A 57,671-nucleotide genomic window follows, 5' to 3' on the forward strand; every position below is an offset into this window, starting at 1 on the left:
TTATCAGATTGGAAAGCACTTGTTGAATTTTTTCCTGATCGGCAAAAACGTTTATGGCTTTGTTGTACTTTCTGTCAAACATGAGAATGATGTTCTTTTTATCGGCAGTCATTTCGAGTAAATCGAAAACACTTTGCACCAAATCAACAATGTTAAACTTTTTTAATTCGAGGTTAACATCGCCCATTTCGAGTTTGGATATCATGTCTAAATCTTCAACGATATAGACCAATCTCTCTACTCCTTTTTCGGCTCTTTCCAAATATTTCTTTCGGATTTTTTTGTCATCCATAGCGCCATCAAGCAATGTTGAAAGATAACCTTGTACTGTAAACAAAGGTGTTTTTAATTCATGTGAAACATTACCAAGAAATTCTCTTCGGTATTCTTCACGTACTTTTAAGGTTTCGATTTCGAGTTTTTTATCGGTGGCAAACTTTTTAACCTGTTTAGTCAAGGTTTCCATATCGGTTGTGATAGGCTGATTTCGGAAAGAAGTCGATTCTAAAAGCGAAACATCGTCATAGATTTTTTTAACTCTTCGATAGATGAATCTTTCGACACGATATTGGATAACAAAAAAGGAGAAAGTAGCAATCGAAACGGCAAATACGAGTATAATTGGCAATGAAAATTCATGGAAAAACCACAACAAAATCGCAAGAAAACCTGTAGAAAAAGCAGTAATATATGCTGTTGAAATTAAAGCAAACGTATAGGTTTTCTTGAAATTTATTTTCATTTACACTTCTAATTTATAGCCAACACCTTTGATGGTTTTGAATAAATCTTCGCCAATTTTTTCGCGGAGTTTTCTAATGTGAACATCGATAGTTCTTCCTCCAACGATGACTTCATTGCCCCAAACTTTATCCAGAATTTCTTCGCGTTTGAATACTTTCCCAGGTTTTGAAGCCAAGAGATAAAACAGCTCGAATTCTTTTCTCGGCAACACAATTTCTTTGTTGTCCTTGATGATTTTATATTCTTCTCTGTTGATTTCAATGCCACCAACATTGAGTGTTTCTGAAGTATGCTCGTCACTTTTTAAACGACGGAGTAAGGCTTTGACTTTGCTTACCAATAATTTTGGTTTGATTGGTTTGGTGATATAATCATCAGCACCAGCGTCAAATCCGGCAACTTGAGAGTAATCTTCGCTTCTAGCGGTTAAAAACGTAATAATAACGTTACTCAATTCTGGTAGTTTCCTAATGTTTTCGCAGGCTTCCATTCCGTCCATTTCGGGCATCATCACATCCATAATGATGAGTTGTGGCAATTCTTTCTTGGCTTTGGTTATGGCTTCTTTCCCGTTGGTAGCGGTTACAATTTGATAACCTTCCTGAGAAAGATTATATCCTACAATCTCTAGGATATCCTGCTCGTCATCTACTAATAAAATCTTGATGTCTTTTTTTTTCATATGTGGACACAATTGTTTTTGTGGATGTAAATGTAAAGATAATACAAAATGAATTGATAAATGAAGCGGGAGTTAACCGTAATTTAATATGTTAACAATTTGGTAATAGTTAAAGAACAAAATGGTAATAATGGAGTAACACGACCTTTACATTACGGTGGTTTCTTTGCACCAAAATTAAACACAACTGAAATGAAATTTAAATTAATTGTTACTTTTTTACTTATAACGGTTCTTGGTTTCGCTCAAAACAAAGGAACCATTACAGGAACATTGACTGATAAAGATTTAAATAATGAAAGTTTGCCTTTTGCCAATGTGGTGCTAAAAGGAACTACCATTGGAGTAACGACAGATGAAACCGGAAAATATACTATTGCTGTTGAAGCCGGAAGTTATACAATCCAGTTTAGCTTTTTGGGTTATGAAACCATCGAAGAAAAAGTGGAAGTTAAAGCCGGAGAAACTCTTACCCTTAACAAAGCTCTTGGTTCGGGAAGTTATCAATTAAAAGATGTGGTAATTCAGAACACAACTAGCCGTGAAAAAGAAACTGCTTTGTTATTGGAGCAGAAAAAAGCAGTCGAAATTAAACAAAGTATTGGTGCTCAGGAAATGTCGAGAAAAGGGGTTTCAACTGTAGAAGAAGGATTGACTAAGATTTCAGGAATTACCAAAGTAGAATCAAAAGGCTTATTCATCCGTGGGTTAGAAGATCGGTATAATAGTTTACTAATTAATGGATTGGCTGTTCCTTCTAACAGTCCATTCAAAAAAATAATTCCATTAGACCAATTTCCAACAGATGTTGTGGGTTATATGGATGTTTATAAAACCTTCAATCCTGATATTTATGGCGACTTTGCCGGTGCTACTATTGATGTTATTACAAGTCAAACTCAGGAAAGCCAGACCAAGTTAAGTTATGGCGTAGGTTATACGACTAACAATAACGGAAGTGATTTTTTACTTTCTACAGATGCTGATAACACCAAAAGCTTTTTTGGTTTTGGCGGACAAGAACGTCAATTGCCTGCGGGTTATGGTGCTATTCCTAACGGGAGAATTGATAACGACTATAAATCGAGTTGGAATGTTAAAAAAACATCAGCGCCTTTGAATACTAGTTTCGGTGTCAGTCATTCAGGAAAATTTTATTTGGGTAAGGAAAAGAACAAGTTAAACTATGTATTCGCTACCAATTTTGATAACACATATCAAATTCGAAGAGGAGTTGACAGAACATTTTCACAAGGTCAGGGTATTTACGACAATAATCTTGTAAAAGAAGAATACAAATTTCAGACACAATCTTCTGTATTGGTTGGATTGCAATATAAAACAGACCGTATGAAGTTATTATACAATACTTTATACTTAAAGTCAACCGAAAATCTTATACAAGACCAGGTTGGCTACACCAGAACTGCAGTTGACAATCCGAATGAATTTATTCGATTAAACCAATACGAGCAATCGGATTATTTTGCCAATCAATTTTTTGGAAACTACAAAATCACTAGTGATGACAAGCATTCTGTAAAAGGTGGTTTGTCTTTCACCCGAACCAAATACAGTCAACCTGACAGAAAATTTATTACCGGAACGAAAATCAGCGAAACTGAAATCAACACCCAATACGGAAGTAATAACTTGTTGCGTCAGTTTTTCAACATCGACAACAATTACCATATGTCGGGCAATTTAGAATACAACTATAAATTCGGGAAAAGCGAAGACCTAAAACACAAATTCTCTTTTGGGTATAATGGTTTTGCCGAATACATGGTGTCAAAATTCCGATTTACTTTTGGTGTGCCAAATTCAGGTGCGACACCATATAATGTGGTTGTAAATGAAATTGACCAAGCGATTCAGGATGATATTACTGCCAACTTTCTTTCGTTTACCGAACAATCTTCTGCCGAATGGAAAACCAAAGTATTGCAAAGAGCCGATGCTTTGTACACCAAATTTCTATATCATTTTTCCGAAAAACTGGAGTTAAATATTGGTCTTAGAGCCGAGAACACTTTACGTGAATACAAATACAAATCGATTGTAGATCCAATCAACAATCCGTATAGAAAAAAGACCAACGAGAATTTATACATTTTACCTTCTATCAATGTTAAGTATGCTCTTAATGATAAAAGTAATCTTCGTTTGGCAGCCTCAAAAACCTACACCAAACCAGTGCTTTTTGAAAGTTTGGACATCAACTTAATCAACGCAGATGGTACAACTGAAAGAGGTAATTCTGACATTGAGAACAGTGAAAATTACAATGTTGATTTGAAATTTGAATTGTTCCCTACCAAAAACGAATTATTTGCCGCTACATTATTCACTAAATACATAGACAATCAGATAGAAAGAACCGTTCAGGCAAGTGCTACAGGAAGCGGACAAACCATAACTTATTTCAACAATAAAAGTGCAACACTGTTTGGTGCTGAATTCGAATTTCTTGTTCAACTAAGTCGAATAAACAAAAATCTTGAAGGTTTTTCATTTGGAACCAATACTTCATTGATGATTACAGAAGCGACAGTTAACAAAAATCGTGATGGCTATTTTGACACTTTTGAAAAAAGAAAATTACAAGGTGCTTCCGGTTGGTTGGTTAATTCCGATTTGAAATATGAGTTCCTTTTGAACCCGAAATGGAAAAACACAGCTTCATTGGTATACAATGTATATGGCGAAAGGATTTATGCTGTTGGAGTTGCAGGAAACGATCATATTTATGAGAAACCGTTTCACAAACTGGATTTTGTTTGGGGAAGTACTATCAATAAAAAATGGGATATTAAGTTCTCGATTGACAATATTTTGAATCCAACTTATAAAAGAGAATTAGGAGACAACAGCAAGATTAGTATTGACGAATCTTCACTCCTTTTGGAAAGCTACAAAAGAGGTGTTGGGTTTTCAACAAGTCTGTCTTACACATTCTAAAAATGAAAAGAGCTCTTAGGAGTTCTTTTTTATTCATAATAAGGAAACATTGGTTTTACAATTAAATAATTAACCGATAACTTTTAAATAATGATAACAAAACGTTTAAAAAACACACCCGAATTAGTTTTGTCAAAACAATTTAAAACACAATTAAACATGAAAAATTTATTCTTAAGTCTTACTATTTTATCAACATTATTTGTTGGCTGTTCAACTGATGACGATGAAGGAACTATTCTACCGGTAGAAGGAGAATTAACCGGAGCAATAACTACTAATAAAACATATGCTTTTGGTAATTATACTTTGAACGGAATCGTAACAATTGAAAATGGGGTTACAGTAACTTTTGATGCAGGTTCGACTATCACTGCTAATGCTGCTAATGGCGTAGATGCTATAGTGGTTAAAAATGGCGGAAAATTAATCATGAACGGAACAGCTGCTCAACCAATTGTATTGACAGAACCTACAGCAACTCCGGGTTCTTGGGGTGGAATTATCATTTATGGAGATGCTCCAATCAATGGTGCTGGTGGTGTTACAACAAAAACCTCTGAAGATGGGTTAAATCTAACTTATGGTGGAACAAATCCAACACACAATGGCGGAACTTTACGTTATGTAAGAGTGGAATACGCAGGTAAAAAGATTACTGACGGAACAAGTGAAATGAATGGTTTTTCATTTTATTCTGTTGGATCAGGAACTACTTTAGACCATTTAGTTTCCTACAAAGGTGCTGATGATGGTTATGAGTTTTATGGCGGAACTGTTAGTGCTACAAATTTGATTTCTTATGGAAATTATGACGATTCTTTCGACTGGCAAGATGGATGGAAAGGTCAAAACAATTCTAACTGGTATGCTTACCAAACAGGAACAGGTAATTTTGGAATGGAAATAGAAGCTTCAAACAACAACAACGCTTTTTGGCCGGTAATTTCAAATATTACTTTAGTAAGAGCAGCAGGAACTGTTACTGAAGGCGGATCTTCAGCTGCAGAATATGACGCTATCCAATTCAAAAAACAAGGGAATGGTGATTTTTCAAACATCGTAATTTCAGGATACACTACTGCCAATTCTACAGCCGTTAGAATTCAAGATGCCGGAACTAATACGGATCAAGTTAACGGAAACAAAATAAAACTTACTGCTGTAAAAATTAATGATGGAACTTCACAATTTTCAGGAGCCGGGAGTTTAAGCGTTGTTTTTCCAAGCGGACAATACACTACAAGTGATAGTGCCACTGGAGCCAGCATTTCTTCGGGGATTTGGGCTACTGTTAACGGAACTACTTTGATTCCTTAATCATAATTAAAAATATATAAATCCCGAAATTAATTTTTCGGGATTTTTTTTTGGCACAATATTGGTAATCTGTTTAAAATAAATTTTATACATTTGTAATAACCAAATTGAAGTCATGAAAAAAAATTACTTTATACTAATAGTATTCCTTATGTTTTCTCTTGTTAGCTTTGCGCAAGATGGAAAGCAGCCTAGTGAATCCCTTGGTTTTTATCCAAATCCGGTAAGTAATGGAAAGATATACATTACTTCAAAAACTTCATTGGATAAAGAAATTTCAATATTTGATGTTTTAGGAAAAAAAGTTTTACAAACTACTATTTCATCTCGCGAGCTAAATATTGCTTCTATTCCTCCCGGTGTTTATATTATTAAAATTACAGAAGGCGATACTACCGCTACCAGAAAACTAATTGTCAGATAGTTGTCTTTCTAAAAATTAATCTTTTTTTAATCATTTTTTTACAGTCTTATTTTCTGCAAAGAAAATTTGTGCTTATATTTGTAAGCTAATTAAATTTTAAAAAAATGAAAAAAATCTACTCTTTATTACTTTTGGTGGTTACTACTTTCTCTTTTGGGCAAGTATTTACTGATGATTTTAACTACCCTGACAGTGCCTTATTGACAGCCAACGGTTGGACTGCCCACAGTGCCGCAGGAACAAATGCTATTGATGTTGGTGCTTCTAATGGTCTGAATTACGCAGGATATACTACGACTGCCGGAAATGCAGCTTTAGTTGACAATACCGGTGAAGACGTTAATAAATTATTTACCGGAGGACCTATTACGAGCGGTACTTTATATTTTTCTTTTCTAGTTAATGTATCAGCTGCTGTTGAAGGATATTTTACTCACCTTGGACCTGGTGGAGCTGTAACTTCTCCCTATGCCGCGAGAGTATTTGTAAAACCATCTGCTAACGCTGGAAAAATAAATTTTGGACTTTCTAATTCAGGAACAGCAGCATATGCCGCAACACCTACCGATTTCGACTTAAACACTACCTATCTAATCATCGTAAAATATGACGTATCTGCTTCAGGTGCCGCCAGTATCTGGATTAAATCATCCGGAGTTCCTGCAACAGAAGCAGCAGCAGGTGCACCTGAATATTCTACTACCGGTGGTGGAACAGCTAGTGTTAATGCTTATTATTTACGTCAGTATAACGCTGGTTTAATCATGACACTTGATGAAGTAAAAATATACACAACTTGGTTTGGTGCTGCCCCATGTAGTTTGAGTCTTGGAACTGAAAGTGCAACTTGTGATAATATTACATTAAATGTAGATACGTACACAGTAAACATTCCTTTTACAGGAGGTGCATCAGGAACCTATAATTTATCAGTTAATGCAGGTACACTTGGAGGCGCAAGTCCAACAACTAATGCTACCGGCGATATCATCATTTCCGGAGTTCCGGAAGGAACTAGTGTAACTTTAACTGTTTCCGGAACTTGTGGTTTTACTAAAACTGTGGCTTCACCTGAATGCAAACCGATTAATACATTACCATACCAGGAATCATTCCCATATACTGTTGGTGCTTCTCTGAATGCAGAGCAAAAATGGTCACTTGTGAACACCGGAGACAATATTACAATTGCATCAGGAAGCTTAGCTTATCCTGGAATTACTGCTTCAGGAAATTCAATTACTTTTGTTGGAACAGGTGGAGAATCAAGAACATTATTCACTAGTACTAACACAGGATATGTATACTCATCATTCATTGTTAATATAAGTGATTTAGCTAACGTTACAACTGATTTGGCCAATACTTATTTTGCCTTGTTTACAGACGCTACAGGAAGTACTACAAACGCTAGAGTTTGGATTAGAAAAAATGGAACTCAATATCAATATGGTTTAGGAACAGGTTCTTCTCCGACTGATTGGGATTCTACTCTATATGATGTTAACAGCGTTCAGTATGTTGTTCTTTCTTACGATTTTACAGGTAATACATTGTCATTATTTATCAACCCTACAATTGGCGGAAGTGCAGCTCCAACACTTGCAGTAACACCAACTTCTCCTTATTCTAATTTAGGCGGGTTTATGTTTAGACAGGATTTATCAAATACTACCCCAACAGTTATAGTTGACGAATTGAGAATTGATGTAACTCCTAACTTTACTTTAGGTGTAAAAAATAACAATATAACTGGTTTAAGAGTATATCCAAACCCGGTATCTAACGGAACATTATTCATCGAAACTGCTGCTAATGCTGAAAAAACAGTTACTGTTTTTGACGTTTTAGGAAAACAAGTTTTAAACACAACTACTTCTGACAATACTGTAAATGTAAGTGCACTACACACTGGTGTTTACATTGTAAATATCACTGAAGAAGGAAAAACAGCTTCAAGAAAATTAGTTATTAGATAATTACTAATTATTCAATACAAAGCTCTAATCTCGTTCCAAAAAACGAGATTAGGGCTTTTTTATTTTCATTACTTTTGCATTCATTCTGAACTTGTTTCAGAATCTCAACCAATGATTTCTGACCAAGACATATTTACAATTTCTTCTCAAAAGCAATTTGAAAAAATAGCGCTAAAAGTTTTTCGTTTTCAATACGAAAACAACTTAGTCTATCAAGAGTTTTGCAATTTTCTGAAAGTAGATAAGCAATCCGTAAAATCATTACAGCAAATTCCGTTTCTGCCTATTCAGTTTTTTAAAAACCGTGATGTAGTTTCTAATACTGTTGCCGTTCAGGAAACATTTACAAGCAGCGGAACAACCGGAATGATTACCAGCAAACACTTGGTGACAGACGTTACTTTATATGAACAAAGCTACCGAAAAGCTTTTTCAGAGTTTTACGGCAACATCGAAGATTATGCTGTCTTGGCCTTGCTTCCATCCTATTTAGAACGAAGCGGTTCCTCCTTAATTTATATGGTGAAAGATTTGATTGAACTTTCAAACAATGAAAACAGCGGCTTTTATTTACATAATTATGATGAACTAATTACAAAGCTTATTGAGTTAGATAATTCTGGTCAAAATGTAATTCTGTTTGGAGTTACTTATGCTTTATTGGATTTAGTTGAAATCTTCCAAAACAAAAATCAATCCTTTGAAGAAAAGAAGATTCTTGACAACCTTAGGCAAAAAACTGAAAGTGTGTCAAAAAAACAAAAATTCCAACTAAAAAATACCATCATCATGGAAACCGGTGGCATGAAAGGCAAACGTAAAGAAATGATACGCGAAGAATTACACGAAATTCTATGCAACGGTTTCGGCGTTCAAAGCATTCATTCCGAATATGGCATGACCGAACTTTTATCACAAGCCTATTCTTTGGGCAACGGAATTTTCGAATGTCCGGCTTGGATGCAAATCCAAATCCGCGATACCGAAGATGCTTTAACTTATGTAGATTATGGAAAGACCGGCGGTATAAACGTAATCGATTTAGCAAACATCAATTCATGCTCGTTTATTGCTACGCAAGATTTAGGCAAAAAATATCCCAACAATTCTTTCGAAGTATTGGGACGTTTTGATAATTCTGATATTCGGGGTTGTAATTTGATGGTTATCTAACCCTAATCACAAAATAATTTTTCTTTCCGCGTTGCAGCAACACAAACTGATTGTTAATCAAATCCTTTGAAGTCAGTTGAAACTCCTCAGTTACTTTTTCTTTGTTTACCGAAATCGAATTCTCTGCCAAAGCACGTCTTGCTTCACCATTTGATTTCAAAAATCCCGATTTCTCATTCAGCACATCCACAATGTTGATTCCGGCATCAATGTCATTTTTTGAAATTTCCGCTTGCGGAACTCCATCAAAAACCTCCAAAAAAGTTGCTTCATCCAATTGTTTCAAATCGTCAGCCGTAGCATTTCCAAACAAAATATTCGATGCCTGAATCGCTTTATCCAATTCGGCTTGACCGTGAACCAAAATCGTAACTTCTTCAGCCAACTTTCTTTGCAATACACGCAAATGCGCCGCTTCTTTATGCTGTGCAATCAAAGTATCAATCGCATCTTTATCCAAAAATGTAAAAATCTTGATATATTTCTCCGAATCTTCATCCGAAGTATTCAGCCAAAACTGGTAGAATTTATAAACCGAAGTCTTATCGGCATCCAGCCAAATATTCCCTCCTTCTGATTTTCCAAATTTAGAACCATCCGCTTTGGTAATCAAAGGCGTAGTCAAAGCAAAAGCCTTAGCTTCGGTATTCGGATTCATTCTGCGAACCAATTCTGTTCCTGTCGTGATATTTCCCCATTGGTCAGAACCGCCCATTTGAAGTAAACAATTGTATTCCTTATGCAAATGATAAAAATCGTAACCCTGAATCAATTGATACGTAAACTCCGTAAACGACATTCCGTCACCGGCTTCACCCGATAAACGCTTCTTTACCGAATCTTTCGCCATCATATAATTAACGGTGATTCGTTTTCCAACTTCACGTGCAAAATCGATAAACGAAAAGGATTTCATCCAATCATAATTATTCACCATAATCGGAGCATTTGCTCCGGTCGAATTAAAATCTAAAAAACGGGACAAGACACTTTTAATTCCGGCAACATTTTTCGCCAACTGCTCTTCGGTAAGCAAATTACGCTCATCCGATTTCCCCGAAGGATCACCAATCATACCCGTAGCACCACCAACCAAAGCAATCGGTTTGTGTCCAAAATTTTTCAAATGCAAGAGTAAAATGATTTGCACCATGCTTCCAATATGCAACGAATCGGCCGTCGGATCAAAACCAATATAAGCGGTCGTGGCTTCCTTAAGCAGTTGTTCTTCTGTTCCGGGCATGCTGTCGTGGTAAAGTCCACGCCATTTTAATTCTTCGACAAGATTCTTCATTCTAAAATAATTTGCGCAAAGATAAAATAATTGTTGATTTGGTTATTCGGTTATTTGGTTATTTGGCATCAATAATTTGTAAATTCGCATTATGATATTAGTAACAGGCGGAACTGGTTTAGTCGGAGCACATTTGCTTCTTCATTTGGTTGAAAATGGAGATTCAATTCGGGCAACATACAGACAAGCTAATACTATAGAAAAAACAAAATCCCTTTTTCAGTTACATCAAAAAGACCATTTATTTTCCAAAATTGATTGGATTGAAGCCGATATTACTGATGTCCCTTCGTTAGAAATCGCTTTTCAAAATATTGATTATGTTTATCACTGTGCCGGATTCATTTCATTTGACCCTGACGACGAAGAAAAACTGAGAAAAATAAACATAGAAGGAACCGCCAATATTGTCAATTTCTGCCTTGCATACCAAATCAAAAAACTATGCCACGTAAGTTCTATAGCCGCTTTTGGAAATGTTACATCAGGCAAAATTCATGAAGAAGCCGAATGGAATCCCGAAGTATTTCACAGCGATTACGCCATCTCAAAATATGGTGCCGAAATGGAAGTTTGGCGGGCACAACAAGAAGGCTTGCAAGTAGTAATGGTAAATCCGGGCGTGATTTTAGGCTCAACAATTTGGATTGAAGGAAGTGGAGCTATTTTTACTAAAGTCAAAAACAGACTAAAGTTCTACACACTAGGCGAAACCGGATATGTTGGTGTAAAAGATGTGGTTTCGATTATGATTCAACTGATGAAAAGCGACATTGCTGGCGAGCGTTTTTGTCTTGTTTCAGAAAATTTAAGCTATCAAAAAATAATCAATACTATAGCTCAAAATCTAAACATCCCAAAACCTAACATCTATGCAAAACCATGGATGACAGCTATTTTATGGAAAATAGATTGGTTTGCAAATACTTTTTTCAGAACCAAAAGAAAACTGTCTAAACATGCCGCAACAACTATTCATACGTTAGACAAATACGATAACCATAAAATAAAAAATGCTCTGAATTTTGAATTTCAAAGCATTGATAGTGTAATTGAAGAAATAATTTCCCGGCAAAAATAATTATTGCACTTGTGGTGTATCCGAATTTAAAGTACTGTTTGGATTCGGCGAAACAGGCTGACCATTTTTCTTCATATCGGCTTCAACTTTTACTGTTTCTGCACTCAGTCTTTCTTTAACTCTTTCAAACATTTTTTTGTATTCCGCTATATCGGAAGCATAATATTTATTGCTGTTCGCAAATTGAATACTGTCGATTTTGTATTTTTTATAAATATAATCGTTGCCCATTTTCGCTGTCATACCGCCATTTATATTCTGCATTTTGATGGCTTCCAATAAGGATATGTCGTATAATATATCGACCATTTTGTCTTTGCCAATAAGGTTTTTAGGCTTCTCAACTGAATTGCTGTTGCAGCCAAAAAACAGAACCATTAAACCTAAAAAGATACTATTTCTCATATTAAAAATTTTATCTGTCAAAAAGTAAACGCTTTCCAATAGGAATATCTCTTACTTTAAAATTGTGATAAACCAATTCGCCATTCACAAAGGTATGCGTAATTCTTGATTTAAAAGTGTAGCCTTCAAATGGCGACCAACCACATTTGGCGAGTATGTTTTCTTTCTTGACATTCCATGGTAAACTTGGATCTACGATAACCAAATCGGCATAAAATCCTTCTTTGATAAAACCTCTTTTTTCAATTTTAAAAATTTTCGCCGGATTGTGACACATTTTCTCTACAATCTTTTCTACCGAAATCTTTCCCTGATGATTAGCTTCAAACATAGCCACCACGGCATGTTGCACCAATGGTCCGCCTGATGGCGCTTTTAAATACGATTGCTGCTTTTCTTCTAACGTATGTGGCGCGTGGTCTGTTGCAATAACGTCAATTCGGTCATCGAGCAATGCTTCCCACAAAGCGGTTCGGTCAGTTGCTGTTTTTACCGCCGGATTCCATTTAATGAAATTGCCTTTGGTTTTATAATCTTCATCCGAAAACCAGAGATGATGCACACAAACTTCAGCAGTAATCTGCTTTTCCTCTAACGGAATTTTATTGGTAAACAACTCCATTTCTTTCGCCGTCGAAAGATGAAAAACATGCAATCTTGCTCCTGTTTTTTTAGCCAACTCAATCGCTTTGGAAGATGAGATATAACAAGCTTCCGTACTTCGAATTAAATGATGACATTCGACCGGAATGTCTTCGCCAAACTGTAGTTTGTATCTTTCTAAATTGTTTTTAATGGTCGTTTCATCTTCGCAATGCACTGCAATCAGCATCTTGGTAGAAGAAAATATTTTCTCCAACGTTTCCTGATTATCCACCAACATATTCCCGGTTGATGACCCTAAAAAAAGTTTAATTCCGGCAACGTTTTTTGGATTTGTTTTAAGAACTTCTTCCAAATTATCGTTCGTTCCGCCCATCATAAAAGAATAATTGGCAAAAGATGTTTTAGCGGCTATTTGATATTTCTCTTCTAAAATTTCCTGAGTAACCGCATTCGGAACAGTGTTGGGTTGCTCAATAAAGGAAGTGATTCCACCGGCAACAGCAGCGCGACTTTCAGAAGCGATATCACCTTTGTGAGTCAAACCCGGTTCGCGAAAATGCACCTGATCATCAATAGCTCCGGGAATGAGATAACTTCCTTCTGCATCAATTATTTTACAGCTGGATGATTTTGGACTAATGCTTTGGGCGATTTCAACAATAAACTCGTTTTCAATCAAAACATCGCCTTCAAAAACGGTTCCTTCGTTTACAATTTTGGCATTTTTAATTAAAACGGTATTCATTTTATAACTGATTTAGAAACTTCTTAAATCGCAATGATATAACTCCAAAAATAGCTTCCTTAATAATAGAACCGCTCATTTTGGATTGCCCTTTTGTTCTGTCGGTAAAAATAACCGGAACTTCCTGTATGTTGAAATTTTTGGCGAATGCTCTGTATTTCATTTCTATTTGAAAGGCATAGCCAATGAATTTAATTTTATCCAGATTTATCTTTTCCAAAACTTCTCGGTGGTAACAAATAAAACCAGCCGTTGCATCCATAATCTTCATCCCGGTAATCATTCGCACATAAACCGAAGCAAAATAGGAAAGCAACACTCGACTCAAAGGCCAATTGACCACATTTACGCCGGTAACATAACGAGAACCTATTGCCAAATCTGCTCCATTGAAATGACAGGCATCATATAATCTTTCCAAGTCATTTGGGTTATGTGAAAAATCGGCATCCATTTCGAAAATGTATTCATAATTATGCTTTAATGCCCATTTGAATCCGTGAACATAAGCTGTTCCTAAACCTGACTTTTTCTTTCTGACAGATAAAAATAATCTGCCTTCGAATTCAGGCTGCAACTCCATTACCTTTTCAGCGGTTTTATCAGGCGAATTATCATCAACAATTAGAATATGAAACTTTTTTTGTAACGAAAATACAGCTCGAATAATGCTTTCGATGTTTTCAATTTCGTTATAGGTTGGAATAATTACAATACCGTCATTCATAGTAAGTCCAGTCAAACTTCGTTGCAAAAATAAACTTTTTATCAGAGCACTATCTTAATAATTATATAATAATTTTAAGAAATAAAAAATTAGTAATTTTGTCGGGATTATGATAGAAACTCTTTTACAGCCGAGAATTTTAGAACCTAAAGATTGGGCAACTTATTTGTTCGTTTTGTCTTTTGTTTTGATTGCAATTACCAAGACCGCATTTGAAACTCGGTTTAGCGAATTTCTACGGATTTTGATTTCTGATAAATACATTAAAGTTTACAAAGACACTTCACATTTAATGAGTGGTTTCACTATACTATTATTTATCGTTCAAATTATTTCGTTTTCTTTTTTCATTCAATTAGTACTGAATTATCTTGGTTATGTTTCTAAATCGGATTGGATTATTTTCCTTCGGATTTTTACTTTTTTCGGAATTTTTGTGCTTTCAAAATTCCTGATAGAAAAGATTGTAGCTACCATTTTTAATATCGAAGAATTTGCCGAACAATTCAATTTGCAAAAGGTTAGTTACCGAACTTTTATCGGATTGATTTTACTTCCGATAAACATTTACTTGTTTTATAACAATACTCCATCAAATATTCTGATTTATTGCACAATTGCTGTGATTTTAATAATAAATTTGTTTTCTTATCTAGTTTCGTTGAAGATTTATCAAAACTTACTCATCGGCAAGTTGTTTTATTTTATTTTGTATCTTTGCGCACTTGAAATAGCGCCCTACTATTTCATATATTATTTGATTACAAAAAATTTAGCACATTAGAATGTCAAATTTGAAAGTGAAAACAATTTTGGTATCACAGCCAGAACCAAAAGTAGAGAATTCGCCTTATTTTGAATTACAACAAAAGCATAAGGTAAAGATTGATTTTCGACCGTTTATACATGTAGAAGGTGTAAGTGCAAAGGATGTCAGAGCTCAAAAAATTGACCTAAATAACTTTACGGCAATCATTTTAAACAGCAGAAATTCTGTGGATCATTTTTTTAGAGTGGCCGAAGAAATGCGTTATAAAGTTCCCGAAGATTTAAAATATTTTTGCCAATCAGAAGCGATTGCTTTCTACCTGCAAAAATATGTGGTTTACAGAAAACGTAAAATCTATGTTGGTCAAAAAGACTTTGTTGATTTGTCTCCACTAATCAAAAAATACAAAGACGAAAAATTTCTTTTACCGGCTTCTGACCAATTAAATTTTGATGTTCCGCAAACATTGAATGCTTTAAAAGTAGATTGGACACAAGCAACTTTCTATAAAACGGTAATGAGCGACTTGTCTGATTTGGCAGATGTTTATTATGATGTTTTGGCTTTCTTTAGTCCAACCGGAATAAAGTCATTATTCAAAAACTTCCCTGATTTTAAACAAAACAATACCCGTATTGCTGTTTTCGGCAGCACTACTCAAAAAGAAGCTTTAGAGCACGGATTACGTATCGATATTTTGGCACCAACACCGGAAACACCATCCATGACAATGGCTTTGGAAAGATATATCGCCGACGCCAACAAAGGAAAATAAAACAAAATTATCATCATAAAAAAAGCCATTCTCAATTAAGGGAATGGCTTTTTTCTTTGGTTAGGTTGGTTAATTATAATTGTGGTCCGGCTTTCACCAAGCTTGTTCCTTTTTCATTATCGGTGTATTGTTCGAAATTTTTAATGAAAAGCAATGCTAAGTTGTTGGCTTTTGAATTCCAATCTGAAGCGTTTTCATAAGTATCTCTTGGATCTAAAATTGATGAATTCACATCATGCAAAGACATCGGAACTTCTAAATTGAAAACCGGAACCGTTTTAGTAGCCGCATTTTCAATTGAACCATCTAAGATAGCATCAATAATAGCTCGCGTATCTTTTATCGAAATACGTTTTCCTGTTCCGTTCCAACCAGTGTTTACCATATACGCTTTGGCTTGGTTTTGTTCCATTTTCTTTACCAATTCTTCTCCGTATTTTGTTGGATGTAAGGTCAAAAATGCTTTTCCGAAACAAGCTGAGAATGTAGGTGTTGGTTCTGTAATTCCGCGTTCTGTTCCTGCTAATTTAGCTGTGAATCCGGAAAGAAAATAGTATTGAGTTTGTTCCGGTGTTAATTTTGAAACTGGTGGCATTACTCCAAAAGCATCTGCCGTAAGGAAGATAACTTTATTCGCATGACCTGCCTTTGAAACCGGTTTAACAATATTATGAATGTGATAAATAGGATAAGAAACTCTGGTATTTTGCGTTACCGAAGTGTCTTTAAAATCAATGGTTCCATCAGCATCAACCGTAACATTTTCTAACAACGCATCTCTTTTGATAGCATTATAAATATCCGGTTCGTTTTCTCTGCTTAAATCTATGGTTTTGGCATAACAACCACCTTCAAAATTGAAAACGCCTTCGTTATCCCAACCGTGTTCATCGTCACCAATTAATTCACGTTTTGGGTCAGTCGATAATGTTGTTTTTCCGGTTCCCGAAAGACCAAAGAAAACTGCAACATCTCCATCTTCCCCTTTATTTGCCGAACAATGCATAGAGGCAATTCCCTGCAATGGCAAATAATAATTCATCATGGCAAACATTCCTTTTTTCATTTCGCCACCATACCAAGTTCCACCAATAATTTGGATTTTCTCGGTTAAATTAAAAGCGATATAAACTTCAGAATTCAATCCGTAGGCTGCATAATCTTTGAAAGAAGTTTTAGAACCATTCATTACAATGAAATCCGGCTCGCCAAAATGTTCCAGTTCATATTCAGTTGGGCGAATGAACATGTTGGTTACAAAATGTGCCTGCCAGGCAACTTCCATAATAAAACGAACTTTCAATCGCGTGTTTTCATTGGCACCACAAAAGGCATCAACAACATATAATTTCTTTCCGGATAATTGTGTAGTAGTATTGTTTTTTAACGCTGCCCAAGTGTTTTGACTTATGGGTTTGTTGTCGTTAACTGCATTTTCAGAATTCCACCAAATGGTATTTTCGGTGATATTATCTTTAACGATGTATTTGTCTTTTGGTGAGCGACCGGTGAAAACACCTGTCATAACATTTACCGCTCCAAGTTCTGTAAGTTGGCCTTTTTCAAAACCTTCCAAATTTGGATTTAACTCATCATTGTATAACTTTTCGAAGGAAGGATTGTGAATAATTTCGTGAACATTTTTAATCCCATATTTTTCTAACGAAATCGATTTCGTAATTTGAGCGTAGTTCTCCATAGAAATTAGTTTGTGTTGCATTATAAATTAGACGACAAAGGTAAAAATTAAATTTTACAAACTATTTTTTTTATCAAAATATTATCGCTTTGCTTTCCAAATATTCCAAAATAAAATGCTCCAAGCCAGTATTAGTAAGGCTCCACCGATTGGAGTAACAATCCCAATAAATTTAAAATCGACTCCTGTTATGGGTTTTGTGGTTAACAAATAAATTGACCCCGAGAAGAAAAGTACTCCAAAAATCACCAATTGAAATACAGTTTTTTTGCCTTTTTCATTAAGTAAAGTATTGAGTCCTAAAAACAATAAAAAAAGTGCGTGATACATTTGATATTTTACACCTGTTTCAAAAGCGTTGAGTTGCTCAACCGACAATTGTTTTTTTAAAGCATGGGCCCCAAATGCTCCTAAAATTATCGCTATCATTCCCATCAAAGTGGCAACACTTGTAATTTTTCTTTCCATTTTTTATAAGTCTATACGAAAACACAAATTTATTCGTTATCTGAATACTATTAAAGAAATTTCACGTTTCTTTTGGTATAGGAACCATTTTAAAAATTTATTTTTGCAGCATTAATTTGAAATCATGAAATCGAAGATTCACGAATACCGAAAAAACAATATTAAAAGCATGAGTAGAAAGTTACTTTTTATACTTTGTTCCATTTTTGCTTTTACAACAGCTAACAGCCAAACCATAAAGGCTGGCGAAAAACTTGTTTTTGCAGGTTCCTATAATATGAGTGGTTTGATGACGCAATTGGCACAAGTTACGATGTCGACCGAAAACGTTACTACTTCAAAAAACACCTACTTGCATTTGAGTTGCGAATTATCAACGTATAGCAAATGGGATTCGTTTTTCAAAATCAGAGACTTATATGAATCTTATGTAAATCCGATAACTTTAAAACCTGCATTGTATAAAAGGAATATAGACGAAGGCGGTTGGACCAAAAAAGAAAAATACGTTTTCAAAGGGAACACCGTTAAAAGTACTTCCAAGAAAAGAAAGAATCCCGAAACTCAAAGTACCTTTACCATTGGCAATTCAACACAAGATGTGATTTCGCTTTTGTATAAAGTAAGAACTATGGATTTGTCGAAATTTAAAGTAGGACAAACACAAAACCTAATAATTGTTTTTGACGAAAAACAAATTCCGGTTACCTTAAAATTTATGGGAAAAGAAACTGTTTCTGCCGGTAATTTAGGCAGTAAAGAATGTTACAAACTTTCCATTGGAGCAAAAACAGATGCACTTAAAGGAAAAGACAAAAACCTTATTTGGCTTACAGCTGACAATAAAAAAGTTCCGGCTTTACTAAAGTTTAGCATTCCGGTTGGAACCGGACAATTGACCTTAACCTCAGCAAGCGGGATTTAATCATGAGAAAATTATTTTTAGTTTTAGGAATAGTATTTACAGCTTTAGCAATCGCTTTTTCTTTATTACCTTTAGATACTATTGCTTTTCTACCAATTGGCTTGGCTATGGTTTTTTGTTTATTATTACTTAAAAAATCTGAGCCAAATCAAAAAAAACTTCCTAATATTTTACTACTTTTATGTGTACTTTCTTCCGTATTTGTTTTGGGTAAAGCACTGCTGATAAAAGACGAAGTCGTGAAAGACGCTCAGTTTGAAAAAGAAAAAATCGAAACCAAAAAAGAAGCCCAAAAAGAGCTCGAAGATTTAGAAAAGGATTTGGAATAACAACAATAGCATGAGAAACATTTTAATCATTGGTGCCGGACGTTCAGCATCTTCACTAATAAAATATCTTTTAAGAAAGTCTACTCAGGAAAACTTAAATGTAACCATAGGTGATTTATCAATAGAATTAGCCAGAAGAAAAACATACAGTCATCCCAATGCCAACCCAATTGCTTTAGACATAAACGATGTTGAACAACGTCGAGCAGAAATTCAAAAAGCAGATATCGTTATTTCTATGTTACCAGCGCACATGCACATTGAAGTAGCAAAAGACTGCGTGACTTTCAAAAAAAATATGGTCACAGCTTCCTATATTTCTGATGAAATGCAGAGTTTGGACGAAGCCGTAAAAGCCAACAATTTAATTTTTATGAACGAAGTTGGACTCGATCCCGGTATCGACCATATGAGTGCTATGAAAGTGATTCACGAAATTGAAGACAAAGGCGGAAAAATGATTTTATTCGAATCGTTTTGCGGCGGATTAGTTGCTCCCGAATCAGATGATAATCTTTGGAATTACAAATTCACCTGGGCACCAAGAAACGTAGTTTTAGCTGGTCAAGGTGGCGCCGCTAAATTTATTCAGGAAGGAAAATACAAATACATTCCGTATCACAAATTGTTCCGTCGAACCGAATTTTTCCACGTCGAAGGTTACGGAAAATTCGAAGGTTATGCCAACCGCGATTCCTTAAAATACAGAAGCATTTACGGTCTTGATGATATTCTGACGTTATACCGCGGAACCATCCGCAGAGTCGGGTTTTCAAAAGCTTGGAACATGTTTGTACAACTAGGTATGACCGATGATTCGTATGTAATGGAGAATTCAGAGACCATGAGTTACCGCGATTTCATCAATTCATTTTTGCCATTTCACGCCTCAGATTCGGTCGAATTAAAAACCAGAATGTCACTCGGAATCGAACAAGACGACATCATGTGGGACAAATTAATGGAACTCGACATTTTTAATGCAAAGAAAATAGTTGGTCTAAAAAATGCAACTCCTGCTCAAATTTTAGAGCGCATCCTAAATGACAAATGGACATTACAGCCCGAAGACAAAGACATGATTGTAATGTACCATAAATTTGGTTACGAACTCAACGGCGAGCGCAAACAAATAGATTCCAAAATGGTGTGCATCGGCGACGACCAAATCTACACTGCCATGGCAAAAACCGTTGGCTTACCCGTTGCAATAGCCACCTTGCAAATCCTAAACGGCAACATCAAAACCCCCGGCGTACAATTACCAATCAAAAAAGAAGTTTACGCCCCAATTCTAAAAGAACTGGCAGCACATGGCATCGTTTTCCACGAAACCGAAATGCCATATGTGGGCTACAATCCTGATAAATTGCTTGGAAATTAATTGTTTTTGAAGCGAATGGCTTGGGCAGTTTCAGTAATCGCAATTCCCGCTTTCCGGGTTACGAGGTAACCTCTCCAATCGGGGCTATTCAGGAAGGGTCTTTTGTTAAATCAATTCTTAATTACACATTTTGCTTATACTTTATAACAAAATTTATATTTTTACTTTAAAATAAACTGTTGTTTTTAACAGAGCGCTTACAAACCAATTGTTGACTTAATTATATATCGCCCCGATGGGGCTGACTTTTGGATTGATAAATTATATACCATTATATAGTCCCGCTGGGACTAAAAAAGCTCCTTTAGGAGCGAAAGTTCGGTAGAAAAGGATTGTTTCATTTTTTTTTAAAGCCCCAGCGGGGCGATATATAAATGATTCGAAATTTTTATCCAACAATAACATTTCAAATATAATCTTATGAAAATAAATCAACTACAAATAGAAATTGATGATTTGATATTAAGAGGAGCAAGCCCAGTGGGCTTGAGGTATACAAGCTTTAGCTTGTTTCATAGTTCTTAAAACAACACAAAGCCAATGAAAATAAATCAGCTACAAATAGAAATTGATGGTATAGACAAGGAAATCCTCCGCAACCTAATGGAAGATGCCCGAAAACCAATATTGCAAATCGCCAACAAAATCGGAATTTCCGGTGCAGCCATTCACCAACGTTTGAGAAAATTGGAAGATGCAGGTGTGATTGCCAGCTCCAAACTAATGGTTGACACTAAAGTTTTGGGGTATAAAACCATGGCATTTATCGGAATTTATCTCGACAAAGCATCGAGCAATGCGGAAGCGGTTAAAGAACTCAAAAAAATTCCCGAAGTTCTCGAATGTCATTACACAACCGGAAACTGGAGCATCTTAATCAAAATGATTTGCCGCGATAACGAGCATCTGATGCAACTACTCAACAAAAAAATACAACCTATTAATGGTGTTTCAAGAACAGAAACCTTTATTTCGTTAGAACAACAAATCGAAAGACAGATTCAATTATAATTTGAAAATGGAAACTATACTTTAATGTGAGCCCAGTTTTCGCCACGTTTAATTCGGTGTATCTGCATTTCGCTGATGCCAAATTGTTTGGCTAACATCTTGATTCGGTTCTTTTGGTCCGGTTTATTCAAAAGCTTTTTCAAATGAATCACCTTGGTTACCGTAAGTTTTCTGCCATCAGATTTGATATTATGCTCAATTAATTTTTCCTTGGCATTAATCACATGTGGACTTTTCCTAACATGACTTTGCATTTCTTCATAGGTTGCCCATCTCAAATTTTCAACCGTATCATTATCGCGAACATAATCCAGGTGAATCACATGCTTTTGTTCTTCTGAAGTTTTTGGGATAAAAAATTCGGCTACCAGTTTATAGATAAAAAAGGATTTATAGGTTCTTTTTCCGTTCACCGATTTGCTGTAACGAAAAACTTTGTATCCATCGCACATCGAACCTTTTAATAAATTTCCATTACGAAAATTATCGGTAAAACTAATTAATCTTCCTTTGTTTGAAACAGCGTACCGATATTTCAATGGAGTTTCTAACTCGATTTCTCGAAATTCTTCGTTGGCATATAGTCTAATCATTAACTTTTGTGGTATTTGTTGCCCGAATTTATAAAAAAAATAAGTAGTAATTTAACATTACCCATCTTTTAACCATAGCTGCACGAAACGGATTACCAAAACAGCCTGCAACCAGGTAAAAAATAAAAAATCCGCTACACTTGTAACGGATTTTTCTGTTAATCTCTTCTTCCAAAAACCTGTAACGCCCAATATAAGAGCGAGGCCAATGCGCCTATTGCGGCAACTACATAAGTTCGGGCTGCCCATTTCAAAGCATCTTCAGCTCCGGCATATTCCTGCTGACTTAACATGTTCTTATTTTTCAACCAAGCCAAAGCTCTGTTACTGGCATCATACTCAACAGGCAAGGTTATAAAACTAAAAGCGGTGGCAACTGTCATCAATACCAAACCGATAACGGCCACATAAAACCCAAAACCTAAATGTGCTCCTGCTCCGAGAATTAAACCTCCGAAAATCAGCCATTGTGAAAGTGTGGATGAAACGTTTACAATTGGCACTAATTGTGAGCGTAACTGCAACATATTATATGCCGTTGCATGTTGGACAGCGTGACCACATTCGTGTGCAGCAACAGCAGCTGCGGAAGCATTGCGTTGACTATAAACTCCTTCGCTAAGGTTGACCGTTTTATCGGCAGGATTGTAATGATCTGTTAATTGTCCCGGAGTTGATATGACTTTAACATCATAAATACCGTGGTCGTGTAGCATTTGGGTGGCGATTTCGGCACCACTCATACCGTTGCGTAAATGAACACGTGAGTATTCTTCGAATTTGCTCTTTAACTTAGAGCTAACGGCAAAACTGACTAAGGCAATCAAGCCGATTAAAATATAGTATCCTAACATGATTTTTAAATTTTAATTTATAAGGCCTCATCAAATTGCAAGCCAACACTTTAAAGATGACAGCTTGTCATTTATCTGCAGATTGTGATGAAAGCAACTAGTTCAGCAGCTTCGTAATAAGTGAAATTAACACTTACAATTTCATAACCTGCATTTGCTTTTTCATTCAGAAATTGCTCTACTTTATCGGTTAGTTTTTCTTTCATGCTGCTAAAACCAGCTTTTTCAACAATGGTGTGGATTTCGTGTTTTTTCATGGTGGTGTTTTTTCTCTTATACGAGAATTTTAAAAAAGGTTACAAAAAGAGTTAAAAGGGATAAGGGACTAGGAATAAGTATACCAGCTTATCCCTAATCCCTTTTCTCTTATCCCTTAAAAAGTTCTGTGCTCTTTATCCAACCAAGTTAATAACTTTCCCAGGAACAATAATCACTTTATTTGGAGTTCTGCCATCCAATTGTTTGATGGTTCTTTCGTCTGCCATAACAATTTCCTGAATTTGCGGAACCGTTAAATCTAAAGGCAGCTTAATCGTAAAACGCATTTTTCCGTTAAACGAAACCGGATATTCTTTTTCAGATTCTACTAAATATTTCTCTTCACAAATTGGAAAAGCAACGGTTGAAATAGAACCTTCGTGACCTAATTGTGACCAAAGTTCTTCTGCAATATGTGGTGCATAAGGCGAAATCACGATTGCCAATGGTTCCAATATTTTTCGGTGATTGCATTTTAGTGTTGACAATTCATTTACACAAATCATAAACTGCGATACCGAAGTATTGAACGAGAAGTTCTCGATATCTTCGGTTACTTTTTTAATTGTTTTATGTAACGATTTATACATATCAGCTGTTGGTTCAGCATCAGAAATATTTAAACCTGTGTTATCATCAAAATACAAACGCCATAGTTTTTTCAGAAAGCCTGAAACTCCGGTGATTCCGGCAGTATTCCAAGGTTTTGCCTGCTCTAAGGGACCAAGAAACATTTCGTAAAGTCTTAAAGTATCAGCACCATAATCGTTACAAATATCATCCGGATTGACAACATTGTATTTGGATTTCGACATTTTTTCGACTTCGCGACCAACAATGTATTTGCCGTTTTCCAAAATGAATTCAGCATCTTTATAATCAGCATATAATGGATGCTTTTTGAAAGCTTCAATATCTAATTCATTTGTAATGTCATTGATTACAGCTAAATCAACATGGATTGGTTGGAAATTATAATCTAAAGCAACAATAATATTCTCTTCAACACCAACTTTTGCAAGTAAATTAGATTTAAAATCCTCTTCTAACTTTGAAATAAAAGCATAAACTTCTTCAGTGGCATTTTCTTTTAATAAACTATCTAAAATTGATTTTGAAACAAATACTGGATTTGAAACTACTTCCTTTTTTATAACTTCATCTAAATTTGAATTATTAAAATTTACTTTAAAATAGTTTCTATAAGCAATAGCACTCATCCCCAAAATCATTCCCTGGTTAATCAACTTCTTGAATGGCTCTTCTGTTGGTGCAAATCCTTTATCTTTTAAAAATTTATTCCAAAAACGAGAGTATAATAAATGTCCGGTTGCATGCTCGCTTCCGCCTATGTATAAATCAACGCTTTCCCAATATTTCAAGGCATCAACTGAAGCAAATTCGGCATCATTGTGCGCATCCATATAACGCATCCAGTACCACGAACTTCCTGCCCAGCCTGGCATAGTATTTAACTCTAAGGGGAATACCGTTTCGTTGTCATTTTTATCATTATCTACCACTTCATTGGTAACGATTGACCAAGCCCATTTGGTTGAATTCCCTAAAGGCGGTTGCCCGTCTTCTGTTGGTAAATATTTCTCTACTTCCGGAAGTACAATTGGCAAATATTTTGAGTCTATCATTTGTGGCATTCCATTCACATAATAAACAGGAAATGGCTCGCCCCAATATCTTTGTCGGGAGAAAACAGCATCACGCAAACGGTAATTGGTTTTCCCTTTTCCGTGGTGGATATTTTCTAATTCTTCAATGATTTTTTTGGTAGCAGCTTTGTAACCCAAACCGTTTAGGAAATCAGAATTTGTCAATTCAAAACCTTCTTTAGCAGCAAATGCTTCCTGCGAAATATCCTGATTGAAAATGTTTTTGATTTCAGGCATTCCGTTTTGTCCTTTGAAGAAATTCGCAAACGCATAATCTCTTTCATCGCCACAAGGAACTGCCATAACTGCACCTGTCCCGTAACCAGCCAAAACGTAATCGCCAATCCAAACCGGAATCGGTTCTTTGGTAAATGGATGTTCGGCATAAGCACCCGTGAAAACTCCGGATATGGTTTTTACATCTGCCATTCTTTCGCGCTCTGAACGTTTTGCTGTAGCTTCAACATAAGCATCAACAGCAGCTTTTTGTTCCGGACTTGTGATTTGAGAAACCAATTCATGTTCCGGAGCCAAAGTCATAAACGTTACTCCAAAAATCGTATCAGGTCTAGTAGTAAATACTTCTATTTCGTATTTCGTATTTCGTACTTCAAACTTTACGCTTGCTCCAACCGATTTTCCAATCCAGTTTCTTTGTGATTCTTTGATAGATTCGCTCCAGTCAATCGTGTCTAAACCTTGTAATAGTCTTTCGGCATAAGCTGAAATTCGCATCGACCATTGGGTCATTTTTTTACGAATCACAGGATGACCGCCACGCTCTGAAACGCCGTTTACGATTTCGTCATTTGCCAAAACAGTTCCCAATGCCGGGCACCAGTTTACTTCGGTTTCTGCCAAATAAGTTAACCGGTATTGCAGTAATATTTTTTGTTGTTCATCTGAAGAAAATGCATTCCATTCTGTCGCGGTAAATGGTGTGACGTTGTCATCACAAACGGCATGAACCGTAGCATTTCCAGCATTTTCAAAAATAGATACCAAAGTCGAAATGTCTTCGGCTTTATCCGTATCCTTATTGTACCAAGAGTTGAATAATTGAATAAAAATCCACTGTGTATGTTTGTAATAATCGGCATTCGAAGTGCGTACTTCTCTACTCCAATCGAATGAAAAACCAATTTTGTCTAATTGCTCACGGTAACGTGCAATATTTTCACGAGTTGTTTTTTCGGGATGTTGTCCGGTTTGAATCGCGTATTGCTCTGCCGGAAGCCCAAAAGAATCGTAGCCTTGCGGATGCAACACATTAAATCCTTTATGACGTTTGAAACGCGCCACGATATCGGAAGCAATATAACCCAGCGGATGTCCAACGTGCAAGCCTGCTCCTGAAGGATACGGAAACATATCGAGCACATAATACTTCGGTTGTCGGTTGTCGGTTGTCGGTTGTCGGGCTTTGAATGTTTGATGATCTGCCCAATATTTCTGCCACTTGGCTTCTACTTTTTCGTGAAAATATTTCATTATGCTGGTTTTCTGCTTACAGTTGCAAATTCCGGCTAAAAATCTGCTGCAGAATAATTACTGACAACCGACAACCGACAACCGACAACTCAAAATAAGCGGCAAATTTACGTTTATTATAATAAAGTTAAAAGTTTGTACGTTATAAAGAAGAAAAACAATTTTCTTTATTATTTTTACCACATCAAAATACAATTTATGTCGTCATCATTTGAAAAGTTTCAGAAACGCAGAGTTATTACTTCCTATTTTTCGGTTGTTTTGAGTATCTTTTTAGTGTTGTTTTTATTGGGGATTTTGGGGTTGTTTGTCATCAATTCCAAGCGATTATCAGACAACTTCAAAGAAGAAATTGCCATGACAGTTTTCTTTAAAACAGAAGCAACCGATTCTACAATAGCAGCTTTTACGAGTGAATTGAAAACAGCAGCATTTGCAAAATCTTTTGAATATGTTTCGAAAGAAGAAGCCGCAAAAAAACACATGAAAGTAATTGGTGAGGATTTTATGCAGTTTTTGGGTGTGAATCCGCTGCAGAATTCTTTTGACATTCACTTAAAAGCCGATTATGTTACCAATGCCGGTATTGCCAAAATTGAAAATCGTCTGCGCAAAAACGAAATGATTGCCGATGTGGTTTATGATAAGCAACTCGTGACTTTGGTAAACGACAATATCAAAAATATCAGTATGTGGATTTTGATTATCAGTTGTGTTTTTGCACTGGTTTCGGTATTGCTGATTAATAGTTCGTTGCGCTTATCAATTTACGCCAATAGGTTCATTATTAAAACCATGCAGATGGTTGGCGCTACAAAATCCTTTATCAGAAAACCATTTATTCAACGCAGCGTTTTACTTGGATTAATAGGTTCGGCATTAGCAGTATTTGCTTTGATTGGCGTCTTGGTTTATATCCAAACGACTTTCCCGAATTTGGGAATTATGGAAGATAAATTAGCCATTACCGTTGTGCTTTTAGGCGTGTTGATTTTGGGTGTTGTGATTACCTGGATAAGCACTTTCTTTGCTACGCAACGCTTTTTGAATTTGAGAACAGACGATCTTTATTAGTGTTCAGTCAATAAAAAATTAAAAATAATATTCAGCAGAGATGCTGAAATAAATTCAGCATAAATGAAAAACAACGAGCAAAAACCTGATTTTCTTTTTGAAAAAGCAAACTACAAAATCCTATTAATCGGTATTGCGGTTATTGCTTTAGGATTTATTTTGATGAGTGGTGGCGGAAGCGAAGACCCAAAGGTTTTCAATGAAGATATTTTCAGTTTCAGAAGAATTCGTTTGGCGCCAACTGTTGTTTTGATTGGGTTTGGAATTACTATATATTCTATTTTTAAAAAGAGCAAATAGTTTTTGGATTATTAGATTATTGGATTGCTGGATTATTAGACCGCATTCGATTAAATCTAACTTTCTGACAATCTAACAATCTAACAATCTAACCATGGATTATTTTCAAGCGATACTTATCGCCATTGTTGAAGGCTTAACCGAATACTTACCGGTTTCTTCAACGGCTCATATGATTTTCACCAGTTCATTTTTTGGAATTCAGGAAGATGATTTTGTGAAATTGTTTCAGGTTTCGATACAATTTGGGGCAATTTTAGCCGTAGTGTTCTTATATTGGAGGAAGTTTTTTGATTTCAGTAAGATTAACTTTTATATCAAATTGGCTTCTGCTGTAATTCCGGCCTTAGTTTTAGGAAAAATATTTGACGATAAAATTGATGCTGTACTCGGAAATCCAATTCCCATTGCGATTGTACTAATTATTGGCGGAATCGTTTTACTTTTCATTGATGGCCGTTTTCACAGCCCGACTATAGCACACGAAGAAGACATTACCATAAAAAAAGCCGTTACAATTGGATTTTGGCAATGTTTAGCGATGATGCCTGGTACAAGCCGTTCTGCAGCTTCCATTATTGGTGGTATGCAACAAGGATTGACTAGGGAAACTGCTGCTGAATTCTCTTTCTTTTTGGCAGTTCCAACTATGTTAGCGGTTACTACTTACTCTTTGTTTTTGAAAACATATGAAGTGTCACAACTCAAAGGATATGAATTGTTGACGCAATCTCCCGATAATCTTAAATTGTTTTTGATTGGCAATATTGTGGCTTTTATTGTGGCCATAATCGCGATTAAATTCTTTATCGGAATCATAAAAAAATACGGTTTCAAGCCTTGGGGTTATTACCGAATTATAGCCGGAGTTATTTTACTGGCTTATTTCTCTTTAAACAAATAAACTGATGACTGCCGAAGACTTTTTAGAAGGTCAAATCCTTTTGATTGACAAACCATTAAAGTGGTCTTCGTTTCAGGCAGTGAACAAATTGAAGTACATTTTAAAACGCAAATACGATCTTCCTAAAAAATTCAAAATTGGTCATGCCGGCACTTTAGATCCTTTGGCAACAGGCTTACTGATTGTTTGCACCGGGAAATTCACCAAACGAATTACCGAAATTCAAGGGCAGGCTAAAGAATATACCGGGACTTTTGTTGTTGGAGCTACAACGCCATCTTATGATTTAGAAACCGAAGTCGATGCCACTTTTCCAACCGAACATATTACAGCCGAATTGGTTCAGGAAACAGTAAAACAATTCATTGGTGAAATAGACCAAAAACCACCTGTTTTCTCCGCCATAAAAAAAGACGGGAAACGATTGTATGAACATGCACGAGAAGGTTCGGAAGTTGAAATTGCTTCGAGAAAAACAACCATCCATGAATTTGAAATCACCAAATTTGATTTGCCCGAAATTGAATTCAGAGTAGTTTGCAGCAAGGGAACTTACATACGTTCGTTAGCTTTTGACTTTGGAAAAGCACTAAATTCTGGCGCACACTTATCTGTCTTACGCCGAACAAAAATTGGAGATTTCTCTGTAGAAAACGGAATTACTCCCGAAGAATTTGAAAAACAGAATTAAAATGAAGCAGCTATTTTTATTCTTCGTTTTATTTATAAGTCAATTTGGCTTTGCCCAAGACGAAAAGCCTGAACCTCGAAAATATCCCGAAGATCCAAAACCGATTTATAAAAAAATTGAACTTTCAGTACCCTTAAAAGTAAATCAATATGCGGGAGAAATTAACCCATATACCGGCGAAAAAGAATTTTGGTTTTTACCTGACGGAATAACTCTCAGAGCCGGAATTGGTGGCCATTTAGATAAATGGATTGGAGTTGGGATGAATATTGGACTAGACTGGAAAGGCAGCCGTTGCTTGGTAGTAGCTCCTATTTTTGGTTCCGTTCGCCTGAGTCCGAGAATTGCAGAGGATATTCGTATTACTTCTGAAGTTGGCTATGGCAGAGCCTTATCTATCAGTGGCGACAGATTATCGGGTAATTTTAAAAAAATAAGCCTCGGCATAGAAGACGAAAAAAGTGGCGGTGGACTTTATATAGAATTGTGTCAATACGGCTTTTCAAAAAATAGTCCTGAGAGAATTGGAAGTGTTAGTATAGGAATAAACTGTTTTTTATTCTAATTCAAGTCTTGTCATTAACTCCATTATTTCTTTTTGAGTAGAAACTCCTTTATCGTGCAAATACCAAAGTTGTAAATCGGTTTTCGCTTTTTCATCAATCAGACCGTGTTGCTTTTTATAATCCAAAATTAATTGTGTCGCACCATTTGGTCTTGGTCCAAAATCACCTAAAACTTCTAAGGTGTTTTTATCCAAAACAATTAACTTCGGAATTGACTTGGTTCCATTCGTCAAAAATAAATTCATCAGTGCTTCATTTTCATCGCGAAAAACAATCTTCAAATCAATTTTGTCTGAAAGCTGCGTCATTTTATATACCACCGGAAGAATCTGTGCTGCATCGCCACACCAGCCTTCGGAAATTACTAACCAGATATATTCTTTTTGACAACTTTGTAGCTTTTGTACATTTTCTGTAGCTATAGTAATTGTTTTCTCTAAACGATTCATTCGGGTTTCGTTGAGTTCGCTGTAATGTGTCAGCGCTTCCGATTGTTCATTACCTGTTGATTTACCTTCTTTTAATAAGGATTGGATGCGACTTCGGTAGTCGGTATAACTATAACTTTGCGAAAGACTTTTTTCTATAATAGATTTCATAACTTCTTTTTGATGCTGCGAAGTTACAAAACCAACAAGTCAAAAAACATGATAATTGTTGGTTAACATTCTTTTTAGCAAATACTATAAAAAAACAGAATATGTTTATATTTGCATCACTTTTGATATTAAGAGGAGAATGTCCAGTGGACATTCGGCTTTATAGTCTTAGTCAAGTTTGAAATTAAAATAAGTACGTACCAATGAAATACAAAAGAATTCTTCTAAAACTAAGTGGCGAAGCATTAATGGGCGAAAGACAATACGGAATTGACCCAAAACGTCTTGCCGAATACGCTGATGAGATTAAGGAAATTCACGATAAAGGTGTAGAAATAGCAATCGTAATTGGTGGCGGAAATATTTTTAGAGGAATTGCAGGAGCCAGTAATGGTATGGACAGAGTTCAGGGCGATTATATGGGAATGCTCGCAACAGTTATCAACGGAATGGCTTTACAAGGTGCGTTAGAAGATAAAGGAATGTTGACGCGTTTGCAAACGGCTTTGAAAATTGAAGCGATTGCCGAACCTTATATCAAAAGAAGAGCGGTGCGTCATCTTGAAAAAGGAAGAATTGTTATTTTTGGTGCCGGAACCGGAAATCCATATTTTACTACAGATACTGCTGCGGTGCTTCGTGGCGTTGAAGTACACGCTGACGTAATTTTGAAAGGAACGCGTGTTGACGGAATTTATGATTCAGATCCTGAAAAAAACGCAGCTGCAATAAAATTCGAAAGCATTACTTTTGATGATGTTATCAAAAAAGGATTAAACGTTATGGATTCGACAGCATTTACTTTAAGTCAGGAAAATGCTTTGCCAATAGTAGTTTTTGATATGAATACAAAAGGAAATTTATTGAAAATATGCAACGGGGAAAATGTTGGAACCGTTGTGAAAATATAGTTGACAGTCGCAGTTGGCAGTCGCAGAAAAAATGCACTGAAAACTGAGACTGAGACTGAAAACTTTTAAATATGGAAGAAATTGAATTTATTTTAGACAGTACAAAAGAATCGATGGTTGGTTCTATTGCACATTTAGAAAAAGAATTTTTAAACATACGCGCCGGAAAAGCATCACCGCAAATGTTGGGAAGTGTTTTTGTAGATTATTATGGTTCGCAAACACCGCTGTCTCAAGTTTCCAATGTGAATACTCCGGATGCCAGAACGATTACCATTCAGCCTTATGAAAAAAGCATGTTGCAAACCATAGAGAAAGCTATTATGGTAGCCAATCTTGGTTTCAATCCGATGAACAATGGTGATACTATAATCATCAGCGTTCCGCCGTTGACCGAAGAAAGAAGACGTGACTTGGTAAAACAAGCCAAAGCCGAAGCGGAAGATGCAAAAATCAGCATCCGAAATGCCCGTAAAGATGCCAATACCGAAATTAAAAAATTAGAAAAAGAAGGTACTTCAGAAGATGTTTGTAAAAGTGCCGAAGAGGATATTCAAAAATTAACGGATAGTTTTATCCGAAAAATAGACGAGCACTTGGCAGTAAAAGAAGCCGAAATTATGAAAGTGTAACTTTGTTAATTCAATATTAAAATCCGTTTCGATGTATCGAGACGGATTTTTTTATTCCTATTTTTGTCAAACCTTTGTGCCAATCACTTTCAAATGAAGCGACTATTTCTATTGTTCATGTTCTTCACATTGTCGCTCCAAGCACAATTTCATGTCAATGGAATTATAAAAGATTCCGAAACCAAAAAAGCACTTCCGTTTGCAACCCTAAAAACCGAAAACGGCTTTTCGACCATTGCCGATGTTGATGGAAAGTTCAATTTTATCTTAGCTTCACAACCCGAAACGCTGACAATTTCCTATATTGGCTATGAACCGAAAACTATTTCACTATTTGAAATAAAGACTTTTTTTACGCTTTATCTTCAGCCAAAAATTGATACTCTGAAAGAAGTGACCATTTCAAATGTAAATCCGGCCAACGCTATTATTTCAAAAGTCATTCAGCTAAAAGACACTAATAATCCACAGAAAAAATTAAGTAGTTTTCAATTCAAATCGTATAACAAATTACTCGTAACCGCCAATCCTGATTCGATTATCGGGAAAATCGATACTGTTTTTGTGGATGCTGTTTCAAAAGATAAAATCGCCAAAATAGATTCATCAGATTACAAGTTTAAAAAGATTATTGACAAGCAACATTTGTTTCTGACCGAAAAAGTCTCTCAATTTCAGTTTGAAAAACCAATACTGAAAGAAACTATTTTAGGCACTAAAATGGCGGGATTCAAAGAACCAATCTATGAGTTTTTGGGTTTCAGTTTGCAGTCGTTTTCTATTTATGACGAAAAATACGAGCTATTCGAAACCAAGTATAAAAGTCCGATTTCCAGAGAAGCACTTAAAGAATATCGCTATAAAATCCTCGACACAACTTACATAGATAACCGGCAGTTAGTTGTTTTATATTTCAAAAATAAAAACAAGAAAGGTTTGGAAGGCTTGCTTTATGTTGATAATGAAAACCAAGCAATTGCTAAAGCAGTGATGCGGATTCGAGGCGTTTTAGACATTACTGGAATTCATGAATTTAGTTATTTGCCCAATGAAAAAGTTTGGTTTCCTATTCGCAAAAACTTCAAAATTGTAAAAGGAAAAAGTAAAGAGCCAACAGCTGTTTTGGGTGGACGAATTGAGTTTGCAGCCGAAAATGATGATAGTGATTCGAAAAAAGCGGCTTCCGATTTCACTTATCTTTCTTCCGAAATGCATGCGTTTGATTTGGTAGTGAATAACAATCTGAAAATCAAAAAATCCTCGGTAGCTATCGAAGTTAAAGACAATGCCAACAAAAGAGATGATACTTTTTGGAAACAAAACAGAACGGATAGTTTGGACACGCGAAGCGAAAGAACTTATGTGGTTTTAGACAGCATCATCACCAAAGAAAATATAGAGCGGAAAATTAAATTTGGACGAAAAATAATCAACGGTTATTTGCCTTTTGGTCCGTTTGATTTTGATTTACGCTATCTATTAAGTTATAACAATTTTGAAGGATTTCGCGTTGGTCTTGGCGGGATTACCAATGATACTTTTTCTAAAAAACTTCGTCTCGAAGGTTATACAGCTTATGGTTTGAAAGACGAAACCATCAAATACAACTTAGGAACAGCAGTGAGAATTGGCAATTTTTCCAACACTTGGATTGGCGGTTCTTATACAGATGATGTTCGGGAGATTGCGAGTACCAGTTTTGCAACAGACAAAAGAGTATTTAAAATCTATGACCCAAGACCAATTAACATCAGTACTTTTTATAACCACAAAACGTGGCGCGGTTATATTGAAACCAAAATTATTCCGAAAACAGAAACCATTTGGCAATTTACCCATAGTGAAATAAGTCCGTTGTTCAATTATACTTTTGCATATGACAGCCATTTGTATCGTGATTATACGATGTCGACCGCAATGTTTTCGATACAGTGGAATCCGTTTAGCGATTATATGCAAACACCAACTGGCAAGATTGAATTTGAAAAACGGTTTCCAAAATTCTCTTTTCAGTTTACTAAATCACTCCCTAATTTCTTTGCCAATGATTTTGATTTTGGAAAAGTTGATGCCCGAATTGAATACGAAAAAAAATACTTAAACGGGCAAAAATCGGCTGTTTTACTTCAGGCAGGTTATGCTTTTGGAGCACTTCCGATAACACATTTGTACAATACTTCGCCAAATAATCTGACCAAAGACAATCTTTTACAAAGAATAACCATTGCCGGAAAAAACAGTTTTGAGACGATGTATTTCAACGAATTCTTTTCGAGTGAGTTTGTTATGCTTCAATTCAAACACGGATTTAAAAGAGTAGAATTGTTCAAAAGCGTAAAGCCTTCATTGGTTTTGGTAACCCGAATGGCTTGGGGAAATATCCAGCATCCTGAAAGACATATTGGGATTGAATACAAAACTCTAAATCGAGGCTTTTTCGAATCGGGAATTGAATTAAATCAAATTTACAAAGGTTTTGGATTAACCGGATTTTACAGATATGGTCCAAATCAATTGCCCCGATTTGAAGACAATTTAGCCGTGAAATTGAGTTTCGTACTTGATATTGGATTTTAAACTTTTAAGTCACACAAAGAATTATAAAGCATATATTTACCACAAAAAACTGCAAATATTAATGAATAAAGGACAAATTTCCAGTATATTAAGAAAGCTTCGATTGATTTATTTGGCAGACTGGGCACATTTTTATGTTGAGCGGTATAAAAATCAGAAGAATAATTCGGCCTTTAAAAAGAATAATCCCGATGTAAAATTACCTCCCGATTATCTTATATACGAATCATTTCAGATTGATTACACAAAATATTATACGGAGAGCATTAATACTGCAAAATGGGTTGCCGATTATTTTAGCAAATATTTAGATTTAAAAAACAAAAAGATACTTGATTGGGGTTGTGGTCCTGGCAGGGTAATTCGTCATTTGCCTAATGTCGTTGGCAATGGATGCAGCTATTATGGAACCGACTATAATAGGCAATCCATTGACTGGTGTTCAAAAAATCTTCCCGGAATTAGTTTTAATTGTAACACTTTGGAAGCAAAACTTCCTTATTCTGACGATACGTTTGATGCTATATATGGAATTTCAATTTTTACGCATCTTTCAGAGCAATTGCATTATGATTGGTATACTGAATTGCATCGAATATTGAAACCGGACGGCATACTATTCCTGACTACTCAAGGTGATAATTTCAGGGTAAAACTAATTCCTTCGGAAATTGCACGATATGACGCTAATGAATTAATTATTCGTGACAAAGTGAAAGAAGGACATCGAATGTTTTCAGCATTTCATCCTACTGAATTCATGAAAAAGCTATTCCATAATGCTGAAATTTTAGAGCATTATGCTGAACCAATTCCGGAAACAGGCAATTGGATTCCACAAGACGTTTGGATTATTAGAAAGAGATAATTACGGCTTAATAATCAAAACCGAAGGTATATCGGTTAACCATGAAGCTTCCTCTTCAACCAATTTTTTCCAGGTTTCTAAACTAAAAACGATTAAATCCTGCTGAGCCAAAAATGGTTTGTTGAGTTTATCCGGATGAAGAACTTCGATGTTATCCGGATGGTTTTGTTCTAAAACAGCTAATGCATTTTCAACTATAAAGTTGTTTTTTGTATGCCCGTTATCGTCCAAAATGGTAACATGAGAATTGTTATTGTATATTAATTTTTGGGCATAATCAATTAAGAAAACATCACCAACGCTGTAAATACCAACGAATACTTTATCGATTTGATGCAAATCTTTATCAATCAAAACGCCAAGAGGAGTTTTAGTTTTGGAAATAATCAAGCGCGTTCTGTCGTCAAAAGGCGAGTTTTCAAACAATCCTTCTTTTCCTTTAAATTTATCTAACAATCTATCCGGATTGATAATTCTTGTTGTAAATCCAAGTACCTTCCCCAATATTGTTCCTTCAAAAATAGATTTCCCTAAGCCAACCAATACCAAATCGTATTTCCCTTCATGGGCAATGTCGGCAATATCGGTTTCCATATCGTTGGTTGCTTTGAATATAGTGGTAATGTGTTGTTCCAGTTTTCGGGATTCTTTTACAATAGGCTCAAATGTTTCCTTTTCATATTCTTCCAAATTATAGGCGTGCATTTCATCACTTGCGGTTAAATGCATAGCTGTAATATTAGCTGAATCGGGTTGCTTTTTGATAAGGCTGTTTGCTAAACGAAGCAGTGATTTTCCCTTTTGATTGTTCCCAAAAGAAATCAGAATATTATAATCGGAACTCTTTTTAACCTCGGAAGGAATAATAGCATCTTTGGTTTTAAAAATAAAATTGATAATATCCAATGCCGGTCCGGTCATAAATGTAGTCACCAAAGCCATGATAACCATCATAGTAAACACTTTTGGCGAAAGCACACCCAATTCGTATCCAATGTTCAACACAACCAATTCCATCAAACCTCGCGTATTCATCAAAGCACCAATGGTTAAACTATCGCGCCAGCTTTGCCCAACAAATCTTGCGGCTAATGCGCTTCCAAAGAACTTCCCAGCGACAGCAACTAAAATGATAAATCCGGTAACTTTCCATAAATAAGGTTCATTTATTAAGCCAATTTCTGTTCGCAATCCGGTAAAAACAAAGAATAATGGTAATAATAAAATCAGGGAAACATCTTCTACTTTTTCAATAAAAACATTTCTGAATTTTGATATATCAGGCATGATAACTCCTGTCATAAAAGCACCAAACAATGCGTGAATGCCAATGATTTCGGTCAAATAAGACGAGACAATAAGTGTTAGGAAAAATATGGCTACAACCGATTTCTTAATGTTTTCTTTTTTAGCATACAATTCCCCGATTCGTTTTAGGAATGGTTTAACCACAAAAAGCATCATTAGGACATAAGCAACTGCTAACCCAATGACATACAGCGAACTCACAAAACTTCCTGCTTTTACAATGGCAATAACGGCTGCCAATAAACACCAAGCGGTGATATCATCGGCGGCGGCGCAAGTAATAACAATGGTCCCCAATCTGGTTTTATGAATGCCTCGCTCCTGAACAATCCTAGCCAAAACAGGAAATGCCGTGATACTCATGGCAATTCCCATAAATAAACTAAACGATAAAAACTCTATGCCGGGAGGCGCAAATTGGTGATAGATGTAATACGATAATCCGATACCCAAAGCAAACGGAATTACAATACTTGCATGACTAATTACAACTGCTTCGTTGGCTTTGTTTTTTAAGACTTTCAAGTCTAATTCCATTCCGATAACAAACATGAAAAGTATCAACCCAATCTGACTCAGTAATTGAAGATTTCCCAGAGAAGCTATAGGGAAAAGCGCCTCTTTCATATCCGGTAAATACTGTCCGAAAAGCGATGGACCAAGAACAATTCCGGCGATGATTTCTCCAATAACAGAAGGCTGACCAATCTTTCTAAAAATCCAACCAAAAATCCTGGCAACAAGAACAATCGTAATAATTTGGAATAACAATAATGCTAATGGATGCTGTAAATTGTGAAATAATGAAGAAAGAAACTGAACCCATTGGCTATCTTCTGATGATGGTGAAACTATTTTTCTACCAACTTCAAGTAGTTTTCCTTCTTCAACAATTCTATACATCAAATAGGTAAATCCGCCTGTAATGAAAATATAAAATAAAGAGTTTTTAAAATTTCTCATCCAAAAAAGTTATGCTTGTGCATACAAAGATGCTAAAAACAAGCTAATTTTTTTAGTTTTTTTTATCAGATTAACAATTATTTAAATCTAGACTTTTAATCTCTTATAAATTAAGGAAAACTTTATACAAAACGACTACTCTTTTTAAGGTTTTGATTACCTTTGCAACCCATTTTAGGATTTATGAAAAAGTTGTTAGGTATTGGTTTTTGGGAATTTATCGCTCGGATAATCTTAAGAAATCGTATAGCTGTTATAATTGGTATTCTTGTCATCACAGGAATGCTGATAACGCAATTCAAACACATACGGTTTACCCAAACAGAAGCCAATTTAATTCCGGCCGACGACAAAGTAAATTTAGATTACGATAAATTCCTGAATCATTTTGGCGAAGAAGGCAATTTGATTGTCATTGCGACCAAAGACAAAAAACTATTTACCCCAAAAGTTTATAAAGAATGGCGTGATTTGATGAATACCATCAAGTCGAGTAAAGAAGTGAGTCTGGTAGTTTCGGTAGATAATCTGCAAAAGCTTACCAAAAATGATTCGCTTGAAAAATTCGAATTAAAACCTTTGGTTGATAACAGCAAAATTCAGAGCGAACAGTATCTGAAACAGATTCAAAAAGAATTATTCACCAAACTGCCTTTTTATGAAGGTTTGTTGTTCAATAAAAAAACAGGTGCAATCCGATCTGCCATTTACTTAGACAAAAAGATTGTCAATACGAAAGCCCGAAAGGAATACGTTTTAAACAATTTAATTCCGGCTCTGGCCAAATTTAAAAAAGCAACCGGAATCGAACTGCACACTTCGGGCATGCCTTATATCCGAACGCTGAATGCCAAAACCATTATTGATGAAATTGGCTTGTTTATTGGCGCCGCATTGCTAATCACTTCGCTGATTTTCTTTTACTTTTTCCGTTCGTTCAGAGCAACAATGGCGTCACTTATTGTTGTAATTGTTGGTGTCGTATGGTCATTTGGAATCATTGGTGCATTGGGTTACGAGATTACTGTATTAACCGCTTTAGTACCAACACTGGTTATCGTAATCGGAATCCCAAATTGTATTTTCTTTATCAATAAATACCATCAGGAATACCACAAACATTCCAATAAGGCCAAAGCATTACAGCGTGTAATTACCAAAACCGGAACGGCAACATTGATGACCAACATCACAACTGCGGTTGGTTTTGCAACGTTTATTGCAACTAATAATGTATTGTTGAGAGAATTTGGCGTAGTGACAACAATCAATATTTTGGCTATCTATTTACTGAGTTTACTTATTATTCCAATCTTCTTTAGTTATATCCCATCGCCAATTCCGAGACATCTTGGACATTTAGAAAGAGAATCTCTGACTTCCTTTTTAAAATGGATTGTCAGCACTGTAAAATACAACCGTCTTGGTGTATATATTACCTCGATTTGTTTGTTGATTTTTGGAATTATCGGAATTGGAAAAATCAAAGTTTCAGGAAGTATTCTTGAAGACATGCCAAAAAAGACAGTGTTTTTTGATGACATCCGTTTCTTCGAAAAGGAATTTGACGGCGTGCTGCCTTTGGAAATCATGATTGATACCAAAAGAAAAAACGGTGCAATGAAACTTTCCAATCTGAGAAGAATGGAAGAATTGGAACATACCATTACCGATATTCCCGAGCTTTCAAAACCATTGTCTATTGTAAACATTGCCAAAAGTTTCAATCAGGCGTATTATAATGGAAATCCGGATTTTTATACTTTGCCTTCCAAAAATGAGGAAATTTTTTTATTGCCATACATCAAAAATTCGCTAAAAAATTCCAAAGACAATCAACTGAAAAGTTATATTACTTCTGATGGAAGTGTGGCGAGAATAACCACTTTTATCAAAGATGAGAATGGTGAAAGAATGGAAGCCATCGAAGCACACATTCGGAACAAAGTGAATAAATTATTCCCTTCGCCAAGATACGAAGTTATCATAACGGGTAAAGCATCCGTATTTCAAAAAGGAACTAAATATTTACTGGACAATTTACTTTCATCATTGTTGTTTGCCTTTTTCCTAACCGGAGCTTTGGTTGCTATTATGTTCCGATCGTTCAAAATGGTTTTGGTTTCGATAATTCCAAATCTATTGCCATTATTGATGACTGCCGGATTGATGGGCTTTTTGGGTATTCCGTTAAAGCCATCAACATTGTTAGTTTTCGGAATTGCATTCGGAATGTCGGTCGATGATACCCTGCGCTTTTTGGCACAATACCGTTTGGAATTGTCACGAAACGACTGGAAAATAAAGAAATCCGTATTCGCTACTTTTGACGATGCCGGAATAAGCATGTTCTACACTTCGATTATTTTATTTTTCGGATTCTCGGTGTTTATGTTGTCGAGTTTTGGCGGAACTGTTGCTTTAGGCGGATTGGTTGCATTGACTTTGTTTTTTGGGATGTTGTCTAATTTGGTTTTGCTTCCTTCATTGGTTTTAACCTTAAATAAAACTTTGGCTAACCAACAGGAATTACCTGAACCAATTATCAATATTTTGGAACCGACAGACGAAGATATTGATGAATTAAAAGAGGAAAAATAATTTATATTTGCAAAAATAATTTATAATGAAACATACCAAAGTTAAGAGCTTACTAAACAGTGAAAAAACGATCTCAGAAGTAAATGCAAAAGGTTGGGTAAGAACTTTTAGAAACAATCAATTTATCGCGTTGAACGATGGTTCGACAATTAATAATATCCAGTGTGTTGTTGACTTTGAAAACACACCTGAAGAAACTTTAAAAAGAATTACAACCGGAGCTGCGATTTCGGTAACCGGAGCATTGGTAGAAAGCAAAGGTGCTGGTCAGAAATACGAAATCCAAGTTACAAAACTTGAAATACTTGGAGATTCTGATGCTGAGAAATTCCCGATGCAGCCAAAGAAACATTCGTTGGAATTCCTGCGTGAAAATGCACATTTACGTGTTAGAACCAATGCTTTTGGAGCAATTATGAGAGTGCGTTCGGTTTTGGCTTTTGCGGTGCATCAATATTTTCAGGAAAAAGGTTTTGTGTATGTGAATACACCTGTAATTACGGGTGCTGATGCAGAAGGAGCAGGCGAAATGTTCCAGGTAACTTCATTGCCATTAGATAATTTGCCAAGAAATGAAGAAGGAAATATCGATTACAAAAAAGATTTCTTCGGAAAACACACGAACTTAACAGTTTCCGGACAATTGGAAGGTGAAACTTTCGCCATGGCTTTGGGACAGATTTATACTTTTGGACCAACATTCAGAGCTGAAAATTCAAATACTTCTCGTCACTTGGCGGAATTCTGGATGATAGAACCGGAAGTTGCTTTCAATGATTTGAATGACAATATGGATTTGGCTGAAGATTTTATTCAGTATGTAATCAAATATACGATGGATAAATGTGCTGAAGATTTAAAGTTTTTGGAAGGCCGTTTATTGGAAGAAGAAAAACAAAAACCACAGGCTGAGAGAAGCGAAATGAGTTTGTTAGAGAAGTTAAACTTCGTTTTAGAAAACAATTTCAAACGTGTCTCTTATACCGAGGCGATTGATATTTTAAGAGATTCTACTCCGAATAAAAAGAAAAAATTCAGCTATATCATCAACGAATGGGGTGCCGATTTACAATCAGAACACGAAAGATATTTAGTTGAAAAACACTTTAAATGTCCGGTAATTTTGTTTGATTATCCGGCAAACATAAAAGCATTCTACATGCGTTTGAACGAAGACGGAAAAACCGTTCGCGCGATGGATATCCTTTTCCCCGGAATCGGAGAAATCGTTGGAGGTTCGCAAAGAGAAGAGCGTTACGATGTTTTGGTTGAAAAAATGAAAGCCTTAGGCATTGACGAAGAAGAACTTTGGTGGTATTTAGACACCCGAAGATTTGGTTCGGCTGTGCATTCAGGTTTCGGATTAGGATTTGAAAGATTGGTATTATTTGTAACCGGAATGACAAACATCCGCGACGTAATTCCGTTTCCTAGAACACCACAAAACGCAGAGTTCTAAAGTTAATTTGTTGATTCGGTAATTCGGTTATTTGTTGTTAACTTTACAAATAACCAAATCCACAAATAACCAAATAGCCAAATGTTAAAGCAGTTTCTAAATCTAAAATTATCACAAAAACTATCACCTCAGCAAATTCAGTTGATGAAGTTGATACAATTGCCTACGCAGGCTTTTGAACAACGACTCAAGGAAGAAATGGTCGAAAATCCGGCTTTGGAAAGTGGCAAAGAAGAAGAAGAATTGTACGAGAAAGATGAGTTTGATAACAATGACGAATACGATGATTATGATGATAATGAAAACATTAACGCAGACGAAATCAATATCGACGAATATTTAAGCAATGACGAAACGCCTGATTACAAGCTTCAGGCCAATAATTATAGTGACGATGATGAGGAACGCCAAATGCCGTTTGCAGCATCAACCAGTTTCCATCAGGATTTAATCAATCAATTAAATACTTTTATCTTAACGGATGAACAGCGCGATATTGCTGAATTTTTAGTTGGAAGCATTGACGATGATGGTTATTTACGCAGAAGCGTCCCGGATATAGTAGACGACATGGCGTTTACGCAAGGCATTTATACGGATGAAAAAACCGTTGAAAAAATCCTGCATATCATTCATGATTTAGAGCCTTCCGGTGTTGGTGCACGCGATTTGCACGAATGTTTGTTATTACAACTTCGCCACAAAACACCGACAGAATATGTTGATTTAGCCATCAATATTATCGAAAATAATTTCGAGGCTTTTACCAAAAAACACTACGAGAAACTTCAGGCAACGTACGAAATTTCGAAAGAGCAACTCAAAAAAGCGATTGAAGAAATTGAAAAACTAAACCCAAAACCAGGTGGTTCTTTTGACAGTAACAGCCGAACGGTAGAACAAATTGTTCCCGATTTTGCTATTCGAATTGTTGATGGCGAATTAGAACTTACGTTGAACGGCCGAAATGCGCCTACCCTTCACGTTTCCAAAGATTATCAGGAAATGCTGCAAACCTATAAAGTTTCCAAAGACAAATCGCATGCGCAAAAAGATGCTGTGCAGTTTATTAAGCAAAAATTGGATTCGGCCAAATGGTTTATCGATGCGATTCGACAACGTCAGGAAACGCTTTTTGTGACGATGAATGCCATTATGCACTTTCAACAAGAATATTTCCTTGATGGAGAAGAAACCAAGTTAAAACCAATGATTTTGAAAGATATCGCCGATATGGTTGGTCTTGATATTTCAACCGTTTCGCGTGTAGCAAATAGTAAATATGTTGAAACACCATACGGAACCAAATTGATAAAAGAGTATTTTTCAGAATCAATGAAAAACGATCAGGGTGAAGATGTTTCAACTTTGGAAATCAAAAAAATTCTGAAAAACATTATTGAGGAAGAAGACAAAAGCAAACCTTTACCTGACGATCAGCTAGCCGAAATCTTAAAAGAAAAAGGCTATCCAATTGCCCGAAGAACCATCGCGAAATACAGAGATTTGCTTGATATTCCTGTAGCCAGAATGAGGAAAAAAATATAAAAATACACTTTGAAAAAAATCCTTCCTTTTTTTTCGTATCTCTTCCATCCTATTTTCATTCCGTTTTTAGGAACTGTTTTTTATGTTTTGCTCGAAGACCGGTATTTTACTTTACCACAATACCTGATTCTTTTTCTACAAATTATCATCATTACTTTCCTTTTACCAATTGCGTTTTTTTATCTGTTACGAACCTTTGGAAAAATAGAAAGTGTCATGCTTTCTGATCAATCTCAACGTAAAATTCCTTTGTTATTGCAGTTAATGCTATTTGGAATTTTGATAGAAAAAAGCATTACGGTTGACCGGTTTCCAAACTTGTATTTCTTTTTTGTTGGAGGATTTTTAAGCACTGCTATTGCATTTCTTTTGTTGTATGCCAAGTTCAAGGCGAGCATTCACATGATTGGCATTAGTTCACTAACCGTTTTTATAATTGGATTAAGCATTCATAACCAAATCAACACCATCAATACTGTTATTTTTTTTGTACTGATGAATGGACTTGTTGCTTCTTCACGCTTAGTTATGAATGCACATTCGAATAAAGAATTGTTAGTTGGATTTTTGTGTGGTGCAATTCCACAAAGTGTTTTACTCTATTTTTGGTTATAAAATATAGAACATCAAACCAAAATTGATTGTGCCCATATCAATGGATTGATTGCCAATTTTTGCGGAAGATTTAAACAGAGGATTTAGTCCGTAATAAGCATAAAAATTCCATGTATTCCATCCTGCAGCTACGTAGACTCCATAATGAAACTGATTTAAATCCTTATTATTCGATTGCCTAAAGTCACCAATTGATGCCTTTGATTTATATTCGTCATAAAACAAATAGCTCAACTTCACACCTGTGTAAACTCTCCAAAATATATGACTTTCAGGCGTAGAATCGCGCCATCTGAATTCAATAGGTAAATCAACAAAATGCAATGATAATTTGTTTTTAGGAAAAGAAACATCCGAGTCAAAAATTTGATAGGTGTTTACTCCGCCAACATCTCTAATTCCTAAATTCTGATTGTAAATAGCCATAGTATATCCCAATCCAGCCGCTATAGAAACGGTTCTGTTTTTATTAATTGGCATATCTCTCAAAAAGCCAAATGCAATTCCGGGTGAAAGTTTGTTTTGGGTAATTCCATCCGGTCGTTTTCGCAAAGCATTATAGGTAATGTTTAAATAAAACTGGTCTTCACGATATAACGAATCTACAGCATCAAAATCGATTTCATCTTTAATTTCTTTTTCTTGGGCTGAAATGCCAAGTGATATAAAGAATGCTAAGATGAAAAGTTTGATTCGCATGGAAGTAATATTATCTCAAGCGAAAGTACATCATTTCGTTTGAAAAAACAAAGCCGAAGCAATTGCTTCGGCTTTTATCGCAGAGAGGATGGGATTCGAACCCACGATGCAGTTGCCCACATACAAACTTTCCAGGCTTGCTCCTTCAACCACTCGGACACCTCTCTAATTTTGAGGTTGCAAAGAACCGCATTTTTTTTCAGTAAAAAAAGCTTGTTTTGGAATTTGTTACTGCATTTCGCCACGCAATGATGTTTCGAAAATAGTTTTGAAAACTGCCGGGGCCACATTTTGCCCTAACAGGTACATTAGTTTTGTAATCGCCGCTTCGGTAGTAATATCTTTTCCAGAAATTACGCCAATTTTTTTTAGTTGTGAACTGGTTTCATATTGTCCCATATTGACACTTCCGCCCGAACATTGCGTAACATTTATGATGTGCAATCCGCTCTTAATGGCTTTTTTCAAAGTTTGTATAAACCATTCTTCTGTTGGTGCGTTGCCCGAACCATAGGTTTCCAGAATTATTCCTTTTAAATTCGGAATCGAAATTATGGCTGATAAAACCGATTCATTAATGCCCGGAAACATTTTCACAATCACCACATTGCCTTCCATTTTTTTATGGACAACCAATTTCTTCCCAGCTTGCTTTTGCATTAATAAATGAGAATTGACATTTAAATGAACACCCGATTCTGCCAAATGCAGGTAATTTGGGGAAGCGAAAGCATTAAAATGTTCCGCGTTTATTTTTGTGGTTCGGTTTCCTCGATATAGTTTGTATTCAAAATACAAACAGACTTCGTGTATTACTGGTTTGCCTTTTTGTTGCAACGATGCTATTTGAATAGCCGTAATCAGGTTTTCTTTGGCGTCAGTTCTTAAATCTCCGATTGGTAATTGAGAACCGGTGAAGACAACTGGTTTATTTAAATTTTCCAGCATAAAACTCAAGGCTGAAGCTGAATAAGACATCGTATCTGAACCATGAAGTACTACAAATCCGTCAAAGTTAGCGTAATTACCTTCTATGATTTCTGCAATTTCAATCCATTTTTCGGGATTTATATTCGAAGAATCAATAGGTTTTTTAAAGGAAATCGTTTCGATATTGCAATCTAAATGTTTGAGCTCCGGAATTTTTTGCAATAGCTTTTTAAAGTTGAATGCTTTCAAAACTCCCGTTTCAAAATCTTTTATCATACCAATAGTTCCGCCGGTATAAATTAAAAGTATGTTGGGTTTAGTTTGCATTCAGATATTTTGATTTATTCACGACCGGATTGGCATACATCGCTAAAAAACTTTCTACCATTTGTGGATTGTTTTCATCGATTCGCATTTCCAATCTTCTTTCAAACAACGACTTTTCGTTTTCCGTATAGAAATTGCTGTATGTATTGGATTTGTTCAGCAAATCGTGGGCAATATAATTGGTTGGCCACAGTTTATAACTCTGTAAAATAGAGTCATCAATGGCTTGTGCTAATGCCTGAATTTGCTTATTCGAATTATCAAATTCTTCAGCAATTTTATCTAATTCCGTATTCAAAATATCCCCAACATGAATATGGATGTGTTTCTTTTGACCAATTATTCCACTTAACAACGTAATAAAATCTTCATTTTTTTCCTTGATGTAAATCTCATCATTGGCTTCAGCAATTAACTGAGGCATTTTCAAAGCATCTGTCGGATCATATTCATACGAAATCGAAACCGGAACAATTTTTATTTTCTTAAAATAATCCATCAAATTTGCTTCGTCTGAACCCATTGCCAGCATTTTCAGTACGCCCGAATGTGTTGCGTCGTTCCCGTCTTTGGTTCTTCCTTCGCGTTGTGCAATCCAAACCGAACGATTTTCCCGTAGCAATAATTGCCCGATGTATTCCGACATCAATTTAGAACTTTCCAACAATTCTCTTGGTGGTAAACCACGTTGTACTAAAAAGTTCCTGTTGAGTTTTGATAAGGTTTTCAGGAAAGATTTTTTTACCAAATTATCTCCAATTGCCGATGCAGTCATCACCAATCCATGATCAAACAAGGCTACATTCAATAAAGAAGTATCTAAAATAATATCCCGATGATTGGAAATAAAAAGATACGGTGTATGTGGCTCCAACTTTTCAAAACCGGAAGTAGTCAATCCTTCGGAGCTTTTCTCCAAAACTTTCTGAATGGATTTATAAATGAAATTGCATTGAAAATCACGAATGGAATGCGTTCTGCTTAACTGGCTGCTCCATTCTTCTTCACTCAATTCAGGAAATGTAAACCCCATCAAAGCCTTCATCATCGGATGATTTACTGCGGAACGAATGGCTTCATTGACTTCGGCATCGTAAAAAGGACGGATATTGTCAAATTTCTGCATCTTGGCTTACATTTTTGAAAGACAAAAGAACAAAAAAAAAGTCAATTTTGAGTTAATTTCTAGGTTAAATCCCAAAAATAGCTTTAGAGTTTTCGGTCGTTATTCGGGCAATATCTTCAATTGGCAATCGGTATATCGACGCTAATTTTTCGGCAACCAATTTGGTATAACTGCTCTCGTTTCGTTTGCCTCGAAATGGAACCGGAGCTAAATAAGGCGAATCGGTTTCGAGCACAATGTGTTTCAAATCGATTTCATTTAAAAACTGATCAATCTTTCCGTTTTTAAATGTTGCAACTCCACCTATTCCCAATTTCATATTCAAATCTATTGCTCTTTTGGCCTGACCGAAATCACCAGCAAAGCAATGGAAAATCCCAAATAAATCGGTCGCTTTTTCACTATCCAACACTTCAAAAACTTCATCAAATGCCTCTCGGCAATGGATGTTGATAGCTAATTTATATTTTTTGGCTAATCTAATTTGATACTGAAAAGCTTCCTGCTGAATTTTCAAAGTGGTTTTGTCCCAATACATATCGACACCAATTTCACCAATGGCATAAAACTTTCTTTTTGCCAGTTCGGTTTCAACATGTGCCAATTCTTCTCTATAAGTTTCAGGCTTAACATAGCAAGGATGCAAACCCATCATCAGAAAAATGTTTTGAGGAAATTGACTCTCTAAATCATACATTTTTTGTGTATAACCCGAATCAATCGACGGAACAAAAAAACGTGAAACTCCGGCATCAATGGCACGTTGAATCATTTCGGTTCTGTCGTTTTCAAATTCTTCAGAATAAAGATGTGTATGTGTATCGGTTAAAATCATTGGGTAAAAGGCACTAAGGTTCTAAGGCGCTAAGGTACTAAGTTTCTACAGATTTTTATGGTGTTAGATTTTAGATTACATTTGAAATTCATTTGATTATATGAAACATCTTCAGGACTTACTCAAAAAAGAAAAATACAAGAAAATAAATTTTAAGGTTTCTAAAACCCAGCATTTGCTGGTTAAGGCATCTATCAACGGAGTTTCAGGGAATTTTATTTTAGATACCGGTGCTTCCAACAGTTGTGTTGGTTTTGAAAGTATTGACCGTTTTAATCTCAAAGCAGGAAAATCAAAAACTAAAGCTTCGGGTGCGGGCGCAACCGGAATGTTTACGCAACTGGCAAAAAACAATTCACTACAAATTGGTCGTTGGAAAACTACCGAGTTACATTTAGTCATTTTTGATTTGTCGCATGTCAATGAGGCGTTGCAACAATACAAAGCCAAACCGGTTCATGGCATTATTGGTGCGGATATTTTATTAGAAGGCAAAGCGATTATTGATTATTACAATCACTGTTTGTATTTGAAGTAAACTATTATATTTTTTTATTGCATTCGTAAGCAACCAATTACAAATTTCAACGTCCTCATAGCAATATTAACAAATATACAAACCATGAAAAAATCAGCCTTATTCTTATTTCTAGCCTCTTTTTTATTTGTTTCCTGTAGTGATAATGAAAACGAAAACGTTGTGGTGGGAGACACAATTTCAACAGAATTGAAAAATTTATTCAGTCAAAATACCGATAATTTGATTCAAACTTTTCACATGAATGCTTCAGATAATTCCATAGTATTTACATCGCCTAATGGCGTTGCTTTGACAATTGACCGTTCGTGTTTGAGAAAAAATGGAGCAGCTGTTACCGGTATTGTCGATTTCGAATACATTGAAATTTTTGATAAGGGAACTATGTTAGTGACCAATAAAACTACTTTAGGGCTGGTGGGCACTGAAAAACATTTATTGACTTCTGGTGGTGAGTTTTATATTAATGCTACTCAAGGTGGAGAGCAACTTACAATGACATGCAGCATGTTTTTAAATGTCCCAACTTCAATCACAGGCGGGACAGATAATAATATGAATGGTTTTACAGGTGATGAAGATGCTAATGGTAATATTTTTTGGAGTAACTCGACAAGCAATGAATTTTGGGCTTCAAATTTAAGTCCTGCAGCTGCTGAAACCTACAACACATTTGTTGGTGAATTTGGCTGGTTTAATTGTGATAGATTTTTGAATTACCCTGGTGCTAAAACGAAAATAACAGCATATGTTCCTCAGGAATATGGTAACGGAAACAGCTTGATGTTTCTAGCGGCAAAGGATTTTCCAAACTCTCTGGGACAAACATCCGGGACTTACCCAATAGGTTTAGAATGCAGCTTAATTTTTGTGGCTGAAGAAAATGGAAGTATCAGATATGCCATCAAACAGAATATCGTTCTCACAGCTAATCATCAGGTTACTTTTGAGTCTTCCGAAATGGCAACGGCAACAACTGCAGAAATGGTAACGATAATTAATGCATTGCAATAATTATTCTAAGTTTTCAGTACTAAAGTCATCAACAACCTTGATGACTTTTTTGTTTGAATGTAAAGTGTAAAAAGCAATAATCGTACTCAATAACATCAAAAATCCTCCTAAAAGAAATGGAGCTCCGGGTAGTTGAAATGGTGCTTCTTTATGGGTAAAGAAATAAAAAGTATTAGTCATCATTGGCGGTCCAATAATAGCTGAAGCACTCATCAAACTTGCCAAGGTTCCCTGAATTTCACCTTGCTCATTCGCTGGTATATGACCCGATATTTCTGATTGTAAAGCTGGTCCGGCAATTCCGCCAAGACAATACGGAATTAAAAACACAAACATCATCCAGCTTTGTGTTGCAAAAGCAAAGAGCAACATTCCGGCTGTGTATAAACTCAACCCAATATAAATACTTTTTTGGTTTCCAAATTTCGGGCTTGTCCAACGAATTAATCCACCTTGCACAAGACCAACTAAAAGTCCAACGACGCCAAGAGAAATTCCAACCATTTTTTCATCCCAATTGAAACGGTACATCGTGAAGAAACTCCAGTTGCTGTGAACCGCATGCGAGCCAACATACAAAAGGAAAATGGCTAAAATCAAACCAATTAAAGATGGATATTTTTTTAATCTTGTCAAAGCCGTAATCGGATTGGCGCGTTTCCATTCGAATTCTCTTCTGTTCTTTTTAGGTAAGGATTCAGGCAAAATAAAATAGCCGTAAAGAAAGTTAAGCAGGCACAAAATCGCAGCCGCATAAAACGGAACTCTCGAACCAAATTGCCCGAGTAATCCGCCAATTACCGGCCCAATTATAAAGCCCAAACCAAATGCGGCACCAATCATTCCGAAATTTTTCGCTCTGTTTTCGGGTGTACTAACATCAGCAATATAGGCCGAAGCCGTTGTAATACTCGCTCCTGTCAAACCTGCAATAATTCTTCCGATAAACAGCCATGTAATTGTTGGTGAAAAAGCCAGCAAAAGATAATCCAGCGCAAAAGCAAAAAGCGAGATAAGGATAATTGGTCGTCTCCCAAATTTGTCGCTCAGGTTTCCAATTAACGGCGCACAAACAAACTGTGTAATCGCATACGCAAAAGTCAACCAACCACCATATTTTGCCGCTTCACTAATATCGCCTTGAATAAGTTCGGCAATCAACTTTGGGATTACCGGAATGATAATTCCCCAACCGGTAATATCAATAAGCATCGTGATAAAAATAAATCCTATCGCAGCTTCTTTTTGGTTTTTCTTCATTTATGCTGAATTTATTTACTTAGTCAGTTCGCTTTGCTCGAGTTAGTATCACTATAAGTTTAGTTTTTGGGCGTTACCTCGTTCCAAAAAACGAGGTCGGGCTTTTGTCTCGTCCAAAGACGAGACTCCAATACCTAACGCAGAATCCACACGAGTGTAGCGAACTGGCATTGCAAATAAACGAAAAATCCCGCTTCAATAATCAACAACATTTTTATTTATATTTGAGAAATCTTAGAAATAATTATGAAAAAAATAGTTTTATTCATTTCGATAGTTGCATTGGCTGTTTCATTAAATTCCTGTTCGAGTGATGGCAGTGGCAACGGTGATACCGTTAGTTTCAAAGTGAACGGTGTTCAGAAAAACTTTAACGTTAATACCGAAGAGGATACAGGATATCTTTTTGTTACTGGTCATGGCACGGCAGATAACTCTAATGAATCAATAGAGCTTTCTATTTATCCTGCCAGTGATTCAAATGTAAATCCAATAGAGCATTTCTATTACAGCAAACCAGACGAAGTGAATGGCTCTTACATAATCATTTCCAATTTGACATCAAGGACTTCGCACTCAGCAAGTGGAACTTTTTCAGGAAGCATAACAGGTTCTAGCAATAGCGAAGACTTAATTATAACAGAAGGAATATTTTCCTTAAGTGCCAATAGGTAAAATAAAAAAATCCCGCTTCAAAATAAAGCGGGATTTACATATATAGGCGCCTCATCCGAGGCGGAATAAATCCTAAAGCTCTAACGCTTTTTTAGGATTGTTATCCATTAAAATTTCTATCGGGTTTTCTAATGCTTCTTTTACAGCAACCAAGAATCCAACTGACTCACGTCCGTCGATGATTCTGTGGTCATAAGAAAGTGCTACGAACATTACCGGTGCGATAACGATTTGACCATTTTTTACAATCGCTCTTTCTACTACATTGTGCATTCCAAGAATTCCTGATTGTGGTGGATTAATGATTGGTGTACTCAACATACTTCCGAAAACACCTCCGTTTGAAATGGTGAATGTTCCGCCTGTCATTTCATCAACAGTGATTTGACCGTCACGGGCACGAATCGCCAATCTTTTGATTTCAGCTTCTACACCACGGAACGATAATAATTCTGCATTTCTCATTACCGGAACCATTAATCCTTTTGGACCGGATACCGCCACAGAAATATCGCAGAAATTGTATGCTATTTTCTCCTGACCATCAATCATTGAGTTTACATCAGGATATAGTTGTAACGCTCTGGTTACTGCTTTTGTGAAGAACGACATGAAGCCCAATCCTAAACCGTGTTTGGCTTTGAATTCTTCTTTGTATTGTTCACGTAAAGCGTAGATTGCTGTCATATCTACTTCGTTGAACGTTGTCAACATCGCAGTTTCGTTTTTCGCAGAAACTAATCTTTCCGCTACTTTACGACGCAACATCGATAATTTTGTTCTTTCTGAACCACGGTTTCCACCGGTTGGTGTTCCCATTGATGGCACAGCATTTACAGCATCATCTTTGGTGATTCTTCCGTCTCTTCCTGTTCCGATAACATCAGATGGTTGAATGCTTTTCTCGTCTAATATCTTTTTAGCCGCCGGTGATGGTGCCTGAGCTGCATATGTTTTTGCTGCAACCGGAGCTGCCTTTACTTCTTCTTTCTTTGGTGCTTCTGCAACTGGTGCTGCTTTTGTTTCCTCTTTTGCTGGTGCAGAACCACTTGGTTTTGCTGCGCTTGTATCGATTAAGCACACAACAGAACCTACGGCAACTGCATCGCCTTCTTCTGCTTTAAGTGTGATTGTTCCGCTCGCTTCTGCTGGTAATTCTAATGTTGCTTTATCGGAATCAACCTCAGCAATCGCTTGGTCTTTTTCTACATAATCGCCGTCTTTTACTAACCAAGTTGCAATTTCAACTTCTTTTATCGATTCTCCCGGTGAAGGGACTTTCATTTCTAAAATCATCTCTTATAATTTTATAGTGTTGTTTTATATTTTTTCTAGCCCGGATTGGAACGGCATCCTTTTGCGAAGCAAAAGATACAGTGGAAAGCCGGATTAGCTTCTAACGAAATAAATTTTTATCAAATACCATTCTGATAGCATCCGCATGACGTCTTCTGTCTCTGGTATGACTTCCTGCTGCAGGCGCTGAATATGCTTTAAGCGAAGCCAATCGCCATGGCACTAAATCGAAATTCATCAGCATATAACTGTAAGCTCCCATGTTTTTTGGCTCTTCCTGTGCCCAAACGAAATCGTCGGCATTTGGATAACTTGCAATAATTGCTTTCAACTGCTCTACAGGCAACGGGAACAATTGTTCTATACGAACCAAAGCTACATCATTTCTGCCTAAATTTTCTCTTTCGGCAAGAATCTCGTAATAGAATTTTCCTGTGCAGAAAACTACTGTTTTTACTTTTTTCTTGTCAACCGAATTATCATCAATCGTTTCCTGAAAACTGCCTTTGTACAATTCCTCACGAGTGGAAACGCACATCGGATGACGCAGCAAACTTTTTGGTGTAAACACAACAAGCGGTTTACGGAATTTGGTCTTCATTTGACGACGCAACAAGTGGAAGAAATTCGCAGGTGTTGTACAATCGGCTACATACATATTGTGACGGGCACAAAGTTGTAAATAACGTTCCATACGTGCCGAAGAGTGCTCTGCTCCTTGTCCTTCGTATCCATGCGGTAACAAAAGAACGATACCGTTTTGGTTGTTCCATTTGTCTTCACCACATGAAATATATTGGTCGATCATGATTTGAGCTCCGTTAGAGAAATCCCCAAATTGTGCTTCCCAAATCGTCAACGCATTTGGATTTGTCAAGGCATAACCGTAATCAAATCCTAAAACACCATATTCTGAAAGGAAGGAATTGAAAATGTTGAACTTTCCTTTTTTATTTTTTAAAGTATCCAAAAGCACTACTTCTTCCTCGCTGTCTTCTACTTTTACAACCGCATGACGATGCGAGAATGTTCCTCTTTCAACGTCTTGTCCTGAAACACGAACATCATAACCTTCGGTCAATAATGAACCGTAAGCCAAAGTTTCTGCTGTTCCCCAATCGATAGTATCATTATCGTAACCTGTTTTTCTGTCGGTAACGATTTTGGTAATTTTGCTGATAAATTTTTTATCAGATGGCAAGGTGGAAACCGAAACGATGATTTCATCTAATTTCTTTTTGTCAAAAGTGGTATCGACTTTTTTCAGCATTTCATCATTCGAAACCTGAACATAGCCTTTCCATTCGTCCTGCAAAAAGGGCTTGATGATAGTCAAATTCTTTTTACGTGACGCTTGCAGATTTTCATCTAATTTGTCTTTGTAATCGTTCTCTATTTTGGTCACATAAGCGGCATCAATAATTCCGGCTGTGATTAATTTTTCAGAGTAAATATCTCTTGGATTTCTATGTTTTGCAATGATTTTGTATAAAACCGGTTGCGTAAAACGCGGTTCATCACCTTCGTTGTGACCATATTTTCTATAGCCTAACAAATCGATAAACACATCGCGGCCAAACTGCATTCTGAAATCTAACGCAAAAAGCATAGCATGAACAACAGCTTCCGCATCATCCGAATTCACATGAAGTACAGGTGACAGAGTTACTTTGGCCACATCCGTACAATAGGTTGACGAACGTGCGTCTAGATAATTAGTCGTAAATCCAACTTGGTTATTGATAACGATATGAATAGTTCCTCCGGTTTTGTATCCGTCAAGTTGTGCCATTTGCACAATTTCGTAAACGATTCCTTGTCCGGCAACTGCGGCATCACCGTGAACGGCAATTGGCAATACTTTTGAGAAATCATCCGGGAAATATTTGTCTTGTTTGGCGCGGGTAATTCCTTCAATAACGGCTCCAACCGTTTCTAAGTGGGAAGGATTTGGTGCCAAATTGATATTGATTTTTTTCCCTGATTTTGTTTTTCTTTCCGATGTTAACCCTAAATGGTATTTAACGTCACCATCGAAATATTCTTTATCGTAATCTTTCCCGTCAAACTCTGAGAAGATATCCTGAGTGGCTTTTCCGAAAATATTTGCAAGGATATTCAATCTTCCACGGTGAGCCATTCCCATTACGAATTGCTCCACACCTTTTTCGGCAGCGGCTTCAATAAGCGCATCTAATGCCGGAATAATGCTTTCGCCACCTTCGAGCGAGAATCGTTTTTGACCTACATATTTTGTGTGCAAAAAGTTCTCAAAAGAAACTGCCTCATTTAGTTTTCCTAAAATGTGTTTCTTTTGATCGGCATCAAAATTTGGTTGATTGTCGTTAATGTTTATTCTGTCTTGAATCCATTGAATAATCTTTGGATTTCTCATGTACATGTATTCGATACCAATGTGTTGGCAATAGACGTTTTTCAGATGGTTCAGGATTTCCTGAAGCGTAGCCGGTTTGTGTCCCAAAATTTTGGCGGCATCAAAAACCGTATTTAAATCGGCTGAAGACAACCCGAAATTTTCGATATCTAATGATGGCGTAGAAGTTCTTCGGGTACGAACCGGATTGGTTTCAGTAAAAAGATGTCCACGAGTTCTGTAGCCGTCGATTAATTTCAATACGTTAAACTCTTTCTGAAGTTTGTCTGAAACCTGTCCGTTCTGAGGAACATTGGCAGCATAATTGGCCAAGTCAGCTACAGCGCTTTCTTCATTAAAAGTCGCCATTCCAAAGTCGAAGCCTTGAAAAAAGGCTCTCCAACTTGGCTCAACGCTATCTGGGTTTTGAAGGTATTGTTCGTATAAATCGGCGAAAAATTCGGTATGTGCTGCGTTTAAAAAGGAAAACCTATCCATAAAATATAATTGAATGTCCTGATTTGTAAATTAGTTTGGCAAAAGTACGATAAATGGATAAAATATTAATTATTTTAGATACTTTTATCTTGTAAAAATTTAATCGAAAAAAACCATGTATTACTTCAAGTTAATCGATTGCACAAAAACCGTTTTTCTATTTGTTTTTTTAACATTTACTTGCTCATTTTATGCACAGGAAAAACCCTTGCCAAAAGCTAAAACAGGTGATTTTTGGGAGCATGTTCAATTTGGTGGTGGTTTTGGTGCTTCCTTTGGCAGCGATTACACCGATATTACTATTGCACCAAGTGCTATTTATAATTTTAATGACCATTTTGCTTTTGGAGCCGGATTGCAATACAGCAATTTGAAACAAAAACATTATTATTCTTCCAATGTTTACGGCGGAAATTTAATTGGAATATACAGCCCGATTGAAGAAATTCAGTTTTCACTAGAGTTAGCTGAAGTGAGTGTTAACAACAAATACATTGAATTAGGAGGCGATTACAAACGCAGTTTTTGGAATACCGGTTTGTTTTTTGGCGGTGGTTATCAGGAAGGCGGCGTTACTATTGGCGCTCGTTTCAACTTGCTTTTTGACAAAAAAGAAGACATTTACGGCAGTGCGTTTATGCCGTTTGTCAGAGTGTTTTTTTAGAACCTATTTCGAAACCACACTTTCATCCATTCTCTTCTTAAAATCAGGAAAGCTATTTGTTCCGAAAGTTCGACAGTATCGGAACCATCAAGTTGTTTGACATTGTCTTCAGGGACATCAATGATGTATAGTAAGTTGAGTAATTCAGCGTATTTATACTGAATCAAACGATAAATTTTTTCGTGTAGCTGTACTTTAAGTTCATGCGGCGTTGTGCCTTGCGGGAAATCTATTCCTTCGTTAGCAAAGTTGAAATCCTTATTTATTTGGTCAATTAGTTTTGAATATAAGTTTTCTTTTTCGGCTTCCGAAAGTAAATCTTCAGTAGTTGATGGTGCAATAAAACTAGACATTTCTACTCATTAATTTTTCTCCAAAAGCTTTCAGAATTGCTTTTTTGTCATCACTAATATTCATTTTATCTAAAGTTTCCAACGCCTTGAAAGTATAATTTTGAATGGCTTTTTGCGTGGCTTCTGAAGCTCCGGTTTGATTGAAAATCTCTTTTACGGAATTGATTTTATCGGTATTATCATTAGGCTGAATGGAAAACAAATGCAGTAATTGTTCTTTCTCATTGGCCGATGCAAATTCGATTGCCTTCAGATATAAATAGGTTTTTTTGTTTTCGATGATATCGCCGCCAACTTGCTTTCCGAAGGTTTCCGGATTACCAAAAGCATCAAGATAATCGTCCTGCAGTTGGAACGCAATGCCTAAATTCAGACCAAAATCATAAATAGCATTTGCATTTTCTGTTGAAGTTTGGGCTACGATTGCTCCCATTTTCATAGCGGCACCAACTAAAACGGCAGTTTTATATTCTATCATTTTGAGATATTCGGGAATCGTAACATCATCGCGTGTTTCAAAATCGACATCGTATTGTTGTCCTTCACAAACTTCTAAAGCGGTTTTACTGAATAGCTTGGCTAATTCCCTAAAAATTGTTGGTTCGTATTCTTCGAAATATTGATACGCTAAAATCAGCATGGCATCGCCCGAAAGAATTCCGGTATTGATGTTCCATTTTTCGTGTACGGTTTCGTTTCCTCTTCGCAGTGGTGCGTCATCCATAATGTCATCATGAATTAAAGAGAAATTATGAAAAACCTCGACAGCTGTTGCCGCCGACAATGCTTTTTGACAGTCAGCATCAAAAACTTCAGCACTCATTAATGTTAAAACCGGACGCAATCTTTTTCCGCCAAGCGAAAGAATATAACGGATTGGCTCATAAAGATTTTTAGGTTCTTCCTTTAAAGCTAACGATTTGAAATGTGCTGTGACTATGTCCTGATAATGCGATATCGCGTACATAAAAATATTTTCGGCTAATTTAGGTTATTCTCTCCGCATTACAAAAGTGTCATTCCTGCCAATGTTAAATTTACGTTAATACTTTGGAAACTATTTTAGTGTTTAAAGTTTCCATATTACATTTGCCCCATAATT

General features: G+C 36.1%; 52 protein-coding genes and 1 tRNA gene (1 of these 53 only partly in view). 29 read left to right on the plus strand and 24 right to left on the minus strand.

From position 1 onward, the window contains the following. Positions 1-742, minus strand: the 5' portion of a protein-coding gene (locus L1S35_RS06140) for a sensor histidine kinase (protein ID WP_236397912.1). It extends 302 nt beyond the left edge of the window; 742 of the gene's 1,044 nt are visible here — the first part of the coding sequence; the start codon lies at positions 740-742; the stop codon falls past the left edge of the window. Beyond that, complete coding sequence (locus tag L1S35_RS06145) at positions 743-1,426, minus strand: response regulator transcription factor (protein ID WP_236397915.1); 684 nt, start codon at positions 1,424-1,426, stop codon at positions 743-745. 192 nt (positions 1,427-1,618) lie between these two features. Here L1S35_RS06145 and L1S35_RS06150 point away from each other — a divergent pair, with 192 nt between their 5' ends. From L1S35_RS06150 to L1S35_RS06170, 5 genes are all read left to right on the plus strand, one after another. Beyond that, entirely contained in the window at positions 1,619-4,387 is a 2,769-nt protein-coding gene (locus tag L1S35_RS06150) for a TonB-dependent receptor (RefSeq protein WP_236397918.1), read from the plus strand. Positions 4,388-4,546: 159 nt separating this feature from the next. Further along, a complete protein-coding gene (locus L1S35_RS06155) occupies positions 4,547-5,707 on the plus strand; it encodes a beta-helix domain-containing protein (RefSeq protein WP_236397920.1) in 1,161 nt (386 codons plus the stop codon). A 115-nt stretch (positions 5,708-5,822) separates the two neighbouring features. Next, positions 5,823-6,131: a T9SS type A sorting domain-containing protein gene (locus tag L1S35_RS06160; RefSeq protein ID WP_236397922.1), complete on the plus strand. Its 309-nt coding sequence runs from the start codon at positions 5,823-5,825 to the stop codon at positions 6,129-6,131. A 104-nt stretch (positions 6,132-6,235) separates the two neighbouring features. Next, positions 6,236-8,110, plus strand: coding sequence for a T9SS type A sorting domain-containing protein (locus tag L1S35_RS06165; protein ID WP_236397925.1), 1,875 nt, complete (start codon positions 6,236-6,238; stop codon positions 8,108-8,110). A 111-nt stretch (positions 8,111-8,221) separates the two neighbouring features. Beyond that, positions 8,222-9,283 carry a LuxE/PaaK family acyltransferase gene (locus L1S35_RS06170; RefSeq protein WP_236397928.1) on the plus strand — a complete coding sequence of 354 codons (1,062 nt, stop codon included), beginning with the start codon at positions 8,222-8,224 and terminating at the stop codon, positions 9,281-9,283. Here the strand turns inward: L1S35_RS06170 and tyrS are convergent. Next, positions 9,276-10,577: a tyrosine--tRNA ligase gene (gene tyrS, locus L1S35_RS06175; protein WP_236397931.1), complete on the minus strand. Its 1,302-nt coding sequence runs from the start codon at positions 10,575-10,577 to the stop codon at positions 9,276-9,278. The genes L1S35_RS06170 and tyrS overlap by 8 nt on opposite strands. Positions 10,578-10,668: 91 nt before the next feature. On the opposite strand from tyrS, the gene L1S35_RS06180 reads away from it, so the two are divergent. After that, positions 10,669-11,658 carry an NAD-dependent epimerase/dehydratase family protein gene (locus tag L1S35_RS06180; protein ID WP_236397934.1) on the plus strand — a complete coding sequence of 330 codons (990 nt, stop codon included), beginning with the start codon at positions 10,669-10,671 and terminating at the stop codon, positions 11,656-11,658. Here L1S35_RS06180 and L1S35_RS06185 read toward each other — a convergent pair whose 3' ends face one another. Genes L1S35_RS06185 through L1S35_RS06195 form a run of 3 tightly spaced genes read right to left on the minus strand, consistent with a single transcriptional unit; the run spans position 11,659 to position 14,141 of the window. Beyond that, positions 11,659-12,063, minus strand: coding sequence for a DUF4296 domain-containing protein (locus L1S35_RS06185; protein ID WP_236397937.1), 405 nt, complete (start codon positions 12,061-12,063; stop codon positions 11,659-11,661). It lies immediately after the preceding gene. Positions 12,064-12,073: 10 nt separating this feature from the next. Continuing rightward, complete coding sequence (locus L1S35_RS06190) at positions 12,074-13,414, minus strand: dihydroorotase (RefSeq protein ID WP_236397940.1); 1,341 nt, start codon at positions 13,412-13,414, stop codon at positions 12,074-12,076. Position 13,415: 1 nt separating this feature from the next. After that, positions 13,416-14,141: a polyprenol monophosphomannose synthase gene (locus tag L1S35_RS06195; RefSeq protein WP_236398348.1), complete on the minus strand. Its 726-nt coding sequence runs from the start codon at positions 14,139-14,141 to the stop codon at positions 13,416-13,418. A gap of 109 nt (positions 14,142-14,250) precedes the next feature. Between L1S35_RS06195 and L1S35_RS06200 the strand changes: the two genes are divergently transcribed. Both L1S35_RS06200 and L1S35_RS06205 read left to right on the plus strand, forming a co-directional pair. Beyond that, positions 14,251-14,925, plus strand: coding sequence for a DUF4271 domain-containing protein (locus L1S35_RS06200; protein ID WP_236397943.1), 675 nt, complete (start codon positions 14,251-14,253; stop codon positions 14,923-14,925). A 10-nt stretch (positions 14,926-14,935) separates the two neighbouring features. Then, positions 14,936-15,685: a uroporphyrinogen-III synthase gene (locus L1S35_RS06205; protein ID WP_236398351.1), complete on the plus strand. Its 750-nt coding sequence runs from the start codon at positions 14,936-14,938 to the stop codon at positions 15,683-15,685. Between the two features lie 73 nt (positions 15,686-15,758). Here L1S35_RS06205 and pckA read toward each other — a convergent pair whose 3' ends face one another. Together pckA and L1S35_RS06215 are read right to left on the minus strand one after the other, a co-directional pair. Further along, entirely contained in the window at positions 15,759-17,384 is a 1,626-nt protein-coding gene (gene pckA, locus L1S35_RS06210; RefSeq protein ID WP_236397946.1) for a phosphoenolpyruvate carboxykinase (ATP), read from the minus strand. An 81-nt stretch (positions 17,385-17,465) separates the two neighbouring features. Further along, positions 17,466-17,852 (minus strand): DUF423 domain-containing protein, encoded by a 387-nt coding sequence (locus tag L1S35_RS06215; protein WP_236397949.1) that lies wholly within the window; start codon positions 17,850-17,852, stop codon positions 17,466-17,468. Positions 17,853-17,976: 124 nt separating this feature from the next. Between L1S35_RS06215 and L1S35_RS06220 the strand changes: the two genes are divergently transcribed. The 4 genes from L1S35_RS06220 (at position 17,977) to L1S35_RS06235 (ending at position 21,501) form a co-directional block, all read left to right on the plus strand. Beyond that, positions 17,977-18,777: a DUF3108 domain-containing protein gene (locus L1S35_RS06220; RefSeq protein WP_236397952.1), complete on the plus strand. Its 801-nt coding sequence runs from the start codon at positions 17,977-17,979 to the stop codon at positions 18,775-18,777. A 2-nt stretch (positions 18,778-18,779) separates the two neighbouring features. Then, positions 18,780-19,106 (plus strand): hypothetical protein, encoded by a 327-nt coding sequence (locus L1S35_RS06225; RefSeq protein WP_236397955.1) that lies wholly within the window; start codon positions 18,780-18,782, stop codon positions 19,104-19,106. A 10-nt stretch (positions 19,107-19,116) separates the two neighbouring features. Next, positions 19,117-20,490, plus strand: a complete 1,374-nt coding sequence (locus tag L1S35_RS06230) for a saccharopine dehydrogenase family protein (RefSeq protein WP_236397958.1) — start codon at positions 19,117-19,119, stop codon at positions 20,488-20,490. A 540-nt stretch (positions 20,491-21,030) separates the two neighbouring features. Further along, positions 21,031-21,501 carry an Lrp/AsnC family transcriptional regulator gene (locus L1S35_RS06235; protein ID WP_236397960.1) on the plus strand — a complete coding sequence of 157 codons (471 nt, stop codon included), beginning with the start codon at positions 21,031-21,033 and terminating at the stop codon, positions 21,499-21,501. Positions 21,502-21,515: 14 nt separating this feature from the next. Here L1S35_RS06235 and L1S35_RS06240 read toward each other — a convergent pair whose 3' ends face one another. The 4 genes from L1S35_RS06240 to L1S35_RS06255 form a co-directional block, all read right to left on the minus strand. Continuing rightward, on the minus strand, positions 21,516-22,094 hold the full coding sequence (locus L1S35_RS06240) for an NUMOD4 domain-containing protein (RefSeq protein ID WP_236397963.1): 579 nt from the start codon (positions 22,092-22,094) through the stop codon (positions 21,516-21,518). A 158-nt stretch (positions 22,095-22,252) separates the two neighbouring features. Further along, positions 22,253-22,948 carry a zinc metallopeptidase gene (locus L1S35_RS06245; protein ID WP_236397966.1) on the minus strand — a complete coding sequence of 232 codons (696 nt, stop codon included), beginning with the start codon at positions 22,946-22,948 and terminating at the stop codon, positions 22,253-22,255. A 71-nt stretch (positions 22,949-23,019) separates the two neighbouring features. Then, entirely contained in the window at positions 23,020-23,205 is a 186-nt protein-coding gene (locus L1S35_RS06250; protein ID WP_236397969.1) for a hypothetical protein, read from the minus strand. A 135-nt stretch (positions 23,206-23,340) separates the two neighbouring features. After that, the gene (locus L1S35_RS06255; RefSeq protein WP_236397971.1) at positions 23,341-26,364 is read right to left on the minus strand and encodes a leucine--tRNA ligase; all 3,024 of its coding nucleotides are present in this window, start codon (positions 26,362-26,364) and stop codon (positions 23,341-23,343) included. A 198-nt stretch (positions 26,365-26,562) separates the two neighbouring features. Between L1S35_RS06255 and L1S35_RS06260 the strand changes: the two genes are divergently transcribed. The 5 genes from L1S35_RS06260 to L1S35_RS06280 all read left to right on the plus strand — a co-directional run bounded on the left by L1S35_RS06260 (position 26,563) and on the right by L1S35_RS06280 (position 29,898). Further along, positions 26,563-27,438, plus strand: coding sequence for a cell division protein FtsX (locus L1S35_RS06260; protein ID WP_236397974.1), 876 nt, complete (start codon positions 26,563-26,565; stop codon positions 27,436-27,438). Between the two features lie 63 nt (positions 27,439-27,501). Further along, positions 27,502-27,738 carry a DUF3098 domain-containing protein gene (locus tag L1S35_RS06265; RefSeq protein ID WP_236397976.1) on the plus strand — a complete coding sequence of 79 codons (237 nt, stop codon included), beginning with the start codon at positions 27,502-27,504 and terminating at the stop codon, positions 27,736-27,738. 94 nt (positions 27,739-27,832) lie between these two features. Next, on the plus strand, positions 27,833-28,642 hold the full coding sequence (locus L1S35_RS06270; RefSeq protein ID WP_236397980.1) for an undecaprenyl-diphosphate phosphatase: 810 nt from the start codon (positions 27,833-27,835) through the stop codon (positions 28,640-28,642). Positions 28,643-28,646: 4 nt separating this feature from the next. Beyond that, entirely contained in the window at positions 28,647-29,333 is a 687-nt protein-coding gene (truB, locus tag L1S35_RS06275; RefSeq protein WP_236397983.1) for a tRNA pseudouridine(55) synthase TruB, read from the plus strand. A gap of 1 nt (position 29,334) precedes the next feature. Then, the gene (locus L1S35_RS06280) at positions 29,335-29,898 is read left to right on the plus strand and encodes a hypothetical protein (RefSeq protein WP_236397986.1); all 564 of its coding nucleotides are present in this window, start codon (positions 29,335-29,337) and stop codon (positions 29,896-29,898) included. Here L1S35_RS06280 and L1S35_RS06285 read toward each other — a convergent pair. Further along, entirely contained in the window at positions 29,890-30,498 is a 609-nt protein-coding gene (locus L1S35_RS06285) for a thioredoxin family protein (RefSeq protein WP_236397989.1), read from the minus strand. The two genes, L1S35_RS06280 and L1S35_RS06285, sit on opposite strands and share 9 nt — an antisense overlap. 203 nt (positions 30,499-30,701) lie before the next feature. Here L1S35_RS06285 and pyrH point away from each other — a divergent pair, with 203 nt between their 5' ends. The 4 genes from pyrH to L1S35_RS06305 all read left to right on the plus strand — a co-directional run bounded on the left by pyrH (position 30,702) and on the right by L1S35_RS06305 (position 35,486). Beyond that, entirely contained in the window at positions 30,702-31,409 is a 708-nt protein-coding gene (pyrH, locus tag L1S35_RS06290; protein WP_236397992.1) for a UMP kinase, read from the plus strand. Positions 31,410-31,480: 71 nt separating this feature from the next. Continuing rightward, positions 31,481-32,041 carry a ribosome recycling factor gene (gene frr / locus L1S35_RS06295; protein ID WP_236397995.1) on the plus strand — a complete coding sequence of 187 codons (561 nt, stop codon included), beginning with the start codon at positions 31,481-31,483 and terminating at the stop codon, positions 32,039-32,041. Positions 32,042-32,134: 93 nt separating this feature from the next. Then, positions 32,135-34,618, plus strand: a complete 2,484-nt coding sequence (locus L1S35_RS06300) for a DUF5686 family protein (protein ID WP_236397998.1) — start codon at positions 32,135-32,137, stop codon at positions 34,616-34,618. Positions 34,619-34,679: 61 nt separating this feature from the next. After that, on the plus strand, positions 34,680-35,486 hold the full coding sequence (locus tag L1S35_RS06305) for a class I SAM-dependent methyltransferase (RefSeq protein ID WP_236398001.1): 807 nt from the start codon (positions 34,680-34,682) through the stop codon (positions 35,484-35,486). On the opposite strand, the gene L1S35_RS06310 is transcribed toward L1S35_RS06305, so the two are convergent. After that, positions 35,487-37,757, minus strand: coding sequence for a cation:proton antiporter (locus tag L1S35_RS06310; RefSeq protein WP_236398004.1), 2,271 nt, complete (start codon positions 37,755-37,757; stop codon positions 35,487-35,489). Between the two features lie 183 nt (positions 37,758-37,940). Here L1S35_RS06310 and L1S35_RS06315 point away from each other — a divergent pair, with 183 nt between their 5' ends. The 4 genes from L1S35_RS06315 (at position 37,941) to L1S35_RS06330 (ending at position 43,980) form a co-directional block, all read left to right on the plus strand. Then, entirely contained in the window at positions 37,941-40,358 is a 2,418-nt protein-coding gene (locus tag L1S35_RS06315) for an efflux RND transporter permease subunit (protein WP_236398007.1), read from the plus strand. 25 nt (positions 40,359-40,383) lie between these two features. Next, positions 40,384-41,817: an asparagine--tRNA ligase gene (gene asnS / locus L1S35_RS06320; RefSeq protein WP_236398010.1), complete on the plus strand. Its 1,434-nt coding sequence runs from the start codon at positions 40,384-40,386 to the stop codon at positions 41,815-41,817. Positions 41,818-41,898: 81 nt separating this feature from the next. Further along, complete coding sequence (gene rpoN / locus L1S35_RS06325; protein WP_236398014.1) at positions 41,899-43,365, plus strand: RNA polymerase factor sigma-54; 1,467 nt, start codon at positions 41,899-41,901, stop codon at positions 43,363-43,365. A 9-nt stretch (positions 43,366-43,374) separates the two neighbouring features. Beyond that, complete coding sequence (locus L1S35_RS06330; protein ID WP_236398016.1) at positions 43,375-43,980, plus strand: hypothetical protein; 606 nt, start codon at positions 43,375-43,377, stop codon at positions 43,978-43,980. On the opposite strand, the gene L1S35_RS06335 is transcribed toward L1S35_RS06330, so the two are convergent. The 5 genes from L1S35_RS06335 to L1S35_RS06355 form a co-directional block, all read right to left on the minus strand. Next, positions 43,975-44,679, minus strand: a complete 705-nt coding sequence (locus L1S35_RS06335; protein ID WP_236398018.1) for a porin family protein — start codon at positions 44,677-44,679, stop codon at positions 43,975-43,977. The genes L1S35_RS06330 and L1S35_RS06335 overlap by 6 nt on opposite strands. A gap of 80 nt (positions 44,680-44,759) precedes the next feature. Continuing rightward, positions 44,760-44,846, minus strand: a tRNA-Ser gene (locus L1S35_RS06340). Between the two features lie 61 nt (positions 44,847-44,907). Beyond that, on the minus strand, positions 44,908-45,936 hold the full coding sequence (locus L1S35_RS06345; RefSeq protein WP_236398021.1) for an asparaginase: 1,029 nt from the start codon (positions 45,934-45,936) through the stop codon (positions 44,908-44,910). Further along, complete coding sequence (locus tag L1S35_RS06350; protein WP_236398024.1) at positions 45,926-47,062, minus strand: 1-acyl-sn-glycerol-3-phosphate acyltransferase; 1,137 nt, start codon at positions 47,060-47,062, stop codon at positions 45,926-45,928. The genes L1S35_RS06345 and L1S35_RS06350 overlap by 11 nt, the downstream gene beginning before the upstream one ends. A 64-nt stretch (positions 47,063-47,126) precedes the next feature. Then, the gene (locus L1S35_RS06355; protein ID WP_236398027.1) at positions 47,127-47,897 is read right to left on the minus strand and encodes a TatD family hydrolase; all 771 of its coding nucleotides are present in this window, start codon (positions 47,895-47,897) and stop codon (positions 47,127-47,129) included. 100 nt (positions 47,898-47,997) lie between these two features. Here L1S35_RS06355 and L1S35_RS06360 point away from each other — a divergent pair, with 100 nt between their 5' ends. Both L1S35_RS06360 and L1S35_RS06365 read left to right on the plus strand, forming a co-directional pair. Then, complete coding sequence (locus L1S35_RS06360; protein ID WP_236398030.1) at positions 47,998-48,435, plus strand: retropepsin-like aspartic protease; 438 nt, start codon at positions 47,998-48,000, stop codon at positions 48,433-48,435. Positions 48,436-48,519: 84 nt separating this feature from the next. Then, positions 48,520-49,449 carry a hypothetical protein gene (locus L1S35_RS06365; protein WP_236398033.1) on the plus strand — a complete coding sequence of 310 codons (930 nt, stop codon included), beginning with the start codon at positions 48,520-48,522 and terminating at the stop codon, positions 49,447-49,449. Here L1S35_RS06365 and L1S35_RS06370 read toward each other — a convergent pair whose 3' ends face one another. After that, positions 49,450-50,709 (minus strand): TCR/Tet family MFS transporter, encoded by a 1,260-nt coding sequence (locus L1S35_RS06370; protein ID WP_236398045.1) that lies wholly within the window; start codon positions 50,707-50,709, stop codon positions 49,450-49,452. A gap of 246 nt (positions 50,710-50,955) precedes the next feature. On the opposite strand from L1S35_RS06370, the gene L1S35_RS06375 reads away from it, so the two are divergent. Beyond that, on the plus strand, positions 50,956-51,384 hold the full coding sequence (locus L1S35_RS06375; protein ID WP_236398048.1) for a hypothetical protein: 429 nt from the start codon (positions 50,956-50,958) through the stop codon (positions 51,382-51,384). A 72-nt stretch (positions 51,385-51,456) separates the two neighbouring features. Here L1S35_RS06375 and odhB read toward each other — a convergent pair whose 3' ends face one another. Beyond that, positions 51,457-52,680, minus strand: a complete 1,224-nt coding sequence (odhB, locus tag L1S35_RS06380) for a 2-oxoglutarate dehydrogenase complex dihydrolipoyllysine-residue succinyltransferase (protein ID WP_236398051.1) — start codon at positions 52,678-52,680, stop codon at positions 51,457-51,459. A gap of 100 nt (positions 52,681-52,780) precedes the next feature. Beyond that, on the minus strand, positions 52,781-55,552 hold the full coding sequence (locus L1S35_RS06385; protein ID WP_236398054.1) for a 2-oxoglutarate dehydrogenase E1 component: 2,772 nt from the start codon (positions 55,550-55,552) through the stop codon (positions 52,781-52,783). Positions 55,553-55,667: 115 nt separating this feature from the next. Between L1S35_RS06385 and L1S35_RS06390 the strand changes: the two genes are divergently transcribed. Next, entirely contained in the window at positions 55,668-56,216 is a 549-nt protein-coding gene (locus tag L1S35_RS06390; RefSeq protein WP_236398057.1) for a hypothetical protein, read from the plus strand. Here the strand turns inward: L1S35_RS06390 and L1S35_RS06395 are convergent. Further along, on the minus strand, positions 56,213-56,569 hold the full coding sequence (locus tag L1S35_RS06395; RefSeq protein WP_236398060.1) for a hypothetical protein: 357 nt from the start codon (positions 56,567-56,569) through the stop codon (positions 56,213-56,215). The genes L1S35_RS06390 and L1S35_RS06395 overlap by 4 nt on opposite strands. After that, positions 56,562-57,536, minus strand: coding sequence for a polyprenyl synthetase family protein (locus L1S35_RS06400; RefSeq protein ID WP_236398062.1), 975 nt, complete (start codon positions 57,534-57,536; stop codon positions 56,562-56,564). Before L1S35_RS06400 ends, L1S35_RS06395 begins: the two co-directional genes overlap by 8 nt. Positions 57,537-57,671: the final 135 nt, after the last annotated feature.

The organism is Flavobacterium anseongense (genome assembly GCF_021608185.1).
Lineage (GTDB): Bacteria > Bacteroidota > Bacteroidia > Flavobacteriales > Flavobacteriaceae > Flavobacterium > Flavobacterium anseongense.

Bases quoted from the DNA above. Each gene is read 5' to 3' on its own strand.
- L1S35_RS06270 (WP_236397980.1), top strand. From the start codon at position 27,833: ATGGATTATTTTCAAGCGATACTTATCGCCATTGTTGAAGGCTTAACC.
- L1S35_RS06360 (WP_236398030.1), top strand. From the start codon at position 47,998: ATGAAACATCTTCAGGACTTACTCAAAAAAGAAAAATACAAGAAAATA.
- odhB (WP_236398051.1), bottom strand. From the start codon at position 52,680: ATGATTTTAGAAATGAAAGTCCCTTCACCGGGAGAATCGATAAAAGAA.
- pckA (WP_236397946.1), bottom strand. From the start codon at position 17,384: ATGGAGAACTACGCTCAAATTACGAAATCGATTTCGTTAGAAAAATAT.
- L1S35_RS06375 (WP_236398048.1), top strand. From the start codon at position 50,956: ATGAAAAAAATAGTTTTATTCATTTCGATAGTTGCATTGGCTGTTTCA.
- L1S35_RS06385 (WP_236398054.1), bottom strand. From the start codon at position 55,552: ATGGATAGGTTTTCCTTTTTAAACGCAGCACATACCGAATTTTTCGCC.
- L1S35_RS06285 (WP_236397989.1), bottom strand. From the start codon at position 30,498: ATGAAATCTATTATAGAAAAAAGTCTTTCGCAAAGTTATAGTTATACC.
- L1S35_RS06345 (WP_236398021.1), bottom strand. From the start codon at position 45,936: ATGCAAACTAAACCCAACATACTTTTAATTTATACCGGCGGAACTATT.
- L1S35_RS06305 (WP_236398001.1), top strand. From the start codon at position 34,680: ATGAATAAAGGACAAATTTCCAGTATATTAAGAAAGCTTCGATTGATT.
- L1S35_RS06260 (WP_236397974.1), top strand. From the start codon at position 26,563: ATGTCGTCATCATTTGAAAAGTTTCAGAAACGCAGAGTTATTACTTCC.
- L1S35_RS06265 (WP_236397976.1), top strand. From the start codon at position 27,502: ATGAAAAACAACGAGCAAAAACCTGATTTTCTTTTTGAAAAAGCAAAC.
- L1S35_RS06400 (WP_236398062.1), bottom strand. From the start codon at position 57,536: ATGTACGCGATATCGCATTATCAGGACATAGTCACAGCACATTTCAAA.
- L1S35_RS06365 (WP_236398033.1), top strand. From the start codon at position 48,520: ATGAAAAAATCAGCCTTATTCTTATTTCTAGCCTCTTTTTTATTTGTT.
- L1S35_RS06315 (WP_236398007.1), top strand. From the start codon at position 37,941: ATGAAAAAGTTGTTAGGTATTGGTTTTTGGGAATTTATCGCTCGGATA.
- L1S35_RS06165 (WP_236397925.1), top strand. From the start codon at position 6,236: ATGAAAAAAATCTACTCTTTATTACTTTTGGTGGTTACTACTTTCTCT.
- L1S35_RS06180 (WP_236397934.1), top strand. From the start codon at position 10,669: ATGATATTAGTAACAGGCGGAACTGGTTTAGTCGGAGCACATTTGCTT.
- L1S35_RS06150 (WP_236397918.1), top strand. From the start codon at position 1,619: ATGAAATTTAAATTAATTGTTACTTTTTTACTTATAACGGTTCTTGGT.
- L1S35_RS06195 (WP_236398348.1), bottom strand. From the start codon at position 14,141: ATGAATGACGGTATTGTAATTATTCCAACCTATAACGAAATTGAAAAC.
- L1S35_RS06250 (WP_236397969.1), bottom strand. From the start codon at position 23,205: ATGAAAAAACACGAAATCCACACCATTGTTGAAAAAGCTGGTTTTAGC.
- L1S35_RS06170 (WP_236397928.1), top strand. From the start codon at position 8,222: ATGATTTCTGACCAAGACATATTTACAATTTCTTCTCAAAAGCAATTT.
- L1S35_RS06235 (WP_236397960.1), top strand. From the start codon at position 21,031: ATGAAAATAAATCAGCTACAAATAGAAATTGATGGTATAGACAAGGAA.
- truB (WP_236397983.1), top strand. From the start codon at position 28,647: ATGACTGCCGAAGACTTTTTAGAAGGTCAAATCCTTTTGATTGACAAA.
- L1S35_RS06185 (WP_236397937.1), bottom strand. From the start codon at position 12,063: ATGAGAAATAGTATCTTTTTAGGTTTAATGGTTCTGTTTTTTGGCTGC.
- tyrS (WP_236397931.1), bottom strand. From the start codon at position 10,577: ATGAAGAATCTTGTCGAAGAATTAAAATGGCGTGGACTTTACCACGAC.
- L1S35_RS06390 (WP_236398057.1), top strand. From the start codon at position 55,668: ATGTATTACTTCAAGTTAATCGATTGCACAAAAACCGTTTTTCTATTT.
- L1S35_RS06190 (WP_236397940.1), bottom strand. From the start codon at position 13,414: ATGAATACCGTTTTAATTAAAAATGCCAAAATTGTAAACGAAGGAACC.
- L1S35_RS06300 (WP_236397998.1), top strand. From the start codon at position 32,135: ATGAAGCGACTATTTCTATTGTTCATGTTCTTCACATTGTCGCTCCAA.
- L1S35_RS06145 (WP_236397915.1), bottom strand. From the start codon at position 1,426: ATGAAAAAAAAAGACATCAAGATTTTATTAGTAGATGACGAGCAGGAT.
- L1S35_RS06200 (WP_236397943.1), top strand. From the start codon at position 14,251: ATGATAGAAACTCTTTTACAGCCGAGAATTTTAGAACCTAAAGATTGG.
- L1S35_RS06350 (WP_236398024.1), bottom strand. From the start codon at position 47,062: ATGCAGAAATTTGACAATATCCGTCCTTTTTACGATGCCGAAGTCAAT.
- L1S35_RS06280 (WP_236397986.1), top strand. From the start codon at position 29,335: ATGAAGCAGCTATTTTTATTCTTCGTTTTATTTATAAGTCAATTTGGC.
- L1S35_RS06230 (WP_236397958.1), top strand. From the start codon at position 19,117: ATGAGAAACATTTTAATCATTGGTGCCGGACGTTCAGCATCTTCACTA.
- L1S35_RS06370 (WP_236398045.1), bottom strand. From the start codon at position 50,709: ATGAAGAAAAACCAAAAAGAAGCTGCGATAGGATTTATTTTTATCACG.
- L1S35_RS06160 (WP_236397922.1), top strand. From the start codon at position 5,823: ATGAAAAAAAATTACTTTATACTAATAGTATTCCTTATGTTTTCTCTT.
- L1S35_RS06225 (WP_236397955.1), top strand. From the start codon at position 18,780: ATGAGAAAATTATTTTTAGTTTTAGGAATAGTATTTACAGCTTTAGCA.
- L1S35_RS06335 (WP_236398018.1), bottom strand. From the start codon at position 44,679: ATGCGAATCAAACTTTTCATCTTAGCATTCTTTATATCACTTGGCATT.
- pyrH (WP_236397992.1), top strand. From the start codon at position 30,702: ATGAAATACAAAAGAATTCTTCTAAAACTAAGTGGCGAAGCATTAATG.
- L1S35_RS06310 (WP_236398004.1), bottom strand. From the start codon at position 37,757: ATGAGAAATTTTAAAAACTCTTTATTTTATATTTTCATTACAGGCGGA.
- asnS (WP_236398010.1), top strand. From the start codon at position 40,384: ATGAAACATACCAAAGTTAAGAGCTTACTAAACAGTGAAAAAACGATC.
- L1S35_RS06245 (WP_236397966.1), bottom strand. From the start codon at position 22,948: ATGTTAGGATACTATATTTTAATCGGCTTGATTGCCTTAGTCAGTTTT.
- rpoN (WP_236398014.1), top strand. From the start codon at position 41,899: ATGTTAAAGCAGTTTCTAAATCTAAAATTATCACAAAAACTATCACCT.
- L1S35_RS06220 (WP_236397952.1), top strand. From the start codon at position 17,977: ATGAAATCGAAGATTCACGAATACCGAAAAAACAATATTAAAAGCATG.
- L1S35_RS06155 (WP_236397920.1), top strand. From the start codon at position 4,547: ATGAAAAATTTATTCTTAAGTCTTACTATTTTATCAACATTATTTGTT.
- L1S35_RS06240 (WP_236397963.1), bottom strand. From the start codon at position 22,094: ATGATTAGACTATATGCCAACGAAGAATTTCGAGAAATCGAGTTAGAA.
- L1S35_RS06255 (WP_236397971.1), bottom strand. From the start codon at position 26,364: ATGAAATATTTTCACGAAAAAGTAGAAGCCAAGTGGCAGAAATATTGG.
- L1S35_RS06215 (WP_236397949.1), bottom strand. From the start codon at position 17,852: ATGGAAAGAAAAATTACAAGTGTTGCCACTTTGATGGGAATGATAGCG.
- L1S35_RS06355 (WP_236398027.1), bottom strand. From the start codon at position 47,897: ATGATTTTAACCGATACACATACACATCTTTATTCTGAAGAATTTGAA.
- L1S35_RS06395 (WP_236398060.1), bottom strand. From the start codon at position 56,569: ATGTCTAGTTTTATTGCACCATCAACTACTGAAGATTTACTTTCGGAA.
- frr (WP_236397995.1), top strand. From the start codon at position 31,481: ATGGAAGAAATTGAATTTATTTTAGACAGTACAAAAGAATCGATGGTT.